A 57671-nucleotide genomic window follows, 5' to 3' on the forward strand; every position below is an offset into this window, starting at 1 on the left:
GAGGCGTTCAAAGGCCAGGAGGTAGCATTGCGCCGGACAGGAGAGGACCGCTACGAGGTGTATTACTGTTGGAAGCGTATCGGGGTGGTGGATGTGGGACGACACCGGGCATGCGGGGAGACGGGTTACGCGCCGTTGGAAGACCGGCGGATAGGTCGAAAGCAGCGGTCGTGATCCGCCCTCGGGCGGATCACGACCGCTGGCAGCTGAAGTGCCCAAAAGTGTAACCCATGTCCCCGAACAAGTGTAACCCATGTCTCCGGCCTTTACAGGCCGCGCGCTCCCAGGGGGGCGCTGAGGTGGGATGGGGCTTTTGTAGGTGGTTCGCTTGACCGTCTAAGCCGGCTGAAGCCAGCGCTCCCGGCTGCGCCGAGCTGGGAGCCCGCTGGGAGCGCCGGTCAATAGACCGGCCCGAAGCAGCCATTCGCGTGCGCACTTCCTCCTTCACATGTAATCCGCGAGGCCGCATGAAAACGATCCATAGATGACCCGTGAAAGGATGATGAATTTCAGTGCCGTGCTGCTGTTCGTGGCGGCGCTGGCATCGTTCGCGGTGTTCCACTTCTTCCCCGGTTTCACGGAGACGGCGGGGTGGAAGGTGTGGCTGGAGGTGTGGGACATGATCCAGGGCCTCGACTTCCTCGATGATCCGGGTGAATTCGCCATCCTCGCGTCCTTCCTGATGATCACGGTGCTGATCGTGGTCTCTCCGTTTCTCACGGCGGTCTTCCGCAAGTCGCGGCTCTGTTGGTGGATGGCCACGGTGATGTCGGGGGTGGCTTCCATCGCCTTCCTCGTGCTGGTGCTGGACATCAATGAGACGAAGAGTCTGGGGAAGGGAGGCTGGTGCCTGCTCGCGGCGCCGGTGCTGAATCTGGGCGGCTTCCTGATGATCCGCGGGGCATCGGAGAAAGGGGATGGCTCTCCTTTCGGGGCATGAGCGCGCTCCGTCGATTCTCCGGGCCGGTGCTGCTCGTCGCGGCGGTGGGATGGCTGATCGCGTTTCATTTCCTCCCGGCCTTCCTCAGTCCGCGCGGGTGGGAGATCTGGATCAGGGCATCTGATGTCCTCGGGATTCCTGGCGGTCGTGGTGATGTGCTGGTGGGAATGGTTCTCGCGGTTCTTGGCTATTTCGCGGCGGGAGTGATCGCGTCTCCCTTCATGATCCCGGTGATCCGGAGATCGGTGCTCGCCCGGTGCCTGATCCTGATGCCCGGCGTGTTGGTGATGATCGGGGCGCTCCATGCGATTCCGTCGCTCCGGTTTGGCCGGCTGGGGTCGGAGGGAGTGGTTTGTCTGCTCGTCGCTGCAGTATGCCATTTCCTCGGAATCCTGCTCATCCCATACGAAGGACGGCACCGGGAGAGGCTGCGGAAAATCTTCGGAAATTGACCCGGGGCCGATCTTGCAGAGTGGCATCGGCTCGCTAGCGTCGCCGCCGTGTCCGCCACCTCACCACCTCGCACCGCCCTCGCGGTCATCGGAGGATTGTGGACGGTCTTCTTCTTCCTCGGCATGTCGCCGGGCTACTACACGCCGGCGCTGTCGAATATCCTCGGGACGCGCGGGCTGGGCAGCGATTGGGTGGCGTATGCCTTCCTCGTGGGGCCGGTGGCGGCGCTGATCTCGCCGCTGATCGTGGGGTCGATCGCGGACAATCGCTTCGCGGCGCAAAAGGTCTTCGCGGTCATTGGCATGGCCAGCGCGGTGCTGCTGGCGAGTGCTTTCGCGGCGCTGGAGCGCTTCGAGTCGCCGTATGTTTTCCTAGGGCTCTTCGCCGCGGCCTCCGTGGTGGCGGCACCGATGTGGAGCATGGTCGCCAGCATCTCGATGGTGCACCTGCGGTCGGGCGAGCGGGAATTCCCCGTGGTGCGGCTCGGCGGCACGCTGGGCTGGATGGCGGCGGGGGTGCTCACCAGCTTCGTGTTCCTTTTCGAGGGCTCGATCAAGGCGGGCTATGCGGCGGCCATCACCCGCTTCATCGGCGCGGCATTTGCCTTCCTGCTGCCCAATACGCCGCCGGTGGGAAATTCTAGATCGCTCCGCACGATGCTCGGGCTGGATGCCTTCCGCCTGCTGCGCGAGCGGGATCACCTGGTCTTCTTCTCCGTGACCGCGCTGCTGAGCATCCCGCTGGCGGTCTTCTTCATGCACACGCCGATGCATCTCACCGCGCTGGGGAATACGGCACCTTCCGCGACGATGACCATCGGGCAGATCAGCGAGATCGCGGCGATGCTGCTGATGTCGGTGGTGATGAGCCGCTTCCGGGTGAAGACGGTGCTGATGTTTGCGGTGGCGCTCTCGGCGCTACGCTACGGCCTCTTTGCCATCAGCGGCAGCACGGGGAATGCGGTGTGGCTGGTCGGCGGCATCGCGCTGCACGGGCTGTGCTACACGCTGTATTTCATCACCGGTCAGCTCTTCCTGGACCGCCGGGTGGACCCCTCCATGCGGACCCAGGCGCAGGGCCTGCTGACGCTGGTGAACAATGGCATCGGCTCCGTGGTCGGCACCATCTTCGGCAAATTCCTCTACGACTACGCGGTGCTAAACGGGAATGGCGGCTGGGCGACCTACTGGTGGGTGCAGACCGCGCTCATCGCGATCTGCCTGCCGGTGCTGTGGTTCTTCTATCACGGCGTGGTGGCCAAGCCCGCGGAGCCGGTGGCGGAACTGGATAAGTGAGCCGGGCCACGGTTTGCGGCCCATGAAGCCAGCGCGATGACCGAGGAAGCGATGAGGAAGGCGATGCCGACCTTCCCAAAGGTCTCATCGTAGCCCGTGCACGAATCGAAGAGGGCGTGCGAGAAGTCGTGGCCCAAGCCGGGAGGCAAACCGATCACCAGCAGTGAGACGGAGGCCAGCAGGCAAAGGCCGGCAAGCAGGCGAGGAACACCGATCCCCAGTGCCAGGGTCACCCTGACTGCAATGCCGCACATGAGCAAAAAGCCGGACGAGAGGAAATGGTAGGTCATGTCCTTCAGGAGGACACTGGCCGGAATGCCGTATTGAGGTGCCGCCAACTCATGGACCCCGACGAGATCAAGGGCAGTCAGCCATATTGACAGGAGGATCAGAAGCCAAGCGGCGGGTGCCGCGAGCGGCACGCACCAAGACCCGAGTTTCCGCATTCCAAGCTTCAAGGTCGTGAGGCTCGCCAGCAGCCGCTGGTAACCGGAGGCTCCCCTGAACTGCGCGGTGCTATCTTCCGCACCGGGATCATTCGCAAGTGGCCCGGCCAGCCAGTCCGGCAGGGCGATCCATTTCCGCTCGGTCTCGGCGAAGATCACTTGTCCGCTTTGCCGGCGGACTGGCGAGACCATCCATTGCAGCGGCTTCGCCCCTTCCGGCCTGGCTGTCTGGATGCTCGTGATGTCCTCCCGCTTCAGTCTCGCGACAGGCAGGATGAAGAATGTCCGGATGGAGAGCTGACCCTCATGAAACCGATACACATACGAACGCGGGCGGATGATCCACCATGCCAGCAGATATCCAGCCGCGGCCTTTCCTGCGAACTGCAGTCCTTCGGACAAGTGGAGATCGAAGAAGGGCATCTTCACGCACCATGATGCGCGGAAGCCTTCCTTGGGAAGGCCGGAGTCACGGCAGCTTCCACGCCGCCTTCTTCGCCTGATACTCGGCTTCCGGCAGCAGGACGTAGATCGGCTGCTTGTCCGGATTCACCCAGGCGATGAGTTCGCGGAGCTTCTTTTCCTCCATGGTCGTGCATCCGGCCGTGGGCTTCGAGCCGCCGCCGCGCCAGATGTGGAAGAAGATCGCGCTGCCCTGGCCGGGAGAGATCTTCGGCGCGGCATTGTGGGCGATGAAGAGCTTCAGCGTGTGCGGGTAGTCGTTCTGCTTCATCTGCTGCTTCTTTTCCCACGCCGTGGACGGTTCGTGGTCGAGCACCAGGTGCTTGTTGTAGCTGGGCGACTTCGGGTCCTCGACCCACAGGTCGCGGGTGGTCACCTGGCGGTAGTAGAGCTTCGGGTGCTTCTGGATACTGGGATGCACGCCCCAGGCACCGCCGAGGTGGAAGACACCGGCCGGGGCTCGCATGTCGCCCTCGCTTTTCACCTTCGCGCCCTTTGGCAGGGGGTGGATGCCGAGTCCCCAGATGAGGCCGTTCTTGCCGAGCCTGCCGGTCCACGGTCCGCTGGCCTTCACCCACTTGCCGCCGCGCTTTTCGTAGGTATTCAGCGTCACGTTCGAGCTGTTCCAGTCCTTCGCGGTGCCGACGATGCATTGCGTGGACTTCGCCGGCAGCTCGAAGGCGGACAGCGGCAAGGCCAGGGCGATGAGGGTGAGGAGAGCGCGGAGCATGCGCGGAAGATGCCGCATTTTCACGCCGGGGCAAGGCGGAGATCGGAGGTCGGAGGTCGGAGGTCGGAGGTCGGAGGTCGGAGGTCGGAGGTCAGAGGTCAGAGGTCAGAGGTCAGAGGTCAGAAGGCGGAAATCGGAAATCGGAAATCGGAAGTCGGAAGTCGGAAGGACCGAGCGGGTGTGGATCTGATGACGGGGCTTGGTGATCGGGTTCTTCAGAGCCAACGGCCCGGCCATCCCTCAGCCCGGGCCATCGGCCCGGGTATCCGGCATCGGATGTTCCGCGGCCTGAAGGGCAGCGATAGGGGAAACGACCGCCTCCGCCAATGCGCCCCTTACCCGATGATCCACCGACATCATCGGCCTTCTTCACGGATGAATCTCCCAACTCCTATCGCGGCCCTTCAGGCCGCCATTATCTCCGCGTCCATAACCCGGGCCGATGGCCCGGGCTGAGGGATGGCCGGGCCGTTGGCCCTGAGATGGCACGGGACCGGATGATCCGTCACGGATGGATGATCTGTCGCGGATGGATGATCTGTCGCGGATGGATGATCTGTCGCGGATGGATGAGGCGGGCTGTTAGAGAATTTCACACAAAGTCGTAGCACGCTTGTGCGGGATGGTTGGGGTCGGCTCTCTAAATGGATCGAGGCCTTCAGTTCACCGCGAAAGGACGCGAAAAAGCGCGAAATCTAAAGGCAGGAAAAAAATCCCGATTCAGAAAATTTCGCGGGATTTCGCGTTTTTCGCGGTTCGATCTTTCTTCGTCCGATGCCCGCGTGGTGGCTACAGTTCAAAGTGAAATACTCTAGGAAATGATGGCGGCCTTTTGGTCGAGGACCATGAAGGCACCCCCGGCTCCGTCGGCTTCGATGGCGTGGGCGTCGGTGGTTTGGGTGGGGTCGGCGTGGGGGAGGAGGAAATCGCGCTGAGTCTGCAGGGCGGTGGTCTGCGCATGGAGGGTGGACCAGGTTTGCAGGTCGGTGAAATTCACGTCGGCGGTGAGGTCCTGGCGGCCGGGATTCGTGTAGATGTCGGGGCCTTCCAGTCGCTGCTGCATGAAGTATGCGCGCACGGTCCCGCGGGGGCGGCGGTGATAGAGCGCACCGACGGGCGCGCCGTAGTCGATGGTGAGCATGCGCCCGGCCTGCCACTGCGGCAGCCATCCGCGCAGCCACGCGTGGTAGGCCTCCGCGACTTCGACGATCTGCCCCTGCGGGAAATCCTGCGCGAGCGCGGTGGACTCCGGCAGCACTTCACAAGGCAGCCAGCTTTCCTGCGGCGCGACGTGCAGCTCGCTCCACCCGGCGGCCTCGCGGCGGAAGCGTCGCACGGGGAAGGCATCGGCAAATTCATTCGAGTAGAGGCACGCCCGTCCCCCGCAGGCATCGAGGGCGGACCCGATGGTATCGTGCCACGTCACGCGCTTGCCGAGGCGCGCGGCTTGCTTCGCGCGCAGCGGCACGGAGCGCTCCACGAGGTGCAGGCGGGGCTTTGCCCACCAGGGGAAGGCCCGCATGACGGCCTCGGCGAGCACGCCCTCGCCGGGGCCCAGCTCGATGATGTCGCGGCAGCCGCTTTCCTTCAGGGCCGCCCGTGCCCATGCGGCGACGGCCTTCCCCAGCGCGGGGGTGAGCATCGGGGTGGTGGTGAAGTCGCCGCCCTTTCCCACGCCGCGGATACGACGCGCATAGTAGCCGCGCTCGGGATCGTGCAGGGCCAGCTCCATGAAGCGGTCGAAGCGCAGCGGTCCCGGCTGCCCGGCCCATGGCCAATCTCCCGGTTTCATCGGCAGACAGCTTGACGGGTTGCAGGCATTGGACCACTTGTCAGGTGCATGAAATTCATCGGACTCGCGGGCATCCTGGCGATCTCTTCCCTGGCTTGCCAGCCCAAGGAAGACTACACCTCGCCCTCCGCTTCCCAGACCCCGGAGGAGAGCGCCGAGGCTGCGGCGACCACCGCTCCTGCGGCCACGGACGGGGAAAAGAAGGATGCCCCGGATAGCGAGCCGACGAAGGCCGAAGAGCGCACGGAGGATCCCGAGAAGAAGATCCCCGTGGCCGAACCCCTGGCGGATCAGCCGGGCTATGTGAAGAGTCCCTTCAGCGGGCAGATCATTGATGTGCGCGGCATCCCGACAGGCACGCTGGTGGCGGACCCGACCTTCCCTCTTGCGGAGAAGAAGCACTTCCGCGTCCCGGCGATGCCGGAGCTGAAGGACTCTGTGCTGAAGCTGCCGATCCCGAAGGACCTGCCGGTGGGCGAGTGAGTGAAGCGGGTGTCATCTTTGATGAAATAGAAGCACCCGCATTCGCCAGCCTCACCGTCTTCGCACCGGCGGCATGCGACCGGAGAAAGGGCTAGCACACCCTCCAGATGCCTGATGAAGAGGCTCCCTCCGAGCGGGATTGATATCCATTTTGCGGGTACGCTCCGCGATGCGCCTCGACGTGGGGCTGGACATCCTATCTGATGAAAGGGTGAAAAGAAGAACTGCCACGGTCTTGCCAGTGCTCCTGCTGGTGCTGGCGCTACTCTTGGTTTTGAATACTCGTCAGGCCGATACGGATCAGACCGCGGGGGAGATGGATCATTTGAATGGCACTATCGGTGAGCTGGCCAACTCCAGGCCCGGCAAGCCATCCAAGGGCAGCCGACGGTCTCAATCCCAGAAGGCAGAGGCGAAAGTCCCGATCGCCGAACCGGTTCAAGGTCAGCCCGGCTTCGTCTATCATCCGGTGAGCGGAAAGATCGTGGATGTGAGAGGGATCCCCGCGGGCCTGATGGTGCGGCAAGGAAGGGGCAAGGTGTTCCTGATCCCGAAGATGGGCTACATCATCACCTCCGACGCCTATCGCAAGGCCGTTGAAAACATCTCGTTCCTAGGTTCATTGGAAATCTCGTCCGGGGAGGGCGAAGAAGCTTTGATGTTGTTGCCGGGGAATGACGAAGGGGTGTCGGTTGTTTCCTGTCGGCCGGCGCACTGGGAAACACAGTGGGACGACGGCACGCCGCACGTGCCGGCCGGGGACGTGAGAGGGGAGCCGGAAAGCTCTCTGGAATGACCGCCACTACTGGGCTCACCGACCCGCCATCAGCTCCGCGGTGATGCCCTTGAGATACTCGGTCTCGGGCAAGGCGAGCAGCACGGGGTGATCCGGGCGCTGGCCGTGGCTCATCACCAGCCGCAGGGACTTCTTCGCGTCCACGGCGGCGTCCACGAGATTCTGCTGGAAGAGCTCGCGGCTCGCGTGGTGGGAGCAGCAGAAGGTGGAGAGGATGCCGCCTTTCTCCAGCAGCTTCAGCGAGCGGAGATGGATCTCCTTGTAGCCGCGCATGGCGTCCACGAGCGTCTTCTTGTTCCGCGTGAAGCTGGGGGGATCCAGGATGATGAGGTCGTACTCCGGCTGCGCGTGCTTGAGGAAGTCGAAGACATTGTGCGCGATGACCTCGATCTCCAGGCCATTCAGCTCCGCATTCCGCCGGGCGGCGGCGCAGGCACCCTCCGAGATGTCCACGGCGGTCACCTTCGCGGCACCGGCCTTCGCGCAGGCGAGGGCGAAGCCGCCCTGGTTCGTGAAGCAGTCGAGCACGCGCTTCCCCTTCGCGAGCCGCGCCACCTCGGCGTGCGACTGGAGCTGGTCGAGGTAGAGGCCGGTCTTTTGGCCGTCGAAGAGATCGATCTCGAATTTCAGGCCGTTCGCCTCGACGATGAAGGCGCCGGGATTCGTGCCGTGGAGCATGGTGATCTCCTGCTCGATGCCCTCGGCCTTCAGGACCGGCGAGTCATTCCGCAGGATGATGGACTCCGGCGAGACGAGTTCCTTCAGCGCGGCGACGATGAGCTCGATGCGCTGGCGCATGGCCAGGGTGAGCGTCTGCACCACGACGTGCGGGCCGTAGCGGTCGATGATGAGGCCGGGCAGGCCGTCCGACTCGCTCCAGACCAGGCGGGCGAGCGTTTCGTCCACGCCGGCATTTTTCCGCTGCTCGATGGACTGGCCGATGCGGCGGAGGAAGAAGTCCGCATCGAGATCCTGCCGGCGGCGCGAGAAGCGGCGGGCGACGATCTGGGAGGCGGGATTGTAGATGGCGGTGCCGAGCGAGCGGTCCTGGAAGTCCTTCAGCGTGATCACGTCGCCGGGCTGGGGATCGCCGAAGGCTTTTTTCACCTCCGTGGCATAGACCCATTCGTGGCCGTGGAAGATGCGGGCGCGTGGAGCGATGATGAGACCGGGCATGGCGTGAGGCCTAGCCATGCGCCGGACGGACCGCCGGGGCAAGCACGGAGCGAAACACCGGGCGAGGAAGACACGGGGGCGTGGCGCGCAACCGGCGTCCGCAGCCGAGGGAAGGGCGGAGATTTTTTCACCGACAAATCACGCGAAAAGGCGCGAAATCTGAAAGGCAGGAAATCCAGATGCCTTCTCAAAGGCCCTCCGATTTCTGACTTCCGCCCTCCGCCCTCCGACCTCCGCCTTCACAGCCGGTATTCCTCCACGGGCACGCCGCCGACGAGGTGCTCGGTGACGATCCTCTCCAGCACCTCCGGCGTGCAGGAGTGGTACCAGACGCCCTCCGGGTAAACGACGGCGATGGGCCCGCGGAGGCAGACGCGCAGGCAGTCCGCCTTTGACCGCAGGATCAGCGGCCCGCGCTGGCCCAGCTCTCCCAGCCGTTTTTTCAGGAAGTCCCACGCGACCACGCCCAGCGCCGGATCGCAGCACTTCGGCTTGCTCGGGTCGGCACAGAGGAAAATGTGCTTCTCCCCGCGCCCCACACCCGCGGCGCGGGCGGCTGCTTCCAGTTCGGCGTCCATCCGCGGCTGATCCATCCCGATCCGCGGGCCGGAGTCCAGCCTGCGGAGGGTGGGGCGGAGGATTGGAATTGCTTTCGCGGGCGGGTGGGGTAGTTCCGGGGAGTCATGTTCATGGCATCGGTTCATTCCTGAGTTGGTCGGCAGCCGCGTCTTTTTGAAGGGCGCGATGTAGCCGCGTCGCCCTTTCGCGGGCGGCGTGCTGGTCCGTTTCCCCAACTCTCCGTTTCCATGCCTTCTTCCCGTTCCCGGTCGGGAGGGGACTTCGCCATCCTTGCCGGCATCATCGCCGGCGAGCCGTGGATCGCGTCCCATTTCCGAAATCCATCCATCTTCAAGCACGGCCGAGCCTTCGGTCGCATGTTTCACACGCCGCGCAAGGTCACGGCTCCTTTGCGCGATCCTTGCCTGCGGCTCGTCCATGCCCTCGCGGAAAGGAGCCACTTGCTCGACCGGCCCCACGGCCTGTCCGGCGATCTGGTCCCGATGCTTTCCCGCGTGGCTGCCTATGCCGGCCGGTGGCTGCGTGGGCCGGAGTCATGGCGTCCGCCGTCAGGGCTGTCGCCGGAGGAGTCGTGGTCGGATCTGCTGCGGCATCTCTTCGCCGAGTGGCCGCTTCCCGCATTCTTCGATTCGGCATGGCGGGTGCGCGGGGAGCTGTGGGCACCTGAGCGCGATTGGTTCTGCCATCTGGCCCGTGGTGGCAGTTGGCGAAAGGCGGCGGGCTTCCCCATGTCGATCAGCGGGCGGGCGATCCATCTCGCGATGCAGGCCCCGGAGACGATGACCGTGCGGCAGGCATTGTGGCGGGGGCTGCTTGTTTCGCTCGATGCTTCTCCCGCCCTCATCGACGCGGTGCTCGCGCATGATTTCATCCGTGAGAGAGATCACGATGACGTGTGGACGCGGCTGCTGGCGAAGGTCGCGGGAGCACGGGGCTTCGATCCGCGTGCGTTCGGCGTGATCGCGGATGTGATCCTGGAACTGCTGCATCACGATCATGTGAAGCGGGCCTGCCTGCTGGTCGCCCTGCCGCTGGGGGATCTGATGCGGCATGCCTTTGGCCGCTGGCAGTCCCTGCTGGATGCCGCGCTGATGGAGGGTATCCGCTTTCGCGACCATGATCTCACCCGGGCGAGCCTGCGTGCGGACCTCCGCGCCATGACCGATGCAGCCTGGGCGCCGATGCCGGATGCGGAGCCGTACGAGATCGTCTGCGCCATGGGCACGGAGCAGCCATCGGTGTGGACATTCCGGGAAAGGCTCAGCCATGCGCAGCTCATGGCGGAGGGGCGCGAACTGCGGCACTGCGTGGCGGGCTATTGGCACCGCTGTCAGACGGGGAGGTCCGCGATCTTCTCGCTGCGCCAGCATCAGCCTGCTATCTCGGGGTTCCGCCACGTGGCGCGGCTCACCATCGAGGTGGACCGCGTCTCGCGCCGCATCATCCAGGCACGCGGGAAGCAGAACCGCTGGCCGGAGGAATTCGAATACCAACTGCTGACCCGCTGGGCGAATGCCCGGTCCCTCGTCCTCGCCGTATGAGATGGCGGCAGGGGTCAGCTCCAGTACTTCGCGGGGAAGACGACCGCCACCCCTATCTCGGGATCGACGCAGACGGGGACGATCTTTTCCGCGAGGTGGCAGCCCCAGAGGTGGTGGCGGGCGAAGTAGATGGTGGAGATGCGGCAGGTCTCCGGGCCCCAGCCTTCCGGGATGGGCCAGCCGAAGACGCGCTCGCGCTGGTCCGCGAGATAGCTGCCGATGCGGTGGGCGCGCGGGTCGGCGGAGCCATCGCGGCGGAGGGTCTGGAGGCGCGCGGCGAGGTCGAGCAGCTCGCGCTCCGGCATGCCGCCCTCGAAGTCATAGACGATCTCGCCGGGGGCATCCGGCCCCTGGGGATCGTAGAGCATCCGGTTTGCCTGGATCACGGCGGCGTGGACGAGTCGGCCGTGGGTGAGGACGCGGCGGTAGTTCTCGAAGAAGTGGTGCAGCTCATCCTCCTCCGCCCAATCCGGCCGCACGATGCGGAGGAAGACGAGGCGGTCGCGCAGCGGGAATTTCCGCGGCGTGGCAAGCCAGGCATCGGGCAAGGACGGCACGCCGCGACTCTTCGGGAAAGCGCGGGCGGGTCAATGCCGGGATTTGATTGGCGGGCGGCGAGCTGCCGCTGGCGGAGCTTTACGAGGGGATCGCGTGGGGGTGAGAGTGCGGGCCTGAAATGGAGACCCGCTTTCGCTTGTTTCGTTCGCTTGCCTTTTGGGCCTGGGTGCCGGGGCTGGTGTTCCTGCTGTGGCTGTGGGGGAAGTCGTCCCAGCAGGGATTCGTCGCGACATGGACCGGGTCGGCGGGGTCGTTCAAGTTCGACAGCGTGGGAGGCGCGCTCGTCGTGACGCGTGCGCCGCGGGGATCGTACATTGATTTCGGGACGGAATTCTGGAGTGACGGCTGGCTTACCAAGGAACCGCTGGTGCCACGGTGGTGGGCGCGGGCTTCAGTGGAACGTCGCCCGGACGGGATGAGACACTGGGTGCTGCCCTATTGGCTGCTGACGGCGGCGTATCTGGTGCCGTGGTCGGCGGCAGTGGGTTGGCGCTGGCGGAGGTATCGGGTGGCTGGTGCGAAGGTGACGGAGTGACTCGTGGGAGCGTTGCTTTTCGGGGATTGGCGGAGCGGAGCGCTGGCTTTAGTCGGCGAGTCGTTTTCGCCGGGCATGGTGGAGTGATACTTGCCGGCTAAAGCCAGCACTCCGCCTGCGGCAGATTTGAGAGGAAGGGTGAGGCGTGCTTTGAGGGTGGCTTCGGGCCGGTCTAATGACCGGCGCTCCCAGGTGGGTGGCGCTCCGCCTGCGGCGGCTTGGGAGAATGGCCGGTGAATTCTTCGTGAAGGGGCGGATGGATCTGGAAGATGTGGCGCCGTCTCCGCGATGATGTGCCGATGTCACGGAAGTATCCCATCAGGCTTGTCCTCTATGCCGGTGCGCTCGCCGCCTATCTGGCGTGGCAGCCGCTGCACAATGGCTGGGTGCGCTACGGGCTGCCGCTGGCACTCGCGATGACATGGGCGGGGGCGGTGATGCTGGCGTGGGAGCGGCGGAAATGGCGCGTGGCGGTGATGGGCCTTCCGCTGCTGGTGATGCTTCCCTTCATCATGCCGGGGCGGGAGCTGGATGCGCCGCGTCTCACGGATCGCTACCTGGCATCGATGCGTGGCTACGAGGGGACGCGCTACCGGTGGGGCGGTGAAGGCGGGCTCGGCATCGATTGCTCGGGGCTGCCACGGCGGGCGCTGAGGGAGGCGCTGCTCGACCAGGCATTGCGGGGAAACGGCCGCGCGGCGCGCCTGTGGCTGGAGCAGTGGTGGTACGACACCAGCGCAAAGGCGATGAGCGAGGGCTATCGCGGCTTCACCCGGCCGACCGGGGTGACGGGCGAGCTTGTGACCATCGATCCCGCGACCGTGAAGGCGGGGGATCTCGCGGTGACGCAGGATGGCCGCCATGTGCTGATCCATCTGGGCGACGGTGCGTGGATCCAGGCGGATCCGGGGGAGGGGAAGGTCGTCATCGGACGACCGGGAAAGGATCAGAATCCGTGGTTCCGCAGCGGGGTGACGGTTCACCGCTGGGAGGTTTTTTGGTGATGTGGGGGGCTTGTGGGTATGCTGTTGTTAGGGCATTTCGCACAAGGTCGTAGCACGCTTGTGCGGGATGGTTGGGGCCGGCTCTCCCAATGGATCGAGGCCTTCGGTTCACCGCGAAAGGACGCGGAAAAGCGCGAAATCTAAAGGCAGGAAGAAAATCCCGACGCAGAGAATTCCGGGGGATTTCGCGTTTTTCGCGGTTCGATCTTTCTCATCCCTGATGCCTGCTCGGTGGCTATAGTTCGGAGGGAAATGCTTCAGCCGGGGAGTGCTCTTTGCCGGGCATGGGGAGCAATACTTGCCGGCTAAAGCCAGCACTCCGCCTGCGGCAGCTTTGAGAGGAAGGAAGGGGGCTTTGAGCGTGGCTTCGGGCCGGTCTAATGACCGGCGCTCCCAGGAAGGCCAGCCAAAGCCAGCACTCCGCTGTCGCTTCCTGTCGCTACGGCGCGGGATAGACGAGGGTCAGCTCCTTGGCCTTGGCCATGTCGCGGGGGGTGATCATCTTGCGGTCGAGGGGCAGGTTGCCTTGGCCTTCGATGGCCTCGATCACGGGCTTGTAGGGCCGCCAATCGAGGCTGCCGAGGGTGACGGTCTTGCCGAGTCCCTTGCCGGTGGCGGCCACCCAGCCGCGCCAGATGAGCTCGGAGCAGTAGATGGCCTCGTCGTCGAAACGGTAGCGCGGGTCGTAGGGCTTGCCGAGGTCTTTCTTCATCGCGGCGAGCGCGGCGGGGACGTGTTTGCGGCTCGCCTCGTCGAGCCGGTAGGCCCAGACCTGCTTGCCGCGACCGCGGGAGACATAGCTTTTCAGCGGGGTGATCTTCACCGGGCCGATGGCCTCGATCACCTGCCACTTGCCGTCTTCCTGGAAGACCATGCCGCAGTGGGAATAGGGCGAGCCGGTGGTGCCCTCGATGGCGTCCACGAGATCGAGCCCGGGGGGATTTGGCAGCGATTGGAAGAGGATATCGCCCTCCACGGGCTGATAGTCCGCGTGGCTGCCGGACTTGCCAGCGATGCTGCACGAGGCGAGGGCGAGCGGGAGGATGGCGAGGAGACGGAGCATGAGTGAAAGATGACCGGTGCCGCTCTCGCTGCCAAGCCCGCACTTCCCAAGCCATTGTGTTAGAGCGAGGGGAATCATAAGTCGTTTCCCTATCGTCTCATGCCTGGTGTTGACATTACGTGCGTATCATCATGAGTGTGTGGCATGCTTTGTTCCTCCCGATTGTTTACTTCCCTGATGCTGTTGGCGACGTCCGCCGGGGCCAGCGCGGCCATTTCCAGCAGCGTCTTTTACCTTGAGCGCTCGCAGCAGGCAGAGGGTCTGGAATCGTTGTCGATCCGGCTTTCCGTGACGATCACCGAGGGCACGCTGGCGCAGGGCGCGGCGAGCACCGCGGTGCTGGAGGACCCGGCGGGCGGGCTGCATGCGATCACCGGATCTGCCCGTAGCGGCAGCGTGAGCTTTGCTGCCACGGTTCCGCTGGAGACCCTGGCGGATGCGGGCGGAGTGTGGAAGCTGACGGTGAATGAAGGTGCCGGTGCCGACGAGGACCTGCGCATCACGGTGCCGACCGTGGAGATGGATGCATTTCCGGTTTACCCCGCTTTCCCCAAGCACCCGTACGAGGGCGATGCGAGCAAGATCCGCTTTGTGTGGAATACGGCGGCCTCGGCGATCTCCACGGCGGGCGGCTCGGTGGTCTCCACGGGGAATGGCAGCGCGGTGTATGGCTACACTCCCGGTGGTCCGCGGCAGGTGGACGTGTCGCACATCCAGAGCATCAATGGCGCGACGATCGCGAATCCCGACGGCACGCCGCGCGGGCCGGTGACCACCCAGTCGCTGCAGTCGCAGAGCTGGATGGAAGTCTTCACGGATGCCGAGCCGCGCGAGCTGGCCGGGCAGACGACGACCACGGATGGTGTGCATGAGTTCTTCGCGTCCGGCCTGGTGAAGGGCGGCCGCTACGCCGTGCTCGGCAGGACAGGCGAGGGCGCGTGGGAGGAGATCTACCGCTTCGTCGCGGTGTCGAATGCCCACGTTTACGAAGAAGAGCAGGGCGAGGAGCCGCGCTCCTTCATGATCGAGGCGGACCCGAACCGCGCACCGGTCGCCGAGCCGGCGGCGCTCGCGGTGGTGGAAGACACTCCGCTTCCCGTGACTCTCTATGGCAGTGATGCGGATGGGGATGCATTTGTCTTCGAGATCGTCACGCCGCCGACGAAGGGCGTGATCGACAGCCGTGAGACGGGCTGGTTCTACGTGCCGAATGCGAATGTCACCGGCGCGGACGAATTCACCTTCCGCGTCAATGACGGCTCCGAGCGCTCTGCCTACTCCGAGCCCGCCACGGTGAGTATCTTCATCTCGCCGGTGAATGACGTGCCGGTGGCGACGGGGGGCGAATTCTTCACGATGAAGGGCGGCACCTTCCGCTTCACGCTGCCGGGCATGGATGTGGACGGCGACGCGATGACCTTCCAGGTGATCGACCAGCCGGAGAAGGGCAAGCTGACCGGCACCCCGCCGAACCTGACCTACAAGGCGGCGAAGCCGGGCGAGTGGACCTTCCGCTACACGGTGAGCGATGGCCAGACGACCTCTGCGCCGGGCATCATCACGCTGCGCGTGCGTGCGGAGAATGCGAAGCCGGTGGCCCAGCCGTCCTCGGTGGTGGCGCACATGGGCCAGCCGCTGCTGCTGCCGCTGACCGGGCTGGATACCGACCAGGATCCGCTCTCCTTTTCCATCACGAAGAAGCCGAAGACCGGCACGCTGACCGGCACGCCACCGGCGGTGTATTACACGCCGAAGCCCGGCTACCGCGGCACGGACTCCGTGAGCTATGTGGCGAATGACGGGAAGGCGAACTCGAAGCCCGCGGTGATCCAGATCACGGTGATCAACCCGAACAACCGCGCCCCGGTGGCCTCCTCCTTCGTGGCGCTCGGGCCGCCGGTGAAGAAGGTCGTGCCCGTGGTGCTGTCCGCGACGGACGCCGATGGCGACCCGGTGACCTACCGCCTGCTCACCCAGCCGGAAAACGGCAAGCTGACGGGCAAGGTGCCGAACCTGAAATTCAAGCCCGCGAACGGATTCACCGGCACCGCCAGCTTCTCCTACGTGGCGAATGACGGCACGGTGGACTCGGCCCCGGCGACGGTGACCATCCCGGTCGGGGAGGTCAATTTGCCCGCCCCCGCGGCGAGCTTTGCGCGCTAACAGGTGCGTTTTGCATGATCGGCTTGCGAGGCTGGCTCGCAAGCCGTTGATTTCCAGATGGGGCGGGATTGGTTCGTCATGTGCAAGAGCGTTTCCGGAGTCTCACACGGCTCCTGAAGAAACCTACCCATGACTTCCATGAAATACCTGTGGATCCCCCTCGCCCTCGGCATGTGCACCGCCCTCACCCAGTGTGAGCAGGCTGAAAAAGTGACCGAGAAGGTGGCGAGCAAGGGCGACATGACCTTCGCCAAGAACACCTTCGAAGCGCTCGCACGCGGCGACGCGGAGGCCCGCAACAACATCGACTGGGATACCTTCCAGGTGATGGGCCAGAACGTCGGCGCGGGCTACGTGCAGATCCCGTCCGAGACGGAGAAGGTGAATTTCCAGCAAGCCTTTGTGACCCAGTTCGCCTCCTCCTTCCGCGCTGCGGGAGGCACCCCGGAATTCGCGAACTGGCGTGTGTCACACCATGACGATCTCAAGACGGAAGTGGCCGCGGACTCGGGCGGAGGCACCGTGACCATCACCGTGACGGAGCGCGACGGCAAGGAGCGCGTCTCCGGTATCGGCTTCATCCGCTGAGTGCCTCGGGGCAGCAGTGGTGAAGTGCCATGACAGGGGCCGGTCTCGTCGCCGGGGCCGGCCTCAAATTAACCGCGCGGCCGGATTCATTTCCGCCGCGCGGTTCCGTTTTTAGATAGGCAGGGATCAGCTCTGGTAGTCGTCGATGAGCGGGAGCAGGTCCTTGTGGGCTTCCTTGTCGAGGGTCTTCACGTGGAAGGCGGTGCCGGCGCGGAGGAGGAGGGAGCGCAGGCGGCGGAGCGCGGAGAACTGGATCTCATCCTGCAGGTCGCAGAACCAGTAGAGGGTATCCACGCGGTTCACGGCGGTGAGTTCCTCGATGGCGAGCATGCAGTCCATGCGGCTCTTGTTCATCTCGGCGGTGGTGAGGGGGGCGAAGTCCACACCCCGCAGCGCGCAGCCGGGGATCTGGTGGTAGCGGGGCGCCTCGAAGGTCTGGGCGATCTCCAGCTTCACGGCGTCGATGTGGCGGGTCATGGAGCCGGAGATGTCCAGCAGCACGCCGAGATTCGAGCTATACAGGAAGGAGCCGCCGACGCTGCCGCCCTTGCCGCCGCCGGATTCGCCGCCCGCCTTTTCCCCGCGGAGCAGGGCGATGAGGGCGTCGCGCTCGGTGGCCAGCTCGGCCATGAGCTTGCCCGCCGCGGTGGTGTCCGCGGGGTCGATCTTCCGCTCGAATCCGGTGCGCGGGGCGAAGCCGTAGATGTACTCGTGGATGGCGGCGAGCTGCTTCTCGCTGTCCACGATGATGCGCTCGTTCCCGGCGATCTTCCGCTCGTTCGGGCGGTCGGCGTATTTCTCCTTGGTCAGGTCGCGCTTCGCGCGGTCGAGGTCGCGGCGGAGCTTGGCGACATTCCGGTCGTAGATGGTGTCGAGGGCGTTCTCGTCCTTGAAGATCCTCTCCTCGGTGCGCTCGTCGGCGTGGGAGCGGAGCTTCCCTGCGATCTCCGCCTTCACGCGCTCGCGCTCGGCGGTGCGGATCTTTTGCCGCAGGTCGGCCACGCGCTTGTTTTCCTGGCTGGAGAGCTGGGCGATGCCGGAGCCGGTGGCGAGCGTGTCCTGCGGGCGGGCGAGGATGTGCAGGTCATCCTCGGCGATGAGGAGGAAGCGCAGGTAGGCGGTCAGCGGGCGCTTCTTGCGGAGGATGAGCTGCTCCGCGAGGTGATCTTCCTTCTGCCTGGCGATGGCCGCATTCAGCTTCTTCAGCTCGGCGGTGTAGGCCTTGCGGACGGGGTCGATGCGGGCCTGGAAGGCGGCGAGCTCCGCAGGGGTGAGTTCCTCCGCTTCCCCGGCCATCGCGGCGGGAAGCGGGAGCAGGAACAGTGCGGACAAGATCCAGAGGAGAAAGTGACGAGCCATGCCGGGCGGATGCTGGGGGCCGCCGGTGATGCGGTCCAATGGCCCGCCGGTTACGGCTTCGTCACGCGTGGCCGGGATCGCCGAGGGTGGGGGCGATGGATTCCACGGCATCGAGGTAGGAGGGGAAGCGCGGTTCCCAGCCGAGCGAGCGGAGCTTCGCATTTGACACGCGCTTGTGGGTCCAGCCGCGCTTGCGGTCGGGATCGCGCGGGCCGGTGGGCGGGAGGGGGCAGGAGAAGATGGTACTAAGGGTCTCGTAGCACTCGCGCTGGGTGAGCGGGCGCGTATCGGTGAGATTGTAGAGCCGCGAGGGGAGATCGCGCGGGAGTGTGGCCAGGTGGAGGATGGCGGCGGCGGCGTCGTCGCGGTGGATCTGGTTCAGATAGCGCCGGCCGTCTTCCTCGATGATGGCTTCGCCGCCGAGGAATTTCCTGAGGATGACGCTGCGGTGCGGGCCGTAGATGCCGGAGAGCCGGGTGACGAGGCCGCCGCGGGAAAGGACGAGCTCCTCGGTCTCGCGGAGGATCTGTCCGGTCTCGCGGTCGGGCGCGGCGGGGCTTTCCTCGGTGACCTCCGAGCCATCCACCTGCGCATAGACGGAGGTGCTGGAGGTGAAGAGCAGCGGCACGCCGGGGAAGCGCTCCAGCAGGTGGCGGCAGCCCTCGAGATAGACGGCGCGGTAGGCCTCCGCACCACCACGACCCGATGATGCACAGTGGACGATGAAGTCCGGACGCTCCACCTCCAGCGCGGCGACATCCGCTGCGGACGTGAGGTCGCACGCGATGCTGCCATCGCCGCCGGAGCGCGAGAGCGGGGTGACCTGCCAGTCGGCGGCGATGAAGTCGCGGGAGATCGCCTGGCCGAGGTAGCCGTGGCCGCAGAGGAGAAGGTGACGCACGTGGTATTCCTCGCGCGCGGGGGTGGGGATGTAAAGGAGGTCAGCCGCGGAGAAGTTCCTTTCCGTGGCGGGGGAGGCTTGTTAGAGCCCTTGACGTTCGATCATCTCCCCATGAAACGTCTTATTATTGTAGCACTGGCCGCATCACTCATCGGTGGAGGGCTGGCGATGAGGCATTGCGGCGGGCCTGCCGGTCCGCAGGAAAATGGCAGTGCGAAAGCGCCGCAATCACAGGAGGGCGGACCTGCCTTGCCGACGAAGTCCGAGGACCGGAAGGAATCGAAGTCCGGCATCCGCGAGGAGACCGGGGCGGGCCGAGCGAAGATCAAGTTCGACATCGATGCGATCCGTCCCGATGGCCTGCGCGGCCCGGACGACGGGCTGGTGACGGTGTCGTATGAATTTTGCGTGCCGCGGGACGAGGCGTCGCTCGCCGAGGTGCGGCGGATTTCTCCCGGCGTGGCGATCCATCCCGGATCGCGCGGGAGGATCGGCTGCGGGGAGGACCAGGCCCTGTGCATCGGCGCGACCAGCGGGCCGGAGTGGAAGCAGGAGCTGCTGGCCCTCGCGGACCTCGGCTACGTAGTGGAGATCCGGGAGTGCTTCTTCGAGTGAGGCGTGAGCCGTGGCTCATGCCGCCACTACGCCACGCCACGTCGCGCTACCCGATGGGCTTGATGTAGTAGCTGCGGGAGATGCCCTCGATATCGTGGTGGAAGTGGAAGGCTTCCGGGCAATCGCGCTCCAGGGCATCGAGGATCTCGGGCAGCTCCTCGTGGGTGACGATGGTGCGGACGAGGTGGACGGGCTCGGCGGAGAAGCCACCGGTGCCGGGCTGCAGGGTGTAGGTGCGGTGGGGCGCGGCGGTCTTGATGGCCCTGCCGATCTTGTCCGGCTCCTTGCCGAAGGCGGTGATCATCACCAGTTTGAATTTCTTGAAGAAGTTGTTCAGCGTCTCGGCACCGGTGAAGATGAAGATGCTGGTGTACATGAGCGTATTGATGACGGGCTCGATGTGCCGGTAGGTGAAGTATTCCATCACCAGGCCGAAGGCGCATGAGATGGCGGCGGAGATGACGGCGATGGAGCCGACGGGCTTCAGGTACTTCATGGCGAACCACGCGCCGAGGACGTCCTCATCGCCGGTGGACCCGCGGAGCCGCAGGGCGAGGGCCTTCGCCAGGCCGGAGAGAATGCCGCCGAAGAGGACGAGGATGAGGCGCTCCTGCTGGGAGTCCGCCATCTTCATCTCCGGCAGGAAGGGGAGCACCAGCAGCACGACGCCGGTGGTGAGCGCGGTGCGGACGGCGAAGGTGCGGCTGATCTTCTTGTAGGCGAAGGCGACGAGGATGGCCTGCGAGATGCCGTAGAGGATGAGGAAGAGCGAGGGGCTGTGGAAGAAGTAGCTGAGCGCCGCCGCGATGCCCTCGAAGCCGGTGAGGATGACCTTCGCGGGGAAGACGAAGTACTTCAGCGCGATGGCATAGAGGAGCCCGGCCGCAGCCGTGCCCGCCCATTCGAGCGCGATATGTCGGGAGTTGAGCCAGTGGGAGAGTTTCAATGCCACCGTTTCTCAAGGGAATCGCGGGACTTGGGAATGGGAAAACGGAGGAAAGGTTTCCATTTCCCGGCGGTGCGGGGATTTGGCGCGCGGGGCTTGGCGCCCGTAGAGGGAGGGCTGCGCCCTTCCGGCGTCTCGCGTGTTGAGGGAGATCGCCGCTGGCGAGTGGTCTGCGGGCTGTCCGGGGGTCGTCTGCGGGCCGTGCACGGGTAGGCGGATCATGCCGGGGATCATCTGCGGGCCTCCCCCAGCCGAAACGACGCAGTCGTTTCGCTACGAGACTCTAGGTCGTTTCGCTACGGGGTAGCCGCTACCTTGGCGTGACTTCCAGGATGCCGAAGAGGCGGGGGGTGTCGGGGTCGATGGCTTGCTCGATGACGACGCGTTCCCAGAGGGCATCGATGCCGGTGATGGTCTCGGTGCCTGTCATGGGGAGGAAGGAGCCGGGCTGGAGGGTGGTGGAGTACTTCGCGGTATAGCGGAGCAGGCCATCGGTGCGGCGCAGATACTCGACGCGGAAGACGCCGCCGGGGCGGGTGAAGGAGGGATAGCCGGAGGTGCCGGTGCCGGGCAGGAGCGGCGTGGTGGCGGTAGTGCCGGCGGGGAGATTGAAGGCGTGATTCAGTAGCTCGCTGTCCTCCGCGGGCAGGGTGGCCGCTTCACCGGTGGAGAGCGATGAGGTGGCCATGGCCAGGATGCGGGCCGGTGATGCGACGGGCAAATTGATCGAGTGGAGCTCCACGCCCTGGTGCAGGCTCTCCGAGCTGAAAAGCAGGCGATTCCCCGCGACCTGCAGACCTCCGGGTGAGGAGGAGGTAGGCCCCCGCAGCGTCTCCGCCGCGAGCCGCGTGCCCTCCGCGGTGCCATCGGTGACCCAGAGTTCGCGCCCGTTCGTGAGGTCATCGGCGACGAAATACACGCGGTCTCCGGCGAGGGTGAAATGGGTGGGATTGGAGGAGGCCGGTCCGGGATTGATGTCCGCGATGAGCGCGGTGCCTTCCGGGGTGCCGTCGGTGCTCCAGAGTTCACGGCCATGGGGGATATCTCCCACTGCGAAGATGAGCTTGCCGCCGAGCATGGCGCGGGAGATGTCGCCGGGCTGGTCTGCCCCGGAATCGATGAATGAAGGGGAAATGCGCCGGGTGCCCGCGGTGGTGCCATCGCTGTACCACCAGCGGTTGCCGTTTTCGCTTTCGCCAGCGATGAAGAGGAATCCCGAGCCGAAGGGGATGGTCGTCTTGACCTCGAAGAAGGTATTCGGAGGCACATCGACAGGGAAGGGCGCGGTGCCCGCCGGGGTGCCATCGGTGGACCAAAATTGCGCGGGTGAGTTTCCTTGCACGGCGAAGAAGATCCGGTCGCCCGCTTGGGCGAGATTGGTGAAGCGGTAGCCGGGGAAGCCATCCTTCAGCCTCACCGTGCCCGCCAGGGTGCCATCGGTGCGCCACAGCTCGTGCCGGTAGGTGGGCGAGATGGAGATGAAGTAGAGCGTGTTTCCATCCAGGTGGAGCGTGCCGGGATAGACATTGAAGGGATCGCCGTTCGGCTGGCGGAGCTGGAGCGTGGTGGCCGGTGTGCCGCTGGTGGTCCAGAGGCGATTGTAAACGGAGTCCCAGGAGGTGAAGCAGGCGATCACGCCATTCGTGACGATATTCGCATTCGAGCGGCTATCGGTGAAATTCGTCAGGGGTCGCGTTCCGCCGGTAGTGCCGTTCGTGATCCAGACCTGCGCGGCACGGTTGTTTCCGGAGGCGGTGAAGAGCGTCTGGCTGCCGAAGGCGGTGAAATTGCCGACATCGTGGAGGGGGCTGCGGCTGTTCGGCTTGATGAGCGTCTTGGTGCCGTTTTTCGTGCCGTTGCTGATCCAGAGGGTATTGCCTTTCTTGCCATCGTCCGCGGTGAAGAGATAGCTGCCGCGGACGGTGCCGGCGCCTCCGGTGACGCCGCTGACTCCATTGCTCCCCGGTGTGGTGAGCTGGCGTGCCTTGCGCTTCTTCCCATCGAGGAACCAGAGGTCGTCGCCGGGGCTCTGGATGCCGCCGAGGAAGTAGAGGTTCCCATCGTGGTCCGGGGTGAATTTATGGGGCAGGGTGGTGCCATTCCCGCGGGCGGTCTCGTGGACGAGGCGAGTGCCCTTTTCGGTGCCGTCCGTGCGCCAGATCTCCCTGCCGGACTTGCGGGTGTCGGCGGAGAAGTAGAGCCACGGGCCGGACGGGGTGAAGCCGCCGGGAAGGGAGTTGCGGATGCCGGGGTCGAGATCCGCGAGGCGGTAGGTGCGGGCGAGGCTGCCGTCGCTGCGCCACAACTCGTAGCCCGCCTGGGGGTCCTCCCGGGTGAAGTAGAGGATGCCATTGAAGACGGTGCCATCCAGGCTACCCATCGGCGGACCGTCGCCGAGGAAGCGGACGGAGCCGTCGAGCGTGCCGTCGCCATAGCGCCAGGTTTTTTCGGCGCCCTCCTCCGGCAGGCCGATGAAGAAGAACTTGTCCTCCGCCGCCACTTTCAGGTTTTCCAGCATGGCCCACGAGTCGGAGTGGGTATCGCGTGGGATCTGGACCGTGCCTCCCTCGGTGCCGTCGGACTTCCAGAGGCTGGAGCGTCGATTCGTGCGGGTGATGAGGTAGAGGTGGCTGCCCCAGGTGGTGATTTCCAAGACGTCCACGTGATCCTGCGATGGCCCGACGAAGGAGTGGATGGGATGAGTCCCGGCGACGGTGCCGTCCGAGCGCCATAGCTCGGAGGGCCGGTCATTCACGGAGAAATAGGCGGTCTCGCCGATGGCGGTGATTTCCGACGGGAGCTGGAACCTCCGCCCTGATCCTTCTTCCGGCGCATTGAGCTCGATGGTGCCTTCCGGCGTGCCGTCGGAGCTCCAGATGGAGTTGCCCGTGGAGGTGGGGTAGCTGAACCAGACGCGGCTGGCACTGGTGCCGAGGAGCCTGAGATTCCCATATAGCATGCCGGGGAAGGAGTGGCCGACCATGCGGGTGCCTGCGGCGGTGCCGTCGCTGATCCAGGGCTCGATGCCGTGGGTGCCGTCGTCGGCGAGGAAGAAGATCCGGCTTCCCGCGGCCATCAGCGAGGTGGGATTCGACCCGGACATGCCTGGGAAGATGTCCTTCAGCACGCGGGTGCCGGCGGCGGTGCGGTCGGTGACCCAGATTTCATGCCCGGTCTCGCGGGTCCATGCCGTGAAGTATGCTTTGGTCCCGGCGACGACGGGTGGCTGCACCCATCGCGGCTGGCGGGTCGTGGCGGGATTGATGTCCCTCACGAGTTGCGGTGTCTGGACCTGCGCCTGTGCTTGTGCCTGCACTTGCGCCTGCGCGATGAAAGCGCCGCCGAGGAGGGAAAGGAGGGGGATGGGGATCAGGCGTGATGCGCAATTCATCGGTCCGGAAGAGATGACGCATGTCACGCGATTCGCGAGACGAATGTTTCATCTTTCCGGGGATATGTGGTGCCTCGTGGTAGCGGGAGGGCTGCGCCCTTCCGGCGTCTCGCGCGTCGCTGGAGATCGCCGCGTGCGAGTCATCTGTGGGCTGTCCGGGGGGCGCCTTTGGGCCGCCGGGGAGAGATCTCGGGGAGCACCGGTGGGTGAATCGTGCCGCGAGTCAGCTACAGGCTGTTCACGGGTGGGTGAAACATGCCGGGAATGATCTGCGGGCCGCACCTTACCGAAACGACGCAGTCGTTTCGCTACGTGCGGTTGTTTCGCTATGTGATGTTGTGCCGCTACTTCGGGATTTCGTTCAGTGTGTACCAGGCTTCGGGGTGCCAGAGTTTGGTGCCGGTTTTGGTGGTGATGCCGGGGGCGGTGAGGTGGTGGACGTGGCCTTGGACTAGGCCGTCGATCTTGAGGCGGACCTTCTTGCCATCGGGGGAGACGGTGGCGGCGGTGATCTTCGGGGTGGCGCGGTCAACCTCGGGGGAGCCGTAGTCGGCCTGGTAGATGTAGGTCCAGGCGTCCATGGCGTAGGACTCGGGCCGGGCGGCGGTGGCGGGGTCGACGGGCTCGGTGAAGGTGAGCTCGAAGCCATCCGGCAGCGCGGACATGGTGTGGATCTCGAAGGGGACGCGGCCGGTCCAGCGGACGCGCTCGAAGGTGAAGGTCTTGCTGCCGCTGGAGGCCCAGCCGCGGTTCGTGCCGCCGATGAAGAGGGTGCCGTCCCCGGCCTGGCGGACGGGCACGATGCCGGCCTCGAAGCCCTCGAGGAAATGGAAGACGGCGCCTTGGTAGAGGCCGTTCACCTTCTCCAAGCAGACGCGTTGCACCTCGCTCTTCGTCTGCTCGCCCACGTAGAGCTGCTTTTCCCACGGGCCGAATTTCCCGCCGGTGGTATCGGCGACGATGCCGCTGGGCGAGTGGCCGACCTTCGCGTGGGGGAAGATGACGGCGGGCGGGACGAATTCCGGGATGCGGCCGCGCTCGGTCATGATGCGTGACTTGTTGGCGGGCTCGGCGGGGCGCTTGCCCATCTCCGGGGCGAGGTCGTAGTAGCGGTTGCCGGCGGGATTTCCCTGGAAGGATCCGGGCTTCAGCCACTTCAGCGAGGAGGAGCCGTTCCACGGGCCCTGATTGTCGGTGTAAAAGGCATCGCCCTCGGCATTGAAGCCGATGCCGCCGGGCGAGCGGATGCCGGAGCAGGTGGGGATCATCTTCCCCTCCGGCGTGATGCGGAGGCACCAGCCGCGCCACGGGACATCGGCGGTGAAGGAGCCGGTGAGGCAGTGGACGGTCCAGATATTGCCGTCCCGGTCCGCCTCGGTGCCAAAGGCGTATTCGTGGTAGTCGCCCTTGATCGACCAGCCGGAGCTGATGGTCTCGAAGGTATCGGCGACGCCATCGTCGTCCGAGTCGCGGATGCGGGTGACCTCGGGGCGCTGGGTGAGGTAGAGCCAGCCGTCCTTCCACGACATGCCGAGCGGCTCGTGGAGGCCCTCGGCGAATTTCTTCCAAGTCACCTTCGTGAGGTCGTCGCCGTAGGCACCGGTGCAGATCCAGAGGTCGCCGCGGCGTGAGGTGACGGCGATCTTTTGGTCGGGCATCAGGGCGATGGAGCCGAGCTCCATGACCTCGCCGGGCGGCAGCGGGATCTCCTCGCGGAGGTAGAAGTCGGATTGCTGTTGGGCGAAGGTGGTGCCGATTGCAGCGATGATGAATGAACCGCCAAGACGCAAAGTTCGCCAAGGGGCGGTGTGCTTATTTTGGCGCTTGGGACTTCTCACTTGGAACTTCATCTCCTGCGTGGATTGGGGATTGAGGGGCATGGGAGGATCAGGGTTTCCAGCGATAGTCGAGGGTGGCCGAGGTGCTGGGAGAGAGCTTCAGGTAGGTCTTGCCGTCGCGCTTGATGAGGTCCACCTCGCCCTCGGTGTGGAGGTGGAAGTGGTCGCCGATGGATAGCTCCTGGTCGTCGATGGGCTTTGCCTCGGCGCTGTCGGAGATGAGGATTTCCAAGGCGGGGCCGGAGCCTTTCAGCGAGACATGGCGCTGGAGCGCGGGCTGGCGACTGTTTGCCTGCTCGTCGGGGGCGTCGGCGGGCTTCCACGAGTCGAGCAGGGTCTGCCCGCCGAGCTGGACGGCGAAGGTGGGATTGCCCGCGGGGTCGAGCTTGTAGCCGCGGAAGCGCGCTTCCTTTTCCGCGGGGAAGATGGGCGTGCCGGAGAGCTTCACCACGTCCTCGCCGGCGGGCGGTTGGTCGCCCTGGCCGCGGTCCACCCAGTGGCGCGAGCCGTCCATGAAGTCGCCCGTCCAGATCAGCTCGGGGGCGAGATGGTCGGCGGAGTAGGCGAGATTCACGCCGCCGGGGAAGCCGATGCCGATGGCGCGCGGCGTGGTGCCCGCGATGAAATTCCGATAGACCACGGCGCGACCGTCCTTTGCGGCGATGGGCATGGGATCCGGGCCGCCGGTCGGGGGCTTGTCCGTGAGGCTGCGCCACGAGGGGATGCCGGGGCCGCGCCATGCGATGGCGATGCCTTCCTGGCCGTGATACTCGAAGTACTCCACGCGCAGCTTGTGCGGTCCGGCGGTGAGCTTGATCTTCCCGTCCTTCGCGCGGCTTCCATTCATGGGGCCCATGCCGTCCACCTTCACGACTTCCTGGCCGTCGAGGATGATGCGCGCGCCATCGTCGGCATCGAGGCGGAAGCGGTATTCTCCGTCCTGCGGCGCGGTGAGGTCGCCCTGCCAGACCATGCCGAAGAGCTCGGTGAAGCCCGCCTTGGCGATGCTGATCTTGCCATCGTGCTCTTCCTCGATGTTCCCCGGTGTGAGCTTCGAGAAATCGGGGAGCTGCTGCCACTCGCCCTGATAGACCTGGGAAAGGAGGTTCGCGATGGGCGGGCGGACGCCGGGCAGGGGGTGGAGCTTCAGCAGCTCCGGCGCGGTCCACGGGGTCTTGCGCTCGGCATTCGCGGCACGGATGGATTTCACGAAGTCCGCGGAGACCTGCGACTCCTTGTTCCCCCACGAGATGCGGACGTGGCTGAGGATGGCGGCGATCTGGTCGTCCGGCAGCATGCCGCCCTGCGGTGGCATCTCGAGATTGAAGGTCCGGCCGTCCACCTCCACCTCGCCGTGCAGGCCGTGGAGGACGATCTTCACGGCGCGTGCGGCATCGCCCTCGACCCACGGGCTCAGCGAGAGCGGGGGAAATTGGCCGCCGGTGGCACCCTTCCCGTCGGTGCCGTGGCAGGCGGAGCAATACATGGTGTAGAGCTGGCCGCCATCCTGGGCGAGGAGCGGGGCTGCGCAGAGGGAGGAGAGGAGCGCGATGCGGATCATGGGCTTGATCGGGTGAAACGTCTGTCGGCATCACCGCCTATCCAGTGACGGGATGAAATGACAATAAAACGTGAAATTAACCCACCCGCGGGGTATGGCGGGGCTGGCCGGAGGCGGTTGAGTGCGAAATGCGGGATTTCTCCGAGTTCTGCGGATCGGGAGGGCGCGATGCGATGAATGGCACTCATTTCAAACACCTTGAGGGGTCGGGTTGGCACGATTTGGGAATTCGTTGCAGTCGTCCGCGGGATTTCGGGCGTTAGTTTCCGCGCATGAAGAAATTCCTGGCGCTACCCGTATTCGCCGCGCTGCTGGCCGTCCCGGCGTGGGCGGACCTGAGCGTGTCGAAGCTCCGTTGCGAGTACCTGGTCGATCCCGTGGGCATCGATGAAGTGGAGCCGCGGCTTTCCTGGGTGGTGGCCTCCACCGAGCGCGGGGAGCGGCAGACGGCATGGCAGATCATCGTGGCCTCGACTCCGGAAGCGCTGGCCGCGGGTCAGGGTGACCTGTGGGACAGCGGTAAGGTGGCGGGCGATGCGACCAGCCAGATCGAGTACGCGGGATCGGCGCTCGCCTCCCGTGCCGAGTGCCACTGGAAGGTGCGCGCGTGGGACAAGGACGACCAGCCCTCCGCATGGAGTGCCCCGGCGAAGTGGACCATCGGCCTGCTGGGAAATGCCGAGTGGAGCGCGAAGTGGATCGACGGCTTGACCTTCGGCACCGCGGAGACGGGCACGCCCGCGACGATCACGACGGCGAGCTACGAGGCGGTGAATGGCAGCGGCACGGCGATCAATGTGACGGCGCTGCTGAATGGCATGGTGTCGCAGGGCAGCTTCGCGCTGGGGGTGACGAACGAGACCTTCGGCGGCGATCCTTCCTACAACAACGTGAAGCAACTGCGGATCGTCTATCAGCGCGGCGGGCAGACGACCACGCGGACCTTCCCGGAGAATGCGGTGGTGAGCTATCCGGCGGACCTGCCGGCGATCATCTTCCCGACGATCACGAGCGCGCGCTACGAGTCGATCGCGAATCCAGGGACCTACCGCGACGTGACCTCCACGCTGCAGACGGCGGCGCAGGGCGGGAGCTTCAGCCGGGTGGTGAATAACACGAACTTCGGCCCGGACCCGGCGTACAACCAGGCGAAGCGCCTGCGGGTGAACTACTCGGTGGACGGCGTGAGCTCGGTGCGCTTCGTCGCGGAGAATGCGACTTTCAACTACCCCGGCGACCTGCCGAAGCCGCTGGCGGTGACGCTGACGGCGGCGAATTTCACGGCGATCGATGGCACGGCCTCGGCGAACGTGCTGGCGAACCTGAACAACCGTGCGGCCAGCGGGCCCTTCAGCATGGTGGTGAACATCGCGAACCTGGGCGGCGACCCGGCACCGAACAAGGTGAAGCGCCTGCGCCTGGAGTACACGCTCGATGGCAAGTCGATGATCAAGTACGTGGACGAGCAGGTGACGCTGAACTACCCGGCGGACCTGGCGCAGCCGACCACGGTGCCGCTGCTGCGCAAGCCCTTCACGCTGGAGAAGCCGGTGAAGAAGGCGACGCTCTACGCGGCGGCGCTGGGCATCTACGAGCTATCGCTGAATGGCGGACGCGTGGGCGACTCGACGCTGGCACCGGAGTGGACGGACTACACGAAGCGCCTGCGCTACCAGGCGTATGACGTGACGTCGCAGCTCGCGGCGGGCGAGAATGTCTTCGGCGCGCAGCTCGCGCCGGGCTGGTACTCCGGCCACATCGGGAATGGCGGCTTCAAGTACTGGGGCGCGAGCCCGGCGCTGCTGGCGCAGATGGAGGTGACCTTCACGGACGGCACCACGCAGAGGGTGGTCACGGATGGCTCGTGGAAGATGGCGGCGAGCCCGACGACCTACACGGACTTCATGTTCGGCGAGGACTACGACGCGCGGCGCGAGGTGCCGGGCTGGAATGCGGCGGGCTTCAACGACTCGGCGTGGAGCAACGTGCTGCTGCGCCTGGAGCCGGAGCGCCCGATGAGCAGCCAGGCGATGGAGCCGGTGCGGACGCTGATGGAGATCACGCCGAAGACGCTGAAGCAGCCCGCGCCGGGCAAGTGGACCTACGACATGGGGCAAAACATGGTGGGCGTGCTGCGGCTGAAGATCACCGCCGCGGCAGGCACGAAGATCACGCTGCGCCACGGCGAGATGCTGAATCCGGACGGCACGCTCTACACGGCGAACCTGCGCGGTGCGCCATCGATCGACACCTACATCTGCAAGGGCGGCGGCGAGGAGACGTGGACGCCGAAATTCACCTTCCACGGCTTCCAGTACGTGGAGCTGACGGGCGTGAGCACGCAGCCGCCGCTGGATGCGATCACGGGCGTGGTCTTCTCCTCGGACACGGATTTCCACGGGGAATTCACCAGCTCGGACGGCTACATCAACCAGCTCCAGTCGAACATCGTGTGGGGCCAGCGCGGGAACTACCTGAGCGTGCCAACGGATTGCCCGCAGCGCGACGAGCGCCTCGGCTGGCTGGGGGACGCGCAGGTCTTCGTCCGCACGGCGACCTACAATGCGGACATCGCGGCCTTTTACACGAAGTGGATGACGGACGTGACGGACAGCCAGCTCGCGGACGGCCGCCTGCCGGACGTGGCACCGGATGCCGCGCCCAGCTCCGGCACGCCGGCGTGGAATGACGCGGTGGTGATCTGCCCGTGGGTCATCTACGAGGCATACGGCGACAAGCGCATCCTGGAGAAGACCTACCCGGCGATGAAGAAGTGGGTGGAGTACTGCCGGACGAACAGCACGAACGGGATCCGCGACCGCGGCCGCGGTGCCGACTACGGCGACTGGCTCTCCATCAATGCGGACACGAACAAGGAGCTGATCGGCACGGCCTACTACGCCTACTCCGCGCGCCTGCTGGGCAAGTCCGCGGCGGTGATCGGGAATACGGCGGACGCGGCGACCTACGAGGCGCTTTTCCAGACGATCAAGACGGCCTTCATCAACAAGTACGTGAACCAGTCCACGGGGGCCTTCATCGGCACGGGGTCGAACACGCAGTGCGCGTATGCGATGGCGCTGAAATTCGACCTGCTGCCGACCGCCCTGCGTGCGTCCGTGGCATCGCGTCTGGAGGCGGACGTGATCGCGAAGGGGAATCACCTTTCCACCGGCTTCGTCGGCGTGAGCTACCTGCTGCCGGTGCTGACGGAGAGCGGGAAGAACAGCACCGCCTACAACCTGCTGATGCAGGATACCTTCCCGTCGTGGCTCTTCTCGGTGAAGCTGGGCGCGACGACGATCTGGGAGCGCTGGGACGGCTGGACGCCGGAGCGCGGCTTCCAGAGCACGATCATGAATTCCTTCAACCACTACTCGCTGGGCTCCTGCGGCGAGTGGCTCTACGGCACGGTGGCGGGCATCGATCTCCACCCGTCGGCCCCGGCCTACAAGAAGATCCTGATCCGCCCGCGCCCGGGTGGCGCGCTGACGCATGCGAGCGGGAAGATCGAGTCGATGCACGGCGAGATCGCCAGCGGCTGGAGCATGCACGCGGGTGGCTTCGTGATGAATGTGACCATTCCCACGAATACGACGGCGGAGGTCCACGTGCCCGCGGCGGATGCGGCGGCGGTGACCGAGTCGGGCGTGGCGGCGGGCAGCGCGGAGGGTGTGACCTTCCTGCGCATGGAGGGTGGCGCGGCAGTTTACGAGGTGGTCTCGGGCCGCTATCGCTTCGCCACCGGCACGGAGGCTCCGGGCACGGATACGTCCGCGCGCGACCCGCAGGCGCCGCTGAAGATGCGCATCGCCACGCTGATGTCGAATGATGGCAGCGGCCTGGAATTCGTCTCCGTGGACGGGCTGAGCGTGAATGGCGCGACGCTCGAGGTGATCGACGGCTGGATCCACTACACGCCGCAGCCGGGGAATGTGGGTGCGGACTCCTTCACCTACACGGTGCGCGATTCGTCGGGCGGCACGCGGAGCTTCACGGTGAATGTCGGCATCATCCCGGCGGACGCGCCGGTGCAGGAGGCCGAGCGGATCGAGACGCTGGCGGATGGTTCGCAGCGGATCGTTTTCTCCGGCGTGCCCGGGCGGATCTACCGCATCCAGTCGAGCGACACGCTGGATGGCCCGGCGAGCTGGGTGGACCGGAAGACGGAGCAGGCGGGGGAAGACGGCAGCTTCGAGCTGCTGGACAGCGCGCCGCTGCCGGGGAAGAGGTTTTACCGGGCGGTGTTTCCTTGAGGGGGGCACCGGATTGGCGGAGCCGGGAGCGCTGGCTTCAGTCGGCTTGGATGGGCGAGCGAACGATGGTGAGAGCTGCTTCCTTGTTGGGGCAGCCCGCTGGGAGCGCGTGCCACCGGCTCGCTTGGACGGATGGCGAAGTGATCTAACAGGTGTGTCGTTGGGGATTTCCTGTGAGCGGGTTTTACCTTGGGTTTGCGGAGGCTTTTGCCCTGGGTTCGCCTACCTGCCAAGCGGGCCAGTGGCCCGCGCTCCCAGGAGGGGCACAGGGTCTCCGAGGGCATGGAGAACTGCTTCGGGCCGGTCTAATGACCGGCGCTCCCAGGGGGCAGCGGCGGAGCCGGGAGTGCTGGCTTTAGCCGGCTTGGATGGGTCGGCGAAGTGACGGGGATGGCTGCGGATACTTGAGCCTATCGTGCGAGGCATCGCTCCGCGTGCGGTGGAAGCAGTGATGGCGGCGGGCTGTTGACGGGAGGCTCGTGGCTATCGGCGACTCGCCGGCTAAAGCTAGCGCTCCGCCTGCGGCAGCTAGAGGACGAGGGCCAGATCTTGCAGGTATTTCGCTGCGTTTCGCAATGGCATCGGGGTTTTCGCCGGAGCGGGAGCCAGTTCCTACATGCGATTCACCAAGCCATACATTCACAAGGGCGGGGGATCGGTGCAGTGTCGTACATTCGGCAATGGTCTAACAACCGTTGCGGTTCGCTGGAAACCCTGTCCGGCGGCCGGTCCCGAAAAACCCCGAACCCTACACCGAACCCTATCCAAAAACCCTCCGGCATGAATGCGAAATCACGCTTCACCACCACCTTTCCCAGAGCGCTCGTCCTTTGCTCCAGCCCCCTGCTGGGCGTGTGCGTCTCGGCCGCGCCGATCAGCCAGAACGAGAACAACGGCACGAATTCCTGGACGCTGCCGACGGGGACGAACCTGCTGGCGACGGCCACGGCGTCCGGCACGCTGAACAACCAATTCGGCTCCTCCGGAAGCTGGGGCACGCTCACCGACGGCAGCGTGGGTCCCACGCCGAACAACACGACACCCTACCAGACCGCGATGAACACGGTGGTGGTGCCGACGGCGAACAACGAGGTGACCTTCACGCTGGACCTGACGGGTCACCCGGACGGGCACACGATCACCACCTTCGACTCCTACGGCCTGTGGAATGACCCGGGCCGGGATGACCAGCGCTACACGCTGTCCTACTCGACGGACAATGTGAACTTCACGCAGCTCATCTCCGTCCAGAACAACACGGTGAACCCAGGCACCTCGAAGGCGACGCACACGCGGGTCTTCGACGACACGGGCGTGCTGGCGACGAACGTGAAGGCGATCCGCGTGAAATTCACGAATCCGCAGGAGAATGGCGGCGCGGGCTACAGCGAATTCGTCCTGACCAGCACGCCGGTGGCGGCGCTGCCGGTGCGGACGATCAATGAAGCGAACGGGACGAACCTGTGGACGCTGCCGGCGGGGACGAACCTGCTGGACGCGGCGGCGGTGATGAGCCCGCCACCATCCGGTTCGCCGAGCGCCGGGGTGATCACGGCCGGGACGTGGGGCGCGGTGACGGACGGGGTGCTGGGCACGCCGAATAGCCCGGCCTCCTCGGTCACGCCGCTGAGCGGGACTTCGGTGGTCTTTCCGCTGAAGGATCTGGAGACGAATACGAAGGGCTACGACCTGACCTCGCTGGACTTCTACTGCGCGTGGGCGGACTCGGGCCGGGATGATATGGACCTCGTGGTGTCCTACTCGACGTATGATGATCCGGAGAATTTCCTGCCGCTGCACTTCGTGGCGAACCACACGCCGGGGCCGGGGAATCTGGCGACGCACACGCGGCTGTATCCGGCGTCCGGATACCTGGCGACGAATGTGGCGGCGATCAAGCTGGACTTCCCCGCGCAGGAGAACGGCTGGGTGGGCTACCGGGAATTCATCGCGCTGGGCACGGCCTCGCCGCTCACCGCGGCGCTGACGTGGACGGGCGGCGCGGGCTCGGCGGGGAATGCGACGTGGAGCACGGCGGCGGCGAATTGGTCGTCGGCCTACAGCGCGAGCTCGCCGCTTTCCTTCACACAGGCAGGCGCGAACCGGAATATCACGGTGCCGACGTCGATCGCGGCGTCATCGATGACCTTCTCGCACGACAATACGCCCGCGTATGCCTTCGCCGGGCAGAAGATCTCGGTGACGAACAGCATCGCCTCCTCGGGTGCGGGCGCGGCGACTTTCACCGCACCGGTGAAGGCAAACACGGGCCTGCTGCTGACGGGCGCGGGCAGCATGACCTTCGGCGCGGACGTGGAGACGACCGGGCTGATCATTTCAGGCACGGGCAGCATCACGCTGAATGCGGACAATGACGACGGGGGCACGCCGCTCTTCACGGGCACGGCCTCGGTGGCGAATGGCACGCTGAACGTGGGGCACAACCTGGCGATCGCCTCGGCGACGCTGGCGATGTCCGGCGGCACCACGAACTTCACGACGGCGGCTCCCTACATCGCCCGGCTGTCCGGCACGGGCGGGACGATCTCGCTGGGGAATACGGAGTTGACCGTGGGCCTGGATGCGACAAGCGCGCAGACCTCGACCTTCGCGGGAAACATCGCGCAGGGCACGGGCACCGGCCGCCTCACGAAGATCGACGAGAGCACGCTGATCCTGGGCGGCACGAATACCTACACGGGCGCCACGCGCGTGGTCTCCGGCACGCTGGAGCTGGCAAAGCGGGTGTCCCTCTACGGCGGGAATACCGCGCAGTGGACAGCGGCGAACGTGGTGGTGAACAGCGGGACGATGCTGGCCTTCCACGTGGGCGGCACGGGTGAATTCACCGACAGCGACCTGACAGCGCTGAATCTCGGCGGCTTCGAGCAGGAGTCGCGGCTGGGCTTCAATGCAACCGCGGACTTCACGCTGACGCGCAACATCGGCGGCTCGGCGGGCCTCTACAAGGAAGGCCCGGCGTCGCTGGTGCTGACGGGCACGAATACCCACGCGGGTGACACCATCATCAGCGAGGGGACGATCAAGGCGGCGAATCCCTCCGGCGTCTCGCTGCCGCACGACGTGTATCTCGGCGATGCCTCGAATCACAATGTCTTCCTCAGCATGGGCGCGGACCACCAGTTCGGCCCGGAGTCGGTGCTACACGTGGCGAACATCACCTTCAACGGATCGAATGCGAAGGTGCAGCTCCGCGGGACGAACCAGGAGGTGGCGGGACTGCAGAGCCCGACGGATGCCTTTGCCTCGATCATCCAGAACGATGACCAGACGGTGCCGGATTATGTGGAGAATCCCGCGCTCATGCCGGCATCGCTGACGATCAATACGGTGGCGGACAGCTACTACAGCTTCCGCGGCATCATCCGGAACGAGACGGGGCCGGCGCTGTCGCTGGTGAAGAATGGCCCGGGCTTCCAGGAGCTGATCAGCAGCCCGCTGCAGAGCTACGGCTACACGGGACCGACGACGATCAACGGCGGCACGCTGAAGCTGACCTTCTCCGGCGTCTTCACGGGCTTCGTCTCGGACGTGACGGTGAATGCGGGGGCGACCCTCGAGCTGGACGGGACCTTCAACTTCGGCCGGGCCATCAGCGGCGCGGGGCAGGTGGTGAAGTCGGGCGTGAGCACGGTGACGCTGGGCGGCAGCGCGAATACCTACACGGGCGACACGAAGGTGATGAGCGGCACGCTGGGCGTGACCGGCAACTCGATCCCGAATGGCAGCAAGCTGGTGCTGGACGGCGGCGTGGTCTCCATCCCGGCGGATGCGAATGAAGTGGTGGGCTCGCTCTACTACGGCGGCGTGCAGCAGGGGCCGGGCACGTATGGCAGCACGTCATCCGCGGCGACCTTCAAGGACGATGCTCACTTCGCGGGCACGGGCGTGGTGACGGTGCCGGGCGCGACGCTTTCCTTCGAGGACTGGGCCGCGGCGGCGATCGCGAATCCCGCGAACCGTGGCCGTGCCGCGGATCCGGATGGCGATGGGCACACGAATCTGGATGAGTTCCTCTTTGGCACCTCGCCGGTGGCGGCGACGGGTTCGCTGGCTTCCTATGAGAAGTCGGGGAACACGCTGGTGATCCGTTGGACGGAGCACATCGGCAGCACGTACGTCCTGCAGGAGAGCACCACGCTGCAATCGCCATGGAGCAACAGCGCGGTGGTGCCGGCGAATGCGGCGGACCAGTCGGGCGTGGCGTCAGGATACGTCCGCAGGCAGGCGGTGATCCCGGTGGACGGCGTGAAGAAATTCGTGCGCGTGCAGGGGAACGAGTGAGGGGGATGATGGACCTGATCTGATGTGATGTGATCAGATTCGATCAGAAATGAAATGATGTGATTTCGCCCCAAGAGGGGAGATGTTAGCCTCCGGTGGTCATAGGGTTCACCACCGGGGGCTTTTTGTTTTTGTGTGAGGGCCCGCTGGGAGCGCGTGCCACCGGCTCGCTTGGACGGATGGCGAAGTGGCGGGAGAAGCTGCGGCTATCCGAGGTCATTGTGGTCCGCATCGCTCTGTGTGCGGTTGGAGAAGTTATGGTGGCGGTCTGTTGCGGGAATACTCGCCGGCTAAAGCCAGCGCTCCGCCTGCGGCAAACGGGAGGTGAGTGGTTGGGCGGGCTGGATGGGTTGCTTCGCCTACTTTCCAAGCGGGCCGGTGGCCGCGCGCTCCCAGGGGGCACAGGGTCTCCATCAGCGGTGAGAACTGCTTCGGGCCGGTCTGATGACCGGCGCTCCCAGGGGGGGGGCGCTGCGGTGGATCGCTGGCCCTTGTCCATTCCGCAGTCCCCCTGCTCCGCTCCTACTCCGCCATCTTCCTACTATGCCTGTAGTAGTTCTCCAGGCCGCGGGCGGCGCTGTCGGCGTATTCGCGGAAGATGGACGGGCGCGGCTTGCCCCAGACCTCGCGCTCGCCCTCGTAGTCGCCGGCCTGGATGCGGGCGTGGTCCTCGGTGGAATTCATCACGTAGGGCTCGTAGTAAACGACGGGGCAGTGGTAGGTGCGGTTCGCGAGGAGATTGCGGGCCCAGAGGTAGGGATTGCCGTCCACGTTGCGGTGGTTCCTTGCCGCGGGATTGTAGAGATACGGCGGCATGGGATTCCGCTCGACGAAGGCGGCGGCGGTGCTGGCGGCGAGCTTGCGCTCCTCGTCGTGCACGCCCTGCAGCAGCTTCGTGAGCAGGTCGTAGCGCTCGTCGGCTTTGGCCAGCTCATTGTCCATGTAGCCGCCGTTCAGCAGCATGTGGAAGTGATTCGTCGGGACCAGGCTCGGCGCGGCGGGGTCCCCCCAGGCGTCGGCATTGAAGTGGAGGCACAGGACCAGGTCCGGCCGGATGGTGTCATTCACCACGCGGGCGCGGGCGCGGATCTCCGCGGTGCGGTAGAAGAGGCGCTCGGCGAGCCGGACGATATCCCCGCCGGAGCTGCTGGCGCGGGCTTGCTCCTCGAGCATGTCCGGGCGGACGGGGGTGACGGGCTCGGTCTCCTCGCGGACCAGGGTGACGGTGGCGCCGAGTGCTTCCAGCCGCGGCTTCAGCAGCTTCGCCACCTGCAGCGTCATGTCGCCCTCCTGCACGGGCTGGCTGCCGGGGATCTGGAACCAGCGCTCCTCCATCTTTCCCCAGCGGCCACCGATGTGGCCGGGGTCGATGGCGATCCTCAGCCCCTCCAGCGGGCGTGCAGGCGGGGCGGGCGGCAGCTCGGTGGCGCTGCGCCAGTAGCGCGGCGGCGTGCTCGCCAGGCCGTCCGGGGCGAAGCGCAGGCGCAGGGAATCTCCGTCCGCGGTGCTCCCCGTGGTGCGGATATTCGCCTCCTCCTCGCCGACCTCGATCCATTCGCGCCACGCGGGCGAGACGGTGAAAACGGTGTCCATGAGCCGCAGGAAATCCCCACGCGTGATGGTGGATTGGTAGCGATTCAGCGACGCCCAGTCCGGCACCACGGCCAAGTCCGAGAGCGGTGAAGGAGCCGGCGCCACAGGGGGCGGGGGAGCGGGCACAGGGACGGGCGCGGCAGGCTGGTGCCACCACCACAGGGCGGCGGCCAGGGCCAGGAAAAGCGCGATCCAGAGCGGGGCGGAGCGGGAAGTCATCGGGGAATAGGCTTGGCGCAGGGGAGTCTCGGGGGGTAAGCCTCGCGGACCGGGGCATCCGCGCCCCGGCCAACCTTCCCCCGTATCATGGAGTCGATCCGCATTCTCTTTCTGGGTGACATCGTAGGCGAGCCCGGCCGCAAGGCCGTGATCGAGCATCTGCCCGGCCTGCGCAAGGAACTGGCGCTCGATTTCATCATCGTCAACGGGGAGAACGCTGCCGGGGGCCGCGGCATTACACCGCGCATCGCGATCGATCTGCTGCGCGCCGGGGCCGCGGTGATCACCACCGGGGACCACGTGTGGGACCAGCAGGAGATCGTGGACTACTTCCCCACCGAGCCGCGGCTGCTGCGGCCGATCAATTACCCGCCGGAGACGCCGGGGCAGGGCTCCGTGGTGCTGGAGACGCCAAAGGGCCGCGTGGCCGTCATCCAGGCGCAGGGCCGCTCCTTCATGCAGCCGCCGCTGGAGAATCCCTTCCTGATGGTGGAGGCCGAGGCGGAGAGGCTGCGTGCGGATGGCGTGCAGGCGATTTTCGTGGACTTCCACGCCGAGACCACCAGCGAGAAGATCGCGCTGGGCTGGGCGCTGGATGGCAAGGTATCCGCCATCGTGGGCACCCACACGCACGTCCAGACGGCGGACGAGCGCGTGCTGCCGGGCGGCACCGGCTGCCTCACGGATGCGGGCATGTGCGGGCCGGATGATTCCGTGCTCGGGCGCTCGCCGGAGTCCGTCGTGTGGCGCTTCCGGACGGGCATGCCGACCCGCTTTCCCATCGCCACCGGCCCTGTCCGGCTGTGCGGTGCGGTGGTGGAAATCGACCTCGCGACGGGCCGATGCGTGTCCATCGAGCGCTTCAACCGCTTGATTGTGGCGGAATCTGCCGCGGAAACGCCCGCGTGACGGGTTTTTTGGTCTCGTAATGTATTGACGAAGAGTGGGTTGTAAGGTGATTCCGACAAATCTTCTCCCGATGTATATTTTTTTTGACAGGGTCGGCAGCATCGGTCAGCTTGCGCCCCGCTTTTCCCGGAACCGACCAGGAAATTCGGTGGAGTTGTCCTTCAGTGAAACCCCTCCGACTTTCCCGATCATTCGTCCGGGTCCAGCGTCAACGCCGTTAAAGGCTCGTGTAGCTCAGGGGTAGAGCGCGTCCTTGGTAAGGACGAGGTCGGGGGTTCAATTCCCCCCACGAGCTCCAGCGCCGCATGACCGGACGAGCAGCCCAATCGCGAAATTACCACCACCATGGCCAAAGAAGCATTCAAGCGGAACAAGCCGCACGTCAACATCGGCACCATCGGTCACGTCGACCACGGCAAGACCACTCTCACTGCAGCCATCACCAACACGCTGGCGGACAAGGGATTTGCGGAAAAGAAGAGCTATGCCGACATCGACGCCGCTCCCGAGGAGCGCGAGCGCGGCATCACCATCAACACCGCCCACGTCGAGTACGAGACCGACAAGCGCCACTACGCTCACGTGGACTGCCCGGGTCACGCTGACTACGTGAAGAACATGATCACCGGTGCTGCCCAGATGGACGGTGGCATCCTCGTGGTGTCCGCTGCTGACGGCCCGATGCCGCAGACCCGCGAGCACATCCTTCTCGCCCGCCAGGTCGGCGTGCCTGCCCTCGTGGTGTTCATGAACAAGGTTGACCTTGTTGACGACGAGGAGCTCCTTGAGCTCGTCGAGATGGAGATCCGCGATCTCCTCTCCTCCTACGAATTCCCCGGCGACGAGATCCCGATCGTGAAGGGTTCCGCCAAGGCCGCCCTCGAAGGTGACGCCACCCACAAGGACAACATCTTCAAGCTGATGGATGCCGTCGACTCCTACATCCCGGAGCCGGAGCGCGCTGTCGACAAGCCCTTCCTCATGCCCGTGGAAGACGTGTTCTCGATCGAAGGTCGTGGAACCGTGGTCACCGGCCGTGTCGAGCGTGGCATCATCAAGAAGATGGAAGAAGTCGAGATCATCGGCATCCGCGACACGCAGAAGACCACCGTCACGGACATCGAAATGTTCCGCAAGCTGCTCGACGAAGGTCGTGCAGGTGACAACGTGGGTATCCTCATCCGCGGTCTCAAGAAGGACCAGGTCGAGCGTGGCCAGGTCATCGCCAAGCCGGGTTCGGTGAAGGCTCACTCCAAGTTCAAGGGTGAGATCTACGTCCTCTCCAAGGAAGAAGGCGGCCGCCACACCCCGTTCTTCTCGAACTACCGCCCGCAGTTCTACTTCCGCACCACCGACGTGACCGGAAGCATCAAGCTGCCGGAAGGTGTCGAAATGGTCATGCCTGGTGACAACGTGAACCTCGAAGTCGAGCTCATCACGCCGATCGCCATGGAGCAGACCATGCGCTTCGCTATCCGCGAAGGTGGCCGCACCGTCGGTGCAGGCCGCGTCAGCGAAATTCTTTGACTTACCCTAGAGGTGGCCCTCAGTCTGTCGCCCCGCGGCACCGGGCTGAGGTAAAATTTCGGGGCACTTCGGCACCATTGCCGGGGTGCCCCGCCATCGCCTCCACCGGTAACGAGGGGAGAAATCATACGGAAGTAGCTCAATTGGTAGAGTAGCGGTCTCCAAAACCGTTGGTTGTGGGTTCGAGTCCCACCTTCCGTGCCACCCCTTTTCCCTCCCAGTTTTTCAAGTTTTCCTCCGGCATGTTCGCAAAAGTCTCACGTTTCGTCGGCGAAGTGAAAGGTGAACTCCGCAAGGCCAGCTGGCCCTGGGAGTCCGACCCGAAGGTCAAGGGTTTCAAGAAATACAAGGAACTCACCGATTCCACCGTGGTCGTGCTGATCGCCACCATCCTGCTCGCCGGCTACGTGTCGCTGTGGGACTTCGTCTGCGTCTACGCCCTCGAGCTCATCACGTCCCTCGGACGCTGATGCTTTTTTGCTTTCCCCGCCTGTCTTTTTCCAGCCCGTCATGCCTGCCCCGTCGCCAGAGAACCAGTGGTACGTCGTCCATGTCCTGTCCGGACAGGAAGGCCGCGTGAAGGAGCGCATCCTGCGCCAGCGCGAAGCCGAGGAGATGGGTGAATACATCTACGAGGTGCTGGTGCCCACCGAGATGGTGTCCGAGATCCGCCGCGGCAAGAAGACTTCCACGAAGCGGAAGTTCTTCCCCGGCTACATCATCGTGAACATGAACCTGCTCACTCCTGAGAACCAGCTTGTCGAGAGGACCTGGTATTTCATCAAGGAGATGGAAGGCGTGATCGGCTTCGCCGGGACGAAGGATCGCCCGATCCCGATGCGCCAGAGCGAGGTGGACGCCATGCTCTCCCAAATCAAGGAGCGCGAGGAGCACGCGCGCCCCGCCATCACTTTCGAAGTCGGCGACACCGTGAAGGTGGCCGATGGACCGTTCCAGAGCCAGAATGGCATCGTCGAGGAAATCGATCCAGAGCGCGGCAAGCTGCGCGTGGCGGTCACCATCTTCGGTCGCTCGACGCCCGTGGAACTTGAATACTGGCAGGTCGAACGCGCCTGATCTTTAGAACCGCACCACATCCCGCAATCCTTTTACCACCATGGCCAAGGAAGTCGTTAAAGTCATCAAGCTCCAGATTCCTGCCGGAGCTGCCAACCCGTCCCCGCCCGTCGGTCCCGCTCTCGGCCAAGCCGGTGTGAACATCATGGGCTTCTGCAAGGAGTTCAATGCCCAGACCCAGAGCCAAGCCGGTGACGTGCTCCCGGTGGTGATCTCGGTCTACAAGGACAAGAGCTTCACCTTCATCACCAAGAAGCCCCCCGCCGGCAACCTGCTGAAGAAGGCCGCCGGTCTCGCTTCCGGTTCCAAGGAGCCGAACAAGGTGAAGGTCGGCAAGATCACCAAGGCCAAGCTCATGGAAGTGGTGGCCATCAAGATGCCGGACATGAACACGAAGGACCCCGAGGCTGCCGCGCGCATCCTGGCCGGCACCGCCCGCCAGATGGGTCTGGAGATCGAAGGCATGTGATTCCTTTCCGCGGCGCTCCCCGGAGCGCCGCAAACAACCGCAGGAGGGCTGCTTCAAGCCCGCCAGCACTGCAAAGACGAAACATGAAGAACCGCAGCAAGCGCTACGAAAAAGCCGCCGCCCTCGTGCCGGCCGGCAAGTCCTACGGCTTGGAAGAAGCTGTCGGCACCGTGAAGAAATTCCCGGCTCCGAAGTTCGACCCCACCGTCACCATTTCCTTCCACCTCGGCGTGGATCCCCGCAAGAGCGACCAGATGGTCCGCGGCTCCGTCGCCCTGCCACACGGCACGGGTAAGAACGTCCGCGTCGCCGTCTTCGCCGCCGGTGCCGCTGCCGAGGCAGCCACCGCTGCCGGTGCGGAATTCGTCGGCTTCGAGGACCTCATCAAGCGCGTCCAGGGTGGCTTCACCGACTTCGACGTGGCGATCGCCACGCCGGACGCGATGACCGAAGTCCGCAAGATCGCCCGTGTCCTGGGTCCCCGCGGCCTGATGCCGAACCCGAAGACCGGCACCGTGACCGACGACACCGCCAAGGCCATCAAGGAAGTGAAGGCCGGCCGTATCGACTACAAGCTCGACAAGAACGGCAATGTCTCCGGCTCCGTCGGCAAGGCCTCCTTCTCCGAGGAAGCGCTGGTTGAAAACGCCCGCGCCTTCATCGACAGCGTGGTCCGCGCCAAGCCGGCATCCGCCAAGGGCAACTACGTCCGCAGCGTGACCCTAGCCGCCTCCATGTGCCCCGGCGTCGCCCTCGAGTCCGGCGTCTACACCAAGTCCGTCTAACCTTTCCCACGACCATGAATCCCGACAAGAAAGTCATCATCGACGGTCTGCTCGAAAAGGTGAACGCCTCGCCGTACGTGCTCGTGGTGGATTACACCGGCATGACGGTCCCGCAGTTCTCCGAGCTCCGCAACCGCCTGGGTGCGGCCGGTGCCGAGTGCCACGTCGCCAAGAACACCTACGTCAAGAAGGCCCTTGCCGAAGCCGGTCGCCCGGACATCGGCGAGTCGCTGGTCGGCCAGACCGCCTTCGTCACCGGCAGCAGCGAGATCTTCGCCGCGGCCAAGGCCATCAAGAACTTCGAAAAGGAATTCAAGAAGCCGGAACTCAAGGTCGGTCTCCTCGGTGACCTCGTCCTCGACTCCGACAAGCTGAAGGCCATCGCCGACATCCCGTCCCGCGAGGCCATCCTGTCCCAGCTTCTTGCCACGATCCTCGAGCCTTCCACCCGGATCGCCCGCGTCATCCAGAAGAAGTTCAATCCGGACGCCGACTCCAAGAAGGACGAAGCTACGGAAGAAGCTCCGGCTGCGGAACCCGCCGCCGAAGCCTGATAAGAATCTGACCAGACGGCCGCGGCGTCTCCCGCCGCGGCCTGAACACACAATGGTTCCTCGTCGGGGGGGCGGCGCCTCCCTGAAATGCCCGGAAGCTTCCGGGTGCGACGATACCGCAAAGGAGAAATACAATGGCCAATATCGAACAACTCGTTGAAGAACTCGGCAAGCTCACCGTCCTGGAAGCTGCCGACCTCGTGAAGAAGCTGGAAGAAACCTGGGGCGTCTCCGCCGCAGCTCCTGTCGGCGTTGCCGTGGCTACCGGCCCGGTCGAAGCCGCAGAAGAGAAGACCGAATTCGACGTCGTCATCACCGACGGTGGTGCGAACAAGATCGCCGTCATCAAGGCCGTCCGCGAAGTGTCGCCGGGCCTCGGTCTCGCCGACGCGAAGAAGGTTGTCGAAAGCGCTCCTGCCAAGGTGCTCGAAGGTGTCTCGAAGGACGCCGCCGAAGCTGCCAAGAAGAAGCTCGAAGACGCCGGCGCCAAGGTCGACCTCAAGTAATCCAGTTACCGGATTTGCTTCGCGGTCCCGTTTTTCGAAGCGGGGCCGCGAAGTCTTCTCCGGAACCGGCGGAAGCCGTCACGAAAGTCCCTCCCAACCAGCGACCGTTTCCGCCGATCCCGGACCTTTTCTCCATCCTCTGAATCTCATTCGCCCGGTGCCGCTAGCGGTCCGGGCTCAACTCGCAAGAAGCACCACTACCAGCCATGGCCGACCGTCTCCACTTCGGGAAAATCGAGGAAGTCATCGAACCGCCGAACCTGATCGAGGTTCAGAGCCGCTCCTACGAGGAGTTCATGCAGAAGGATGTGTCCGCCAGCGAGCGTACCGATGCCGGCCTGCAGGCCGTCTTCCGCGAGGTTTTCCCCATCAAGAGCTACGATGAAGCCATCGAGCTCGACTTCGTGGCCTACGACATCGAGGACCCGAAGATCACCTCGCTGGATGCGCTGCGCACCGGTGAGAGCTTCTCCGCCGCGCTCTACGTGACCTTCAAGCTGAAGGACGAGACCGGCACCAAGAAAGAGCGCGTGTACATGGGCGAGCTGCCGATGATGACCCGCCGTGGTACCTTCATCATCAATGGTGCCGAGCGCGTCATCGTGTCCCAGCTCCACCGTTCGCCGGGTATCTGCTTCGAGACCTCGCAGCACCTGAACGGCAAGATCCTGCACAGCTTCCGCATCATCCCGGACCGTGGTTCCTGGCTGGAAGTGCAGTTCGACACGAACGACCTGCTCTACGTCTACCTGGACCGCCGCCGCCGCCGCCGGAAGTTCCTGGCGACCACCTTCCTGCGCGCCCTCGGCTACCCGACGGACCGCGACATCGTCACGAATTTCTACAATGTCGAGACGCTGAAGCTGAAGGAAGAGATGGACGAGACGGAGCTCGGCCACAAGGTGCCCTTCGAGGACATTATGGACGGCGAGCTGGTCGTGGCGAAGGCCTACGAGCCGCTCACCATCGGCATCGTCCGCCAGCTCATCGCCCTCGGCCACAAGTCGATCGAGGTGATCGACGGCCGCGAGGATGAAATCCTGCTTAAGTCGCTCCGCAAGGACCCGGCGAAGGACGAGGACTCCGCGCTGAAGGACATCTACCGCAAGCTGCGCCCCGGCGACCCGCCGACGGCCGCGAATGCCCGCGCGCTGCTGAAGCGTCTCTTCTTCGACCCGAAGAAGTACGACCTGACCCGCGTCGGCCGCTACAAGATCAACAGCAAGCTCGAGAGCAAGGTCGATCCCGACGAGCGCATCATGGTGCCCGAGGACTTCCTCGCCGCCGTGCGCTACCTGCTGAAGCTGAAGAAGGGCGAGGGCGTCATCGACGACATCGACCACCTCGGCTCCCGCCGCGTGCGTGCCGTGGGCGAACTGCTCTCCAACCAGTGCCGCGTGGGCCTCGCCCGCACGGAGCGTCTGGTGAAGGAGCGCATGACCCTCTTCGACGTGAACATCGAGGGCATGACCCCGCAGAAGCTGATCAACCCGAAGGCGCTTTCCGCCGTCGTGCGCGATTTCTTCGGCCGGTCCCAGCTTTCGCAGTTCATGGACCAGACGAACCCGCTGGCCGAGCTGACGCACAAGCGCCGCCTCTCCGCCCTCGGACCTGGTGGTCTGAACCGTGACCGCGCGGGCTTCGAGGTCCGCGACGTTCATCCTTCGCACTACGGCCGTATCTGCCCGATCGAGACCCCGGAAGGTCCGAACATCGGTCTGATCAACTCGATGTGCACCTACGCCCGCATCAATGAGTTCGGCTTCATCGAGACGCCGTACCGCCGGGTGAAGAGCGGCAAGGTGACGAACGACATCGAGTACCTCACCGCCGACCAGGAAGAGAAGTTCCTCATCGCGCAGGCGAACAACCCGATCGACAAGGGCGGCAAGTTCCTCAACGAGAAGGTCACCGCGCGTGAAGCGGGTGGCGAGTTCATCGAAGTGGATCCTTCCACGGTGAACTACATGGACGTCTCGCCGAAGCAGCTCGTCTCCGTGGCTGCGGGCCTGATCCCCTTCCTCGAGCACGACGACGCCAACCGCGCGCTGATGGGCTCGAACATGCAGCGTCAGGGCGTGCCGCTCCTCGTCTCCGACTCGCCGTACATCGGCACCGGTCTGGAAGCGAAGACCGCCCGCGACTCGCGCGCCGTCATCGTGTCCGAGCTGGATGGCATCGTCGCCGCGGCCACCGCGGAAATGATCGTCACCACGCCGGACGGCAAGATGCCGGTGGCCGATGAGAAATTCCTCTCCGACCCGGAGTCGGTGAAGACGAATCTGGACAAGGGCATCATGGCGTACCCGCTGCGCAAGTTCATGCGCTCGAACGCCGGCACCTGCATCAACCAGAAGCCGATCGTCAAGAAGGGCCAGAAGATCAAGAAGGGCGACGTCCTCGCGGACGGTCCGAACACCGAGAAGGGCGAGCTCGCGCTCGGCCGGAACGTGCTCGTGGCCTTCATGCCTTGGAACGGCTACAACTTCGAGGATGCCATCGTCATCTCCGAGCGTGTGAAGAAGGAGGACATCTACACCTCCATCCACATCGCCGAATTCGACGTGGCCGCCCGCGACACGAAGCTGGGTCCGGAAGAAATCACCCGGGACATCCCGAACGTGGGTGAAGAAGCGCTCAAGAACCTGGACCACGACGGCATCATCCGCGTGGGTGCCGAGGTGAAGCCGGGCGACATCCTCGTCGGCAAGATCACGCCGAAGTCCGAGACCGAGCTGGCTCCGGAAGAGCGCCTGCTGCGCGCCATCTTCGGCGAAAAGGCCGCGGACGTGAAGGACACCTCGCTGCGCGTGCCATCCGGCTGCACCGGCATCGTCCAGGACATCCGCGTCTCCTCGCACGGCAATGCCCGCAAGCGTGCCGAGAAGGTGGATCCCGTCGAGCTCAAGAAGCAGCTCAAGAAGATCAACGACGAGCACAAGAAGAAGGCGGACAAGCTGACCGACGACCTGACGGAGAAGCTTTCCGACATCCTGCTCGGCGAGAAGATCCCGCTCGATGTGGTGAACGCCCAGACCGGCGAGATCATCATCCCGGCGAACCGCAAGATCACCAAGACGCTGCTGCGCAAGCTGGCGTCCGTGCACGACCACATCGAAATCGATCCTTCCCCGATCCGTAACAAGATCCTGGAAATCATCGGTTCCTTCGAGCAGCGCTTCCAGGAGCTCGATACCGAGCGCGAGCGCAAGCTGGACCAACTGGAAGCCGGCGACGAGGTCGATCCGGGCGTCATCAAGGAAGTGAAGGTCTTCATCGCCGCCAAGCGCAAGCTGTCGGTGGGTGACAAGATGGCCGGCCGCCACGGTAACAAGGGTGTGGTCGCGACCATCGTCCCCGAGGAAGACATGCCCTACCTCGCGGACGGCACCCCGGTGGACATCGTGCTGAACCCGCTCGGCGTGCCATCGCGCATGAACGTCGGCCAGGTGCTTGAGACCCACCTCGGCGTTGCAGCCAAGGCGCTCGGCTTCAAGGTCGCGACGCCGATCTTCGACGGTATCCCCGAGACGAAGATCTGGGAATTCATGTCCCAGGCGAAGCAGGTGGACGGCTACACGTGGATCGGTGACGGCAAGGACGGCACCACCGGCGGCAAGTCCACCCTCTATGACGGTCGCACCGGCGAGGCCTTCCACCAGCCAGTCGTGGTCGGCATCATCTACATGCTGAAGCTCGGTCACTTGGTCGCGGACAAGATCCACGCCCGTGCAGTCGGTCCCTACTCGCTCGTCACCCAGCAGCCGCTCGGTGGTAAGGCGCAATACGGTGGCCAGCGCTTCGGGGAAATGGAAGTCTGGGCCCTCGAGGCCTACGGCGCCGCCTACACCCTGCAGGAGCTCCTCACCGTCAAGTCCGACGACGTGCAAGGCCGCACGCGCATCTACGAAGCGATCGTCAAGGGCGACAACAACCTGGAAGCCGGCACGCCGGAGTCCTTCAACGTCCTCATCAAGGAAATGCAATCCCTTGGCCTCGACGTCCGCCCCGGACGCCGCGGATCGACGCCGGGCGGCGTGCCGTCCATCGGCGGCGTGGACGACTTCTCGCTCGACGACCTCACCCTTTGATAGCCCGAACCACGAACCGACATCCCAACAAGCCTAAGACAGCATGAACGTTGATACCAACCTTCGCGAACTTTTCGGCGTGGACGAGCGGCCGGAAGCCTTTGACCAGGTTTCCATCACCGTCGCATCCCCGGATGTCATCCGCTCTTGGTCCAAGGGCGAGGTGAAGAATCCGGAAACCATCAACTACCGTACTTTCAAGCCGGAAAAGGGCGGCCTTTTCTGCGAGCGCATCTTCGGCCCCACCCGTGACTGGGAGTGTGCCTGCGGCAAGTACAAGCGCATCAAGCACAAGGGCGTGGTCTGCGACCGCTGCGGTGTGGAAGTGACGCTGAGCCGCGTGCGCCGCGAGCGCATGGGCCACATCGAGCTGGCCGTGCCCGTGTCGCACATCTGGTTCTACAAGTGCATGCCCTCCCGCATCGGCCTGGTGCTGGACATCAGCGCACGCCACCTGGAGCGCGTCATCTACTACGAGGACTACGTGGTCACCGAGCCGGGCAATACCCCGCTCGAGCGCGGCCAACTGCTCACGGAGAATGAACTCCGCGATGCCGAGGACGCCTACGGCGAGTCTTCCTTCCGCGCCTCGATGGGTGCGGAGGCGATCCAGGACCTGCTCGCGCAGGTGGACCTGGCCGACCTGGCCATCAAGCTCGAGCAAGAGCTGGAGACCACCCGCTCGAAGCAGAACAAGAAGAAGCTGAGCAAGCGCCTCAAGATCACCCAGGGCTTCGCGCAATCGAAGTCCCGCCCGGAATGGATGATCCAGACCGTGCTCCCGGTGATCCCGCCGGACCTGCGCCCGCTGGTCCCGCTGGAAGGCGGTCGTTTCGCGACCTCCGACCTGAATGACCTGTATCGCCGGGTCATCAACCGCAACAACCGTCTCAAGAACCTCCTCCAGCTCAAGACGCCGGAGGTGATCATCCGCAACGAAAAGCGGATGCTCCAGGAGGCGGTGGACGCGCTCTTCGACAACGGCCGCCATGGCCGTGCCGTCACGGGTGCCGGCAACCGTCCGCTGAAGTCCCTGAGCGACATGCTCAAGGGCAAGGGCGGCCGCTTCCGCCAGAACCTGCTCGGCAAGCGCGTGGACTACTCGGGTCGCTCCGTCATCGTCATCGGTCCGGACCTCACTCTGAACCAGTGCGGTCTGCCGAAGAAGATGGCTCTCACCCTGTTCGAGCCCTTCATCATCCGTCGCCTGAAGGAACTGGGCTACTGCCACACGGTCCGCTCGGCGAAGAAGATGATCGACCGCAAGACCCCGGAAGTCTGGGACATCCTCGCGGAAGTGACGAAGGGTCACCCGGTCTTCCTGAACCGCGCACCGACGCTTCACCGTCTCTCGATCCAGGCCTTCGAGCCGAAGCTGATCGAAGGTGAGGCCATCCGCGTCCACCCGCTCGTCTGCACGGCTTACAATGCCGACTTCGACGGTGACCAGATGGCCGTGCACGTGCCGCTCTCGGTGGAGGCCCAGATGGAGGCGCGCCAGCTCATGCTCGCGCCGAACAACATCTTCTCGCCCGCGTCCGGTCGCCCGATCACGACGCCGTCGCAGGACATCATTCTCGGCTCTTACTACCTGACCTGGGCGCCGGTGCGCACCCAGAAGGACCGTGAGAAGCAGGAGCACCTGCCGCTGTTCGAGAATTCCTCCGAGGTCGAGTTTGCCATCGCGTCCCGCAAGGTGGGCTACCACCAGTGGATCCGCATCCGTAACCCCAACTTCGGCAAGCCGGGCACCGTCTATGGCGATCACGAGAACAAGATCCTCGAGACCACGCCGGGCCGCGTCCGCTTCAATGAGATCTGGCCTGCAGGCCTCGGCTTCATCAACCGCACCGTCGGCAAGAAGCAGATGTCGGACATCATCTGGCGCACCTACCAGGTGTCCGGCCAGAAGACCACGGTGCAGACGCTCGATGCGCTGAAGAGCCTCGGCTTCCGCGAAGCCACCCGCTCCGGCACCTCGATCGGTATCGTGGACATGGTCGTCCCGGAAGAGAAGCCGGCGATCATCGCCGACGCCTACGCCCAGGTGGACAAGGTCACGAAGCAGTACCGCAACGGTGTGATCACCGATGGCGAGCGCTACCAGAAGGTCGTGGACATCTGGACGCACGCCACGGACACGATCGCCTCGGCGCTCTACCGCAAGATCGAGTTCAACGACGGCAAGCCCGGCGCGAGCCCGCTCTTCATGATGGTGGACTCCGGTGCGCGTGGTAACAAGAGCCAGATCAAGCAGCTCTCCGGCATGCGCGGCCTGATGGCCAAGCCGTCCGGTGAGATCATCGAGCGCCCGATCACGTCGAACTTCCGCGAAGGTCTGTCCGTGCTGGAATACTTCATTTCCACCCACGGCGCCCGCAAGGGTCTCGCGGACACGGCTCTGAAGACGGCGGACTCCGGTTACATGACCCGCAAGCTGGTGGACGTGGCCCAGGACGTCATCGTCACCCAGCAGGATTGCGGCACCGCCAGCGGTATCGTGGTCGCGCCGATCTATGACGGTGATGAAGAGGCTGCCTCGCTGGCGCTCCGCATCTACGGTCGTACCTCGTGCGAGCAGGTGAAGGACCCGGTGACGGGCCAGATCGTGCTCGATTTCGACGAGCTCGTGGACGAGAACTCGGCCAAGGCTGTCGAGCGCATCGGCTATGAGAAGCTGAAGATCCGCTCGGTGCTGACCTGCGAATCGAAGCGCGGCTGCTGTGCGAAGTGCTACGGCCTGAACCTCGCCACCGGCAAGCCGGTGAAGATCGGTGAAGCGGTCGGCATCATCGCCGCCCAGTCGATCGGCGAGCCCGGCACGCAGCTCACCATGCGTACCTTCCACGTGGGTGGTGCGGCCATGGCGACCTTCAAGCAGCCGATCATCAAGGCGAAGAACACCGGTCGTGTGATCTACAAGGACCTCCGCACCGTCGAGAGCTCCGAGGGCAAGTGGGTCGTGCTGAACAAGAACGGCTCCGTGTCCATCCGCGACCAGGACGGCCTGGAACTGGAAAGCCACATGATCGTCATCGGCTCCGTGATCGAGATCAAGGACGGCGAGGACGTGAAGAAGGCCGACACCGTCGCGACGTGGGATCCGTACAACGTGCCGATCCTCACGGAGAAGCCGGGTAAGGTGGAATTCCGCGACATGATCTCCGGCATCACCGTGACCAACGAGACCGACAAGGAAACGGGCAAGAAGGTCATGGTCGTCACCGAGCACAAGGAAGACCTGCACCCGCAGGTGGTGATCGTGGACGAGAAGACCAAGGAAGTCCGCGCCTCCTACTCGATCCCTGTCGGCGCTCACCTTTCCGTGAAGGAAGGCGAAGTGGTCGCAGGGGGCACGCAGCTCGCGAAGACGCCGCGCAAGGTGGCCCGCACGAAGGACATCACCGGTGGTCTCCCGCGTGTGGCCGAGCTCTTCGAAGCCCGCAAGCCGAAGGATGCCTGCGTGATCGCGAAGATCGACGGCGATGTCTCCTTCGGCGGCACCGTCCGCGGCAAGAAGAAGGTCATCGTCACCGACGCCGACTCTGGCGAGCAGGTGGAGCACCTAGTGCCGATGGGCCGCCACATCATCGTGACCGATGGTGACCGCGTGAAGCGGGGCGACCAGATCACGGAAGGCCCTGTCTCCCCGGAAGACCTCCTCGAGGCTTGCGGTGCGCAGGAACTCCAGGAGCACCTCGTGAACGAAGTGCAGTCCGTCTATCGCGTCCAGGGCGTGGAGATCAACGACAAGCACATCGAGATCATCATCCGCCAGATGCTGCGCAAGGTGAAGATCACCGACCCGGGCGATGCCGACCAGCTCCTGTGGGGCGATCAGATCGACCGCTCGGCCTTCAACCGCATCAACGAAGGCATCGTGGCCAGCGGCGGCAAGCCGGCGGAAGCCGAGCCGGTGCTGCTGGGCATCACGAAGGCCTCGCTCGAGACCGACTCCTTCATCTCCGCGGCGTCCTTCCAGGACACCACGCGGGTGCTGACCGAGGCGGCGACGCTGGGCAAGGTGGACTACCTGACGGGCTTCAAGGAGAACGTCATCATGGGTCACCTCATCCCTGCGGGCTCCGGCTTCGACTGTCACCGCGACAGCGAGATCGAGTTCACCGTGGAAGAGCCCGAGCCGATCTTCGTGCCGACCGCTCCGGAAGGAGAAGACGCCGTCGAGAGCGCTTGAGCGGTTAGCGGGTGATCCGCTGATCGAGAATCAAATCACAAGCCCGGTCGTGCGAAAGCGCGGCCGGGTTTTTTTGTGGGGAGATGGCCATGCATGAAAGGGTTCCGTGCGAGTCGCGGGCGGGGCTTGTTTGATCGAGTGGCCTGCCCCGTATCGCGGCCCTTCAGGCCGCCGGTCTGTGCCCGTCTATTACCCCGGGCGCTGCCCGGGGCTGAGGGATGGCCGGGCCTTTGGCCCTGGGAAGGCGGAGGATGGAGGATGGAGGATGGAGGATGGAGGATGGAGGATGGAGGATGGTGCACTGGTTTTGCCGGCGAGCGTGCTGTGCCAGGGACCTGGGGGATTTTTTCAACCACAGATCGACGCGGATGGACACAGATGAAGAAGGGATGGGTGGATGGGGTGAGGAGGTGAAGCGGACGAAGCGGGTAAGGCATGGATGTGATGGCAGGGCGGGGTGATCGGGGTTCTCAGGGCCAAGGGCCCGGCCATTCCTCAGCCCGGGCCATCGGCCCGGGTGTGGACGGGGAATCGATGGCGGCCTGAAGGGCTGCGATACGTTTCGGTGGGTCTCGACCGGAAGGAAGGCAACGAGGCGATCGCCTTCCGTGAAGGCGTTCCGTGCGGGGCGCGGGCGGGGCTTGTTTGATCGAGCGGGCTTGTCACGTATCGCGGCCCTTCAGGCCGCCGATCTGTGCCCGTCTATTACCCCGGGCGCTGCCCGGGGCTGAGGGATGGCCGGGCCTTTGGCCCTAGGAAGGCGGAGGATGGCGGATGGAGGATGGAGGATGGAGGATGGAGGATGGAGGATGGAGGATGGAGGATGGAGGATGGAGGATGGAGGATGGAGGATGGGGGCCGCTGCTGGAGCGCTGGATTTGGCCGGATTGGGGGGCGAGCCATGGGTGAGAGCTGCTTCGTTGTGGGAGCAGCCCGCTGGGAGCGCGTGCCACCGGCTCGCTTGGACGGGCGTGCGAGGTGATCTAACAGGCACGCCTCTTGATGATTTCCTACGAGCGGCTTTTGCCCTGGGTTCGCCGACCTTCCAAGCGGGCCAGTGGCCACGCGCTCCCAGGGGGGCTTAGGGAAAGTCGGAGCCGGAGTGCTGGCTTCGGCCTGCTTGGATGGGTTTTCGGGAAGGGGGCACGTGAGACCATCGTGGTCCGCATCGCTCCGCGTGCGGTTCGCCGGTAGGGGAGCGGTGGGTGATGCCCGCCGCCATCGCCGCCATGCCAGGAGGCCGCCCCGTGGTGCCTGCTATCCCGAAGCCACAATAACAAAGCCCGCAGCCAGAACTGCTTCGCCGCACGCGGAGCGATGCGGACCACGATGGCACAAGGTCTCCGTCGGCCTTGGGAGCTGCTTCCTTGTGTGGAAGCTGTCTGCTGGGAGCGCGTGCCACCGGCTCGCTTGGACGGATAGGCGAAGTGATCTAACAGATACGCCTCTTGGGTATTTGCTACGAGCGGCTTTTGCCCTGAGTTCGCCGACCTTCCAAGCGGGCCGGTGGCCACGCGCTCCCAGGGGGCGCAGGGTCGCGGCGGGTATGAAGAGCTGCTTCGGGCCGGTCTGATGACCGGCGCTCCCAGGGGAGCGGCGCGGGCGGGGCACTCCGCTTGCGGAAGCACTCCGCCGTTAGCACCTCCGCCGTTAGCACCTGCGGCGTTAGCACCTGCGGCGTGGCACCTGCGGCGTGGCACCTGCGGCACTCCGCCTACAGCGCGGCGCTTACTTGAGGTAGACTTCGCGGGGCTTGGCGCCGTCGCCGGGGCCTACGACGCCGCGGGCTTCGAGGATGTCCACCATGCGGGCGGCACGGGTGTAGCCGAGGCGGAGGCGGCGCTGGAGCAGGGAGGTGCTGCACTTCTGCTCCTGGCGGGCGACCTCGATGCAGCGCATGATGAGTTCTTCATCGGCGGCGGAGATGTCTTCCTCGCCGTCGTCATCGTCGCCGCCATTGTCGATGGAGCGCTGGATATCGACCTCGAAATTCGGCTCGGCCTGGGCGGCGCAGTGGTCCACGAGGCGCTCGACTTCCTCGTCGGAGACAAAGGCTCCCTGCGAGCGCTCGAGCTTCGCGGAGCCGGGCGGGAGGTAGAGCATGTCGCCCTTGCCGACGAGCTTGTCGGCGCCCTTCGTGTCGAGGATGACGCGGGAGTCGAGCTGCGAGGAGACCTGGAAGGCGATGCGGCAGGGGATATTCGCCTTGATGATGCCGGTGACGACGTCCGCGCGCGGGGTCTGCGTGGCGATGATGAGGTGGATGCCGGCGGCGCGGGCCTTTTGGGCGATGCGCGCGATGCACATCTCGACGTCGGCCGGGGCGGTCTGCATGAGGTCCGCGAGCTCGTCGATGAGGACGACGATGTAGGGGTAGCGGTCCGGGATCTTGTCTTCCTCGATGGGCAGCTCGTCCTCGTCGGCCTCGGGTCCGAGTTCGCCGGACTCGAGGGCGGCGGCGATGGACTCGATGGACTCCATGTCCACTTCCTCGTCGGCATTCCACGGCGGGGTGTCCTGCTCGGTCTCCTCGGCCGGGGTCTCGGTTTTCTCCGGGCGGACGCGGTTGTTGAAGGAGTCGAAATTCCGCACGCCTGTCTTCGCGAAGACGCGGTAGCGCTTCTCCATTTCATTCACCACCCACTTGAGCGCGGCGACGACCTTCTTCGGGTCGGTGACGACGGGGACGACGAGGTGGGGCAGCTTGTTGTACATCTGCATCTCGACGACCTTCGGGTCCACCATGATGAAGCGGAGTTCATCCGGGCCGAACTTGAAGAGCATCGAGGCGATGATCGAGTTGATGCAGACGGACTTGCCGGAGCCCGTGGCACCGGCGACGAGCAGGTGGGGCATGGCAGCGAGGTCGCCGATGACGGTCTTGCCATAGACGTCCTTGCCGAGGGCGAGGGGGATCTTCTTCTTCGCGGAGCGGAACTCCGGGTCCTGTAGTAGTTCGCGGAGGGGGACGGAGACCTTCTGGGAATTCGCGAGCTCGATGCCGACGGTGTCCTTGCCGGGAATGGGGGCGAGGATATTGATGCGCTCGGCGCAGGTGGCGCGGGCGAGGTCGGCCTCGAGCTGGGAGATGCGGGAGACACGGAGGCCGGTGGAGGGGTAGATCTCGTAGCGGGTGATGGTGGGGCCGCGGGTGATGTCGCCGGGCGTGACCTCGATGCCGAAGGCGCGGAGCGTCTCGACGATGGTGCGCTGGGTGGCGAGGAGCTCGTCGCGGTTCGCCTCCGGTGCTTCTTCCTCCGGGAGGGCGTCGAGCAGGTCGAAGCCCGGGAGATCGTAGTCTTCGAAGCCGGCGGTGGAGAGGGAGAGATGGCTGGCGGACTTCCGCTCGAAGGGCTTGTCGCCGGGCTTTGGCGCCTCGATGCGGCGCTGGGAGGCATCGAAGATCTGGGGCGCGGGGGTTTCGCGCAGCGGGAGCTCCTGCTGGGAATTTGGCGGGGTCTCGGGAGTGACGGCGGGTGCGGTGGGGGGCACCTTGCCGGTCTCGCGTTCCTTGCGGCGGCGCTCGCGTTCGCGCTCGCGCTCGGCGGCGCGGAGTTCTTCCTTCGCGGTCTCGAGGTTGGTGAGTTCGCGGCGCTCGCGGAAGGCGGCGATCCACCCGGAGACGATGGCGGCGCAGCCCTTCAGGAAGCTGATGGGGCGCTGGCCGGTGATGAGGATGAGGGCGACGAGGTAGGTGCCGCCGAGGAGGATGAGCGAGCCGACCTTTCCGATGAGCTTCAGGAAGATGAAGTGCGCGAGCAGGTAGCCGGTGACGCCGCCGGGGCCGGTGAAGTCATCCGCATGGCCGCCGAGTGCGTGCATGAAGGCGGCACCGCTGAGGGTGAGCACGGTGAAGCCGAGCATGGTGCGCGGCCACAGCCGGGCATCGAAGACGAGCTTCGCCACGCCGAACCAGATGAGCGCGACCGGCACGATGTAGCCCGCCGCGCCGAAGAGCGACACCTGGGCGAAGCCGAGGAAGGCACCGACGATGCCGATGAAATTGTGCGTGGGCTCGCCCGGCGGCGTGGGCTCGGCGAAGGCCTCCATGAGGCCGGTGGAGGGGAGGTCCCGCGGCGTGTAGGAGATGACCGAGAGGAAGGCGATGAGGCCCGCACAAATCAGGATGGCCCCGACGACCTCATTGGACCATCGGGGGACTTCGGGGGCCTCGCCCCGCTTGCGGTTGTCACTCTTTGCCATGTCCGGATTTCCCCCGGCGAGCATCCCCCGCATGGGACGGTGGGGCAAGATTGATTTCGTGGGCTGGAAGGTCTGGAAATCCTTAGTTTTCAATCCCGTGACTTGGGATTGCGCAGATCTGGCTTCCGGTTTTGCCCGCGGGAGGCATCTTCCGCGGCGTGGAACCGATCGTTTTCAGCCCCCTCTACATGCAGCGCGTCTGGGGCGGACGCGAACTGGAGACCAAGTACGGCCGCACGCTGCCGGATGCCGCGCCCTACGGCGAGTCCTGGGAAATCGTGGACCGGGAGAAGGAGCAGTCGGTGGTGAGGGGCGGCAGCCTGGCGGGGCAGACGCTGCACGAGCTGTGGACGGGCCGGCGCGAGGAAATCTTCGGCTCCGGGCTGCCGGAGAGCGAGCGCTTCCCCCTGCTGATCAAGGTGCTGGACGCGCGGGACGATCTCTCCATCCAGGTGCACCCGCCGGTGCATCTAGCGGCGGAGCTGGGCGGCGAGCCGAAGACGGAGATGTGGTACATCGCCGGTGCGGACGCGGGGGCCAGGCTGTATGTGGGCATGAAGCCGGGGGCGACGCGCGCGGACTTCGAGAAGGCGATTGCGGACGGCACGGTGGCGGACTGCGTCCACTCGATCGAGCCGCAGGCGGGGGATTCCATTTTCATCGCCTCCGGGCGGCTGCACGCGATCGGCGCGGGCTTCCTGATCCACGAGATCCAGCAGAACAGCGACACGACCTACCGGGTGTTTGACTGGAATCGCCTGGGGCTGGATGGCCAGCCGCGCGAGCTGCACGTGGCGGAGTCGCTGGCGAGCATCGACTTCGAGGACTTCGCGCCGGGGATGGACGTGGCGCGGGGGACGGTGATCGCGGAGTGCGAGTTTTTCCGCGTGGAGAAGCTGGTGCTGGCGGCGGAGGAGACGGCGGGGAACCGGGACATCGGGCGATTTTCGATCTTCTCCGTGGCGGAGGGCGCGGTGGTCTGCGAGGGGAACCGCTTCACGAAGGGCGACTTCTTCCTGCTGCCGCAGGGCGCCGGCCAGCTCCGCGCCGAGGTGGACTCGGTGGTGCTGCGGACGACGCTGCCAGGGTAGGTGAGGGAAGGGGCGGGGTGGGTGCTTGCCCTTCGTAGCGGATGCGCTCGTAGCGGATGCGCTGCGCGCTTCCGGCTGGGCGGGCTTTGTTTGGGGATCGCGACGTTGATTGTGTGGGCGGTCCGCACCCTGCCGGAACGACGAAGTCGTTCCGCTACGAAAGGAGAAAGTTTAGACGCGCCTCGCTACGAGAATCCCTCGTGCACCAGTGCTGGTGACGGGAAAAAAGTGGCTGCTTTCAGAAAACCCGGCGTGATGATAGGTCAGACATGAAAACCACTATCATCATCATCGCAATGCTGGCTGCAGGGGTTGCAGGCCTCTCCGCGGAGGAGACGAAGGCAAAGGTGAGCATCGACGAGCTTCACGAAAACAAGACGCTCGTGGGAAAGCTAGGTGAGCCCTTTGGCAAATTGCTCCGGGTCAGGTGCCGTGCCTTCGTCCCGGACAAGAACAAGCCACTCTCCAAGGCGGATGAATCCGAAGAATGGGTAGAGATCATGGCCGCTGATGGAAAGCTCTTCGGAGTGCCCATCCTGATGAAATGGCGCGCTTTCCAGATCAATCCCGTGGCGAAGCCCGCGCCCGGCAAGACGATCGAGGTCTGGGGATACGAGACGGGAGGATTCGAGGGCATGCCCAATGGAAGCTTCGAGCACGTGCCCAGGGTGGCCGG

Annotated in this window: 41 protein-coding genes and 2 tRNA genes (1 of these 43 running past the window's edge); 28 read left to right on the plus strand and 15 right to left on the minus strand. The window is 65.1% G+C overall.

What is annotated here, in order from left to right:
- The 4 genes from OKA04_RS24825 to OKA04_RS08040 all read left to right on the plus strand — a co-directional run.
- Positions 1-174 (plus strand): hypothetical protein (locus OKA04_RS24825; protein ID WP_498049454.1); only part of this gene is annotated, 174 nt, incomplete at its 5' end.
- A gap of 310 nt (positions 175-484) precedes the next feature.
- On the plus strand, positions 485-940 hold the full coding sequence (locus tag OKA04_RS08030) for a hypothetical protein (RefSeq protein WP_264500632.1): 456 nt from the start codon (positions 485-487) through the stop codon (positions 938-940).
- Entirely contained in the window at positions 937-1392 is a 456-nt protein-coding gene (locus OKA04_RS08035) for a hypothetical protein (RefSeq protein ID WP_264500633.1), read from the plus strand. Before OKA04_RS08030 ends, OKA04_RS08035 begins: the two co-directional genes overlap by 4 nt.
- A gap of 48 nt (positions 1393-1440) precedes the next feature.
- Positions 1441-2688, plus strand: a complete 1248-nt coding sequence (locus tag OKA04_RS08040) for an MFS transporter (protein ID WP_264500634.1) — start codon at positions 1441-1443, stop codon at positions 2686-2688.
- Here OKA04_RS08040 and OKA04_RS08045 read toward each other — a convergent pair.
- The 3 genes from OKA04_RS08045 to OKA04_RS08055 form a co-directional block, all read right to left on the minus strand.
- Positions 2637-3536 carry a hypothetical protein gene (locus OKA04_RS08045; RefSeq protein WP_264500635.1) on the minus strand — a complete coding sequence of 300 codons (900 nt, stop codon included), beginning with the start codon at positions 3534-3536 and terminating at the stop codon, positions 2637-2639. The genes OKA04_RS08040 and OKA04_RS08045 overlap by 52 nt on opposite strands.
- Before the next feature lie 67 nt (positions 3537-3603).
- Complete coding sequence (locus OKA04_RS08050) at positions 3604-4326, minus strand: L,D-transpeptidase family protein (protein ID WP_264500636.1); 723 nt, start codon at positions 4324-4326, stop codon at positions 3604-3606.
- An 811-nt stretch (positions 4327-5137) separates the two neighbouring features.
- On the minus strand, positions 5138-6118 hold the full coding sequence (locus tag OKA04_RS08055) for an SAM-dependent methyltransferase (protein WP_264500637.1): 981 nt from the start codon (positions 6116-6118) through the stop codon (positions 5138-5140).
- 48 nt (positions 6119-6166) lie between these two features.
- On the opposite strand from OKA04_RS08055, the gene OKA04_RS08060 reads away from it, so the two are divergent.
- Positions 6167-6601, plus strand: coding sequence for a hypothetical protein (locus OKA04_RS08060; RefSeq protein ID WP_264500638.1), 435 nt, complete (start codon positions 6167-6169; stop codon positions 6599-6601).
- Positions 6602-6770: 169 nt separating this feature from the next.
- Positions 6771-7397, plus strand: a complete 627-nt coding sequence (locus OKA04_RS08065) for a hypothetical protein (RefSeq protein WP_264500639.1) — start codon at positions 6771-6773, stop codon at positions 7395-7397.
- 15 nt (positions 7398-7412) lie between these two features.
- Here the strand turns inward: OKA04_RS08065 and OKA04_RS08070 are convergent, their stop codons facing one another.
- Complete coding sequence (locus OKA04_RS08070) at positions 7413-8573, minus strand: class I SAM-dependent rRNA methyltransferase (protein WP_264500640.1); 1161 nt, start codon at positions 8571-8573, stop codon at positions 7413-7415.
- Between the two features lie 239 nt (positions 8574-8812).
- Positions 8813-9151, minus strand: coding sequence for a (2Fe-2S) ferredoxin domain-containing protein (locus OKA04_RS08075; protein WP_264500641.1), 339 nt, complete (start codon positions 9149-9151; stop codon positions 8813-8815).
- A 228-nt stretch (positions 9152-9379) separates the two neighbouring features.
- Between OKA04_RS08075 and OKA04_RS08080 the strand changes: the two genes are divergently transcribed.
- Positions 9380-10693 (plus strand): PcfJ domain-containing protein, encoded by a 1314-nt coding sequence (locus OKA04_RS08080; protein WP_264500642.1) that lies wholly within the window; start codon positions 9380-9382, stop codon positions 10691-10693.
- A 14-nt stretch (positions 10694-10707) separates the two neighbouring features.
- On the opposite strand, the gene OKA04_RS08085 is transcribed toward OKA04_RS08080, so the two are convergent.
- A complete protein-coding gene (locus tag OKA04_RS08085) occupies positions 10708-11250 on the minus strand; it encodes a hypothetical protein (RefSeq protein WP_264500643.1) in 543 nt (180 codons plus the stop codon).
- A 137-nt stretch (positions 11251-11387) separates the two neighbouring features.
- On the opposite strand from OKA04_RS08085, the gene OKA04_RS08090 reads away from it, so the two are divergent.
- A complete protein-coding gene (locus tag OKA04_RS08090; RefSeq protein WP_264500644.1) occupies positions 11388-11786 on the plus strand; it encodes a hypothetical protein in 399 nt (132 codons plus the stop codon).
- Positions 11787-12055: 269 nt separating this feature from the next.
- On the plus strand, positions 12056-12790 hold the full coding sequence (locus tag OKA04_RS08095; RefSeq protein ID WP_264500645.1) for an NlpC/P60 family protein: 735 nt from the start codon (positions 12056-12058) through the stop codon (positions 12788-12790).
- Between the two features lie 439 nt (positions 12791-13229).
- Here the strand turns inward: OKA04_RS08095 and OKA04_RS08100 are convergent, their stop codons facing one another.
- On the minus strand, positions 13230-13853 hold the full coding sequence (locus OKA04_RS08100) for a YiiX/YebB-like N1pC/P60 family cysteine hydrolase (protein ID WP_264500646.1): 624 nt from the start codon (positions 13851-13853) through the stop codon (positions 13230-13232).
- A gap of 177 nt (positions 13854-14030) precedes the next feature.
- Between OKA04_RS08100 and OKA04_RS08105 the strand changes: the two genes are divergently transcribed.
- Complete coding sequence (locus tag OKA04_RS08105) at positions 14031-16016, plus strand: Ig-like domain-containing protein (protein ID WP_264500647.1); 1986 nt, start codon at positions 14031-14033, stop codon at positions 16014-16016.
- Positions 16017-16154: 138 nt separating this feature from the next.
- Positions 16155-16604 carry a hypothetical protein gene (locus OKA04_RS08110; protein ID WP_264500648.1) on the plus strand — a complete coding sequence of 150 codons (450 nt, stop codon included), beginning with the start codon at positions 16155-16157 and terminating at the stop codon, positions 16602-16604.
- A 126-nt stretch (positions 16605-16730) separates the two neighbouring features.
- On the opposite strand, the gene OKA04_RS08115 is transcribed toward OKA04_RS08110, so the two are convergent.
- Both OKA04_RS08115 and OKA04_RS08120 read right to left on the minus strand, forming a co-directional pair.
- Positions 16731-17963, minus strand: a complete 1233-nt coding sequence (locus tag OKA04_RS08115; RefSeq protein WP_264500649.1) for a hypothetical protein — start codon at positions 17961-17963, stop codon at positions 16731-16733.
- Positions 17964-18024: 61 nt separating this feature from the next.
- Positions 18025-18864 (minus strand): NAD-dependent epimerase/dehydratase family protein, encoded by an 840-nt coding sequence (locus tag OKA04_RS08120; protein ID WP_264500650.1) that lies wholly within the window; start codon positions 18862-18864, stop codon positions 18025-18027.
- A 111-nt stretch (positions 18865-18975) separates the two neighbouring features.
- Here OKA04_RS08120 and OKA04_RS08125 point away from each other — a divergent pair, with 111 nt between their 5' ends.
- Complete coding sequence (locus tag OKA04_RS08125) at positions 18976-19479, plus strand: hypothetical protein (protein WP_264500651.1); 504 nt, start codon at positions 18976-18978, stop codon at positions 19477-19479.
- Between the two features lie 46 nt (positions 19480-19525).
- On the opposite strand, the gene OKA04_RS08130 is transcribed toward OKA04_RS08125, so the two are convergent.
- The 4 genes from OKA04_RS08130 to OKA04_RS08145 all read right to left on the minus strand — a co-directional run bounded on the left by OKA04_RS08130 (position 19526) and on the right by OKA04_RS08145 (position 27215).
- A complete protein-coding gene (locus OKA04_RS08130; protein ID WP_264500652.1) occupies positions 19526-20431 on the minus strand; it encodes a YitT family protein in 906 nt (301 codons plus the stop codon).
- 304 nt (positions 20432-20735) lie between these two features.
- Complete coding sequence (locus OKA04_RS08135; RefSeq protein WP_264500653.1) at positions 20736-23816, minus strand: hypothetical protein; 3081 nt, start codon at positions 23814-23816, stop codon at positions 20736-20738.
- Positions 23817-24160: 344 nt separating this feature from the next.
- The gene (locus OKA04_RS08140) at positions 24161-25696 is read right to left on the minus strand and encodes a DUF7133 domain-containing protein (protein ID WP_264500654.1); all 1536 of its coding nucleotides are present in this window, start codon (positions 25694-25696) and stop codon (positions 24161-24163) included.
- A 7-nt stretch (positions 25697-25703) separates the two neighbouring features.
- Entirely contained in the window at positions 25704-27215 is a 1512-nt protein-coding gene (locus OKA04_RS08145) for a PA14 domain-containing protein (protein ID WP_264500655.1), read from the minus strand.
- Between the two features lie 272 nt (positions 27216-27487).
- On the opposite strand from OKA04_RS08145, the gene OKA04_RS08150 reads away from it, so the two are divergent.
- Both OKA04_RS08150 and OKA04_RS08155 read left to right on the plus strand, forming a co-directional pair.
- Positions 27488-31471: a family 78 glycoside hydrolase catalytic domain gene (locus OKA04_RS08150; protein ID WP_264500656.1), complete on the plus strand. Its 3984-nt coding sequence runs from the start codon at positions 27488-27490 to the stop codon at positions 31469-31471.
- 780 nt (positions 31472-32251) lie between these two features.
- Complete coding sequence (locus OKA04_RS08155) at positions 32252-35776, plus strand: beta strand repeat-containing protein (protein ID WP_264500657.1); 3525 nt, start codon at positions 32252-32254, stop codon at positions 35774-35776.
- Positions 35777-36298: 522 nt separating this feature from the next.
- Here OKA04_RS08155 and OKA04_RS08160 read toward each other — a convergent pair.
- Entirely contained in the window at positions 36299-37588 is a 1290-nt protein-coding gene (locus OKA04_RS08160) for an N-acetylmuramoyl-L-alanine amidase (RefSeq protein ID WP_264500658.1), read from the minus strand.
- A gap of 87 nt (positions 37589-37675) precedes the next feature.
- Between OKA04_RS08160 and OKA04_RS08165 the strand changes: the two genes are divergently transcribed.
- The 12 genes from OKA04_RS08165 to rpoC all read left to right on the plus strand — a co-directional run bounded on the left by OKA04_RS08165 (position 37676) and on the right by rpoC (position 51701).
- A complete protein-coding gene (locus tag OKA04_RS08165; protein ID WP_319800604.1) occupies positions 37676-38497 on the plus strand; it encodes a TIGR00282 family metallophosphoesterase in 822 nt (273 codons plus the stop codon).
- Between the two features lie 223 nt (positions 38498-38720).
- Positions 38721-38795, plus strand: a tRNA-Thr gene (locus OKA04_RS08170).
- A gap of 47 nt (positions 38796-38842) precedes the next feature.
- Complete coding sequence (gene tuf / locus OKA04_RS08175; protein WP_264500659.1) at positions 38843-40024, plus strand: elongation factor Tu; 1182 nt, start codon at positions 38843-38845, stop codon at positions 40022-40024.
- A 128-nt stretch (positions 40025-40152) separates the two neighbouring features.
- A tRNA-Trp gene (locus tag OKA04_RS08180) sits at positions 40153-40228 on the plus strand.
- Between the two features lie 38 nt (positions 40229-40266).
- Positions 40267-40494 (plus strand): preprotein translocase subunit SecE, encoded by a 228-nt coding sequence (locus OKA04_RS08185; protein ID WP_264500660.1) that lies wholly within the window; start codon positions 40267-40269, stop codon positions 40492-40494.
- A 40-nt stretch (positions 40495-40534) separates the two neighbouring features.
- Positions 40535-41101, plus strand: coding sequence for a transcription termination/antitermination protein NusG (gene nusG, locus OKA04_RS08190; protein WP_264500661.1), 567 nt, complete (start codon positions 40535-40537; stop codon positions 41099-41101).
- Between the two features lie 40 nt (positions 41102-41141).
- Entirely contained in the window at positions 41142-41570 is a 429-nt protein-coding gene (gene rplK, locus OKA04_RS08195) for a 50S ribosomal protein L11 (RefSeq protein WP_264500662.1), read from the plus strand.
- Between the two features lie 83 nt (positions 41571-41653).
- A complete protein-coding gene (gene rplA, locus OKA04_RS08200) occupies positions 41654-42355 on the plus strand; it encodes a 50S ribosomal protein L1 (protein WP_264500663.1) in 702 nt (233 codons plus the stop codon).
- Positions 42356-42369: 14 nt separating this feature from the next.
- Complete coding sequence (gene rplJ, locus OKA04_RS08205) at positions 42370-42909, plus strand: 50S ribosomal protein L10 (protein WP_264500664.1); 540 nt, start codon at positions 42370-42372, stop codon at positions 42907-42909.
- Between the two features lie 134 nt (positions 42910-43043).
- Positions 43044-43415 (plus strand): 50S ribosomal protein L7/L12, encoded by a 372-nt coding sequence (gene rplL, locus OKA04_RS08210; RefSeq protein ID WP_264500665.1) that lies wholly within the window; start codon positions 43044-43046, stop codon positions 43413-43415.
- Between the two features lie 206 nt (positions 43416-43621).
- Positions 43622-47506 (plus strand): DNA-directed RNA polymerase subunit beta, encoded by a 3885-nt coding sequence (gene rpoB, locus OKA04_RS08215; RefSeq protein WP_264500666.1) that lies wholly within the window; start codon positions 43622-43624, stop codon positions 47504-47506.
- Positions 47507-47549: 43 nt separating this feature from the next.
- Complete coding sequence (rpoC, locus tag OKA04_RS08220) at positions 47550-51701, plus strand: DNA-directed RNA polymerase subunit beta' (protein WP_264500667.1); 4152 nt, start codon at positions 47550-47552, stop codon at positions 51699-51701.
- Between the two features lie 1728 nt (positions 51702-53429).
- On the opposite strand, the gene OKA04_RS08225 is transcribed toward rpoC, so the two are convergent.
- Positions 53430-55952: a DNA translocase FtsK gene (locus OKA04_RS08225; protein WP_264500668.1), complete on the minus strand. Its 2523-nt coding sequence runs from the start codon at positions 55950-55952 to the stop codon at positions 53430-53432.
- Between the two features lie 110 nt (positions 55953-56062).
- Here OKA04_RS08225 and OKA04_RS08230 point away from each other — a divergent pair, with 110 nt between their 5' ends.
- Positions 56063-56995: a type I phosphomannose isomerase catalytic subunit gene (locus OKA04_RS08230; protein WP_264500669.1), complete on the plus strand. Its 933-nt coding sequence runs from the start codon at positions 56063-56065 to the stop codon at positions 56993-56995.
- 269 nt (positions 56996-57264) lie between these two features.
- Positions 57265-57671: the 5' portion of a hypothetical protein gene (locus OKA04_RS08235; RefSeq protein ID WP_264500670.1), read on the plus strand. The gene runs 70 nt beyond the window's last position; only the first 407 of its 477 coding nucleotides appear in the window; its start codon is at positions 57265-57267; its stop codon lies beyond the right edge, outside the window.

The sequence above is a fragment of the Luteolibacter flavescens genome (assembly GCF_025950085.1).
Lineage (GTDB): Bacteria > Verrucomicrobiota > Verrucomicrobiia > Verrucomicrobiales > Akkermansiaceae > Haloferula > Haloferula flavescens.

What these genes read in the sequence shown, in the direction of transcription:
- OKA04_RS08110 (WP_264500648.1), top strand. Translation starts at nt 16,155, where the DNA reads ATGAAATACCTGTGGATCCCCCTCGCCCTCGGCATGTGCACCGCCCTC.
- OKA04_RS08060 (WP_264500638.1), top strand. Translation starts at nt 6,167, where the DNA reads ATGAAATTCATCGGACTCGCGGGCATCCTGGCGATCTCTTCCCTGGCT.
- OKA04_RS08055 (WP_264500637.1), bottom strand. Translation starts at nt 6,118, where the DNA reads ATGAAACCGGGAGATTGGCCATGGGCCGGGCAGCCGGGACCGCTGCGC.
- rplJ (WP_264500664.1), top strand. Translation starts at nt 42,370, where the DNA reads ATGAATCCCGACAAGAAAGTCATCATCGACGGTCTGCTCGAAAAGGTG.
- rpoB (WP_264500666.1), top strand. Translation starts at nt 43,622, where the DNA reads ATGGCCGACCGTCTCCACTTCGGGAAAATCGAGGAAGTCATCGAACCG.
- rplK (WP_264500662.1), top strand. Translation starts at nt 41,142, where the DNA reads ATGGCCAAGGAAGTCGTTAAAGTCATCAAGCTCCAGATTCCTGCCGGA.
- OKA04_RS08095 (WP_264500645.1), top strand. Translation starts at nt 12,056, where the DNA reads ATGTGGCGCCGTCTCCGCGATGATGTGCCGATGTCACGGAAGTATCCC.
- OKA04_RS08135 (WP_264500653.1), bottom strand. Translation starts at nt 23,816, where the DNA reads ATGAATTGCGCATCACGCCTGATCCCCATCCCCCTCCTTTCCCTCCTC.
- OKA04_RS08150 (WP_264500656.1), top strand. Translation starts at nt 27,488, where the DNA reads ATGAAGAAATTCCTGGCGCTACCCGTATTCGCCGCGCTGCTGGCCGTC.
- OKA04_RS08030 (WP_264500632.1), top strand. Translation starts at nt 485, where the DNA reads ATGACCCGTGAAAGGATGATGAATTTCAGTGCCGTGCTGCTGTTCGTG.
- OKA04_RS08185 (WP_264500660.1), top strand. Translation starts at nt 40,267, where the DNA reads ATGTTCGCAAAAGTCTCACGTTTCGTCGGCGAAGTGAAAGGTGAACTC.
- OKA04_RS08145 (WP_264500655.1), bottom strand. Translation starts at nt 27,215, where the DNA reads ATGATCCGCATCGCGCTCCTCTCCTCCCTCTGCGCAGCCCCGCTCCTC.
- rpoC (WP_264500667.1), top strand. Translation starts at nt 47,550, where the DNA reads ATGAACGTTGATACCAACCTTCGCGAACTTTTCGGCGTGGACGAGCGG.
- OKA04_RS08080 (WP_264500642.1), top strand. Translation starts at nt 9,380, where the DNA reads ATGCCTTCTTCCCGTTCCCGGTCGGGAGGGGACTTCGCCATCCTTGCC.
- OKA04_RS08070 (WP_264500640.1), bottom strand. Translation starts at nt 8,573, where the DNA reads ATGCCCGGTCTCATCATCGCTCCACGCGCCCGCATCTTCCACGGCCAC.
- OKA04_RS08105 (WP_264500647.1), top strand. Translation starts at nt 14,031, where the DNA reads ATGCTGTTGGCGACGTCCGCCGGGGCCAGCGCGGCCATTTCCAGCAGC.
- rplA (WP_264500663.1), top strand. Translation starts at nt 41,654, where the DNA reads ATGAAGAACCGCAGCAAGCGCTACGAAAAAGCCGCCGCCCTCGTGCCG.
- nusG (WP_264500661.1), top strand. Translation starts at nt 40,535, where the DNA reads ATGCCTGCCCCGTCGCCAGAGAACCAGTGGTACGTCGTCCATGTCCTG.
- tuf (WP_264500659.1), top strand. Translation starts at nt 38,843, where the DNA reads ATGGCCAAAGAAGCATTCAAGCGGAACAAGCCGCACGTCAACATCGGC.
- OKA04_RS08125 (WP_264500651.1), top strand. Translation starts at nt 18,976, where the DNA reads ATGAAACGTCTTATTATTGTAGCACTGGCCGCATCACTCATCGGTGGA.
- OKA04_RS08035 (WP_264500633.1), top strand. Translation starts at nt 937, where the DNA reads ATGAGCGCGCTCCGTCGATTCTCCGGGCCGGTGCTGCTCGTCGCGGCG.
- OKA04_RS08160 (WP_264500658.1), bottom strand. Translation starts at nt 37,588, where the DNA reads ATGACTTCCCGCTCCGCCCCGCTCTGGATCGCGCTTTTCCTGGCCCTG.
- rplL (WP_264500665.1), top strand. Translation starts at nt 43,044, where the DNA reads ATGGCCAATATCGAACAACTCGTTGAAGAACTCGGCAAGCTCACCGTC.
- OKA04_RS08065 (WP_264500639.1), top strand. Translation starts at nt 6,771, where the DNA reads ATGCGCCTCGACGTGGGGCTGGACATCCTATCTGATGAAAGGGTGAAA.
- OKA04_RS08100 (WP_264500646.1), bottom strand. Translation starts at nt 13,853, where the DNA reads ATGCTCCGTCTCCTCGCCATCCTCCCGCTCGCCCTCGCCTCGTGCAGC.
- OKA04_RS08165 (WP_319800604.1), top strand. Translation starts at nt 37,676, where the DNA reads ATGGAGTCGATCCGCATTCTCTTTCTGGGTGACATCGTAGGCGAGCCC.
- OKA04_RS08050 (WP_264500636.1), bottom strand. Translation starts at nt 4,326, where the DNA reads ATGCTCCGCGCTCTCCTCACCCTCATCGCCCTGGCCTTGCCGCTGTCC.
- OKA04_RS08075 (WP_264500641.1), bottom strand. Translation starts at nt 9,151, where the DNA reads ATGGACGCCGAACTGGAAGCAGCCGCCCGCGCCGCGGGTGTGGGGCGC.
- OKA04_RS08115 (WP_264500649.1), bottom strand. Translation starts at nt 17,963, where the DNA reads ATGGCTCGTCACTTTCTCCTCTGGATCTTGTCCGCACTGTTCCTGCTC.
- OKA04_RS08140 (WP_264500654.1), bottom strand. Translation starts at nt 25,696, where the DNA reads ATGCCCCTCAATCCCCAATCCACGCAGGAGATGAAGTTCCAAGTGAGA.
- OKA04_RS08155 (WP_264500657.1), top strand. Translation starts at nt 32,252, where the DNA reads ATGAATGCGAAATCACGCTTCACCACCACCTTTCCCAGAGCGCTCGTC.